Below are 56271 nucleotides of genomic sequence, written 5' to 3' on the forward strand. Positions count from 1 at the left end.
GGCCTAGGACACCGCCCTTTCACGGCGGTAACAGGGGTTCGAGTCCCCTAGGGGACGCCATTTGCGGGAATAGCTCAGTTGGTAGAGCACGACCTTGCCAAGGTCGGGGTCGCGAGTTCGAGTCTCGTTTCCCGCTCCAAACATAGAGCTACAGATTTTCAAAGGTCTGTAGTTCATCGAAAAAGGGTCCCATTCGGGACCCTTTTTTCGTTTCTGTCGGCAGTGGCCGAGCTTCGGTCCATTTGTCCCCTGTAGCGCGGGATGGCGCTGTTTTTCCCCTTGTCCTGTACGCTGGCGCAGTCCTGTTCGGCGCCTGCATGCTCCCGACCGTGCGCCCAGCCTTTGTGAGTGCGCGCTTGGCACGGGGTTTGCGACGGTCCGGGCCTGATTGACCATCGATAGCGTGGTGCAACCTTTAAATGAGTATCTGCGTGGCGACAACTAAGGGTAATTGGCGGGCAGTCATTGCACTGGCCTTGGCGGCCTTTGTGTTCAACACCACGGAGTTCGTTCCCGTCGGGCTGTTGAGCTCGATCGGCAGCAGCTTCGATCTGTCGACGGACCGGGTCGGCCTGATGCTCACCCTCTATGCCTGGATAGTGTCCCTGACTTCGCTGCCGGTCATGCTGCTGACGCGCAACGTCGAGCGGCGCAAGCTGTTGCTCGTGCTGTTCGGAATGTTCATTGCCAGTCACATCCTGTCGGGGCTGGCCACGAGTTTCGGCATGCTGTTGCTGAGCCGCATCGGTGTGGCCCTATCCCATGCGCTGTTCTGGTCCATCACCGCATCCCTGGCGGTGCGTCTGGCACCACCGGGAAAACAGGTCCAGGCCCTGGGCCTGCTGGCCACCGGTACCTCCCTGGCGATGGTGCTGGGTATTCCCCTCGGCCGGTTGCTGGGCGAGGCCATGGGCTGGCGCACCACCTTTATCGTGATCGCCGGCCTGGCCGTTGCGCTGGTGTTCTGGCTGGCCAGGAGCTTGCCGTTGTTGCCCAGCCAGAACTCGGGTTCTCTCCGGAGCCTGCCAATATTGTTCAAGCGGCCTGCGCTGGTGGCGCTCTATGTGCTGACGGCCCTGGTGGTCACCGCGCAGTTCACTGCCTACAGCTACATCGAGCCTTTCATCAAGGTGGTCGCCGGCTTGAGTGGCGATGTGGTGACCCTCATCCTGCTGCTGTTCGGCGGGGCGGGTATTATCGGCTCGCTACTGTTCGGCAGGTTTCACCGCTACAGCCCACAGCGCTTTCTGCTGGTGACGGTGGCCTTGCTCATTCTGTGCCTGGCATTGCTGCTGCCGTTGAGCGGGGAGGTTTCGTATCTGGGTGGGCTCAGCCTGATCTGGGGGATGGCGATCATGGGCTTCGGGCTGGCGCTGCAGTCCAGGGTCCTGGTGCTCGCGCCGGACGCGACCGATGTGGCAATGGCGCTGTTTTCGGGGATCTACAACATCGGCATCGGTGGTGGCGCGCTGCTTGGCAGTTGGGTAGGGGGCCAGCTCGGGTTCGCCTATGTCGGCTTGGCCGGCGGCTTGCTGGCGACCTTGGCGCTGCTGTTCTACTGCGCATCCATCTACCGCCTCACCCGGTCCAGCGTTTCGGGTGTCGACCCTGTTGAGGCCGCGGCCGAGAAGTAGAGCACGGGAGGAGGGCGCAGAGAGGGGCCAGATAAAAAGAGAGGGGCAATGATTCGGCTGAATCATTACCCCCCTCTTTTTCACTCAGACAACAAGCCCTGCTCCCCTATGACGAGGGGCAGGGTTTCTGCTCTTAGAACTGCAGGCCAACCGGCTGCACTTTGGCCGCTTCACCAAAGACGCTGTTGTTGGATTGCAATTCCGACCAGGAGTTGATGCCGACCAGGCCACCGTAGAATTGTCCGGCGGAGGCAGAGCCATCGACTTTGCCACCTGCTGACGACTGGTACATCTTGGCGAAGTTCATTCCCGCCAGCCCGCCCAGGCGCGCGCCATAACCGCCGCTGACGTCACTGGTGGTTGTGGAGTTGCGGATCTCCCCTTCATTCGACCCGGCCATACCTCCCACGCTGCTATAGCGACCGCCTTTGGCCGAGCCTTTGGCGAAGGAGTTGGTGACTTTGCCCTGTTGTCTGCCGACCAGGCCGCCGACCTGGCTATTGTCGCCACCGCTCACCGCGGCGGATGCGGTGGAGTTGGTGATATCGCCACGTTGGTTGTAACCAACCAGGCCGCCGACCATGCTGTCGTTGCCGCTGCTCACCGTGCCGGATGCCGAGGCGTTGGTGATACGGCTATCCTCGTAGTGGCCCACCAGACCGCCGGCCAGGTTATTGCCGATGCCAGTCACCGTGGCGGATGCCGAGGCGTTGGTGATGTCGGTATTTTTGCTGTAGCCGACCAGGCCGCCGATCTGGCTTCCGCTGCCGCTGGTCACTGTGGTGGATACCGATGAGTTGGCGATATCGCTATTCTGGCTATAGCCGACGAGGCCACCGATAAAGGTGTTATTGCTACCAGTAACGGACATCGAGGTGGAAGATGCGTTGGCGATGGAGGAGTCTTCACTAAAACCGATCAGTCCGCCGACCTTCGCCTTGCGGTCGCCATTCACCGCGCCAGAGACGGTCACGTTATCGATATGGCTGTTCTGGCTGTAGCCAATCAGACCACCCACATTGCTATCGTACAAACCTGACACATTGCCTTTGGCCGAGCTGTTGCTGACCGAACTGTCCTGGTTCAGGCCGATCAGGCCACCGATATTGGCAGTCCTGCCGCCTTTTACCGTGCCGGAGAACGAGGCGTTATCGATGCGGCCGCCCTGGTTGTGGCCAATCAGGCCGCCTACATTTTTACCGTACAGGTCGGACACGCTGCTGCTGGAAGAGCTGTTGGCGATCGCCCCCCCCTGATTCTTGCCCACCAGGCCGCCAATCGCTTCCGTGCCGTTGCCGGTTACCTCGCCACTGGCGTGAGAGTTGGTCAGAGAACCCAGGTTGGAGCCGACCAGGCCACCGATCCGACGCGCCTGGCTACCCGAGATATGAGTGCTGGAGCTTGAGTTGGTGATGCTGCCAGCCCCAGTATTCTCACCGACCAGGCCACCGATGTTCAGGTTGGCGGCGGCAAGGCTGATCGTGCCGGTGCTGGAGGCGTTGGCGATGACTCCGCGGTTCGAGCCCACCAATCCACCTGCGTTTCTGATATCACTGTTCATTTGCCCCCTGAGGTTGATATCGGCATGGCTATTGGTGATTCTCGCCACGCCGCCGGAGCTGGAGACGTTTTCGGCCACCAGGCCACCCATTGCATAGGTGTACTTGTTGCCGATCACCAGGCCGCTGGCCGAGGAGTTGGCGATGTCGCCGTTCAGGTTGAGAGCGACCAGGCCACCCAGGGTGTTGAAGTGAGACGCCCCGGTCACCCGTACATCCTTGGCCTTGACGTTGCGGATGCTACCCATGTTCATCGCGGCAAGGCTGCCGACCTGGGTGTTGTAGTCCTTGGAATCGGCGCCGCTGGCTGAAATGCGTTCGAGGTTCAGGTTGCTGATCTGCCCCAGGTTTGCGCTGAACAGCCCGACAAAGGCACCGGTGCCATAGATCGACAGGTCGCTGATGGTATTGCCCAGGCCATCGAGCTTGCCGGTGAAGGCGCTTTTTTCGCCAAGCGTCTTGAAGCGGCCTTGGCCGGTGATCTGGTTACCCAGTACATAACGGCCAGTCATGTCGTTTTCGATATCGCGCAGCTGCTTCAGGTTCTGCACCACCTGATAGGCCTCGCCGTTGGCGCTGAAGCGGGCATCCGCACCGGAGAGGGTGACGCTCTTGTCATCCTTGAGGCTGTGGCCGTTTTTGGAATTCAACTCAAGGCTGGCTCCCGATCCGCTCAACGCGACATTGTCATTCAGGCGGATGCCGCCCTGCGCGGCATTCAGGGCCAGGGTTGCGCCGGCGCCGGTGGCGTTCAAGGCCGCGTTCAGCTGGACGTCGCCGCGTTCGGCGGTCAGGCCGAGCTTGTTGCCGCTGTTCCAGGAAACCGCCTGGTTGACCGACAGGTTGCCCTTGCTGCTCAGTTCGACGTTGGTCCGGGCCAGGTTCTGGGCCAGGGTATCGGCATGCAGGGTCGGGGCAGCGCCGGTGGTGCCACCTGTTGCACTGTTGCCGTTGAGGCCGCCACCGATGACCAGGCCGCGGGTGCTGTTGTCTACCTTGGAAACGCTCACCTCGTCCGAGAGGATCTTCCAGGTACCGGTCGATCCCTTGTCGGCGCGGGTGTCCACTTGCGCGGCCAGTTGCACTTCGACCCGGGCACCGCGGTTTTCCACCACGCCACCGTTGCCCTGGCCTCCCAAGGCGCTGGCGTCCTGGCGTCCGGCTACCTGGACGATACCGTTGTCGCCACCGTCGAGGACTATCTTGCCGGCCTTGTTCTGCAAGGTCTTGGCCTCGATCACGCCCTGGTTGCTCACCACGTTTTTCAGCAGGCTGCTGGCGCTGCTGGCGGTCATCAGCACCTGGCCGCCGTCGGCCTTGAGCAGGCCACCGTTCTGCACCAGGGCATCCACCGCGGCACCGTTCACCTGCAGGTTGAGCAGGCCGTTGCCGTCGAAGTTGACGCTGAAGTCCTTGCCCGCGCCCAGCGCGACGCTACCCATTTGCGCCTGGATCACCCCGCTGTTGCTGACCTGTGCGCCGAGCAGGGCGACGCTGCCGCCTTCGCTGGCGGTGATCTGGCCGGCGTTGCTCACCGCAGCGCTGGAGTCGCCGGCGAAGTGATAGGTGCCGTCGAGGAAGTCCTTGTCGCTGATGTTCTGGGTGGAAGCCACCAGGCCGCCGACGTTGACCTGGGCGGATTTGCCAAAGACCACGCCATTGGGGTTGATCAGGAACACCTGGCCGTTGGCGTCGATGCGGCCCTGGATATCACTGCCGTTGGTGCCGACCACTCGGTTGAGGGCGACCGACTGGCTACCGGGCTGATGGAAGCTGACGCTTTCGTCGCCGGCGACGCTGAAGTCGTTCCAGTGGGTGATCAGCTTGTTGCTCTGCTGCTCGACGGTCATTTGCTTGCCGTCGCTGGTGGTGTGAATGCCGGCCTCGCCCGCGACTATCGCCGCTCCTCCCGGCAGGGCGAAGGCCGGGGCCTGAGCCAGCAGGCCCAGCAGCGAGAAGCCGGCGGCGATCACGACCTTGAGCCGGCTTGATTTGCCTCGGCGTCGGGTGCCTTCGCTGGCGACGTTCCAGCAACCAGTGGCCTGGTTCCAGATCAATGCATAACTTTTGTTCATGGTGCATCCTCTATATGAATACTCTGCTGGTCCCCCCAGCAGAACGGGTACTACGGGTGCGGAGCAGGAGTGACGGCCTGCTCCGAGCGATCGTGAAAGACGGTGTGTCAGTCCTCCCAAGCCATGGGGTGAGGGGGGAAGGAGGGAAGAACGCTTGGTCCGTCGGGTGCTGCGCCAATACGCAATCGCGGGCTGTTTCTCTCAACCAAATTGGATTTCGTGCACTTGGGACCGATTGTTTGGATGGGGTATGAAAAACCTTTATCGAGTCATGGGCTTTAAAGGGGGTTCCATACTTTCGATGTTCGATTGACTTGTTTGCTTCAAGCATTAATTGGCGCGGCTGTGGAGCCTTCTGGGAGTTGCTTGTATTTGCTGGTTGGGCCGGGGTGATTAATTAAGCAAAAGGCAGGGGGCAAAAAAAACCAGAACTTTCTTAACTGGTGGTTAGCCCTTTCCTGTTTGAATGGGGAGGCAGGAGGCTCTTGCTCGCTGCTGTTGAGGCTTGTCCTGCCTCACGCTGTAAAAGGGCCGCATTGACGGGCTTTGTGCCATACCCCGCGCTGCTTTTGTTTTGGCTGCATGCTCGGACCGCTTCTGGCTAGCCTCTTTTTTGGAGGCGAGGCGCGGCGGTATTGGGAAGTTTCAGTGTCGCTGAAAGTTTTGCGTGGTGATTGTTGGAATTGAGGTTCGGATATAAATGATGGGGCGGTTATTTGTCTTGAGGGAGTCGACTTATATTCGCTTGATCTCCAGATTTTTATATTGCGTTTGTTTTTGTCGGTAGTCAGGTCGATGGGGCATGAAGTTAGCAGTCATATTATTTAAATAACGGCCGCACATTCATATCGACCTGAAAATTCAGGGTTGCAAATACCCAAGGAGTCGTCCTGGGGGGCGCTGCCTGTGCTTACGATTTCCGCGCTGGATATTGGCGCGACGGCCCAGAATCAGGGGGATTTTGAGAATCGTCCTACTGATAATAAGAATTATCTCATGTAAATTTCCTCCCCCCGATCCATTCGAACGTTACTCATATCGGCACAGTGGCCTTATCGCGCCATCGATATTTTTCACTAAGGCGAAACACTGGGCCTCAGCCGTTCGATTCACACGGAGTAGAGCATTTACCGTGAAGATTCCAGTCATCGCCGGAGTGATTCTGGCCAGCTTGTCCCTGCTTTTTTCTACCTCTTCCCAGGCTGGCATCAATCTGGAAAACACCCGTGTGGTGCTTGCGGCACCGAGCAAGCAAGCCTCCCTGGTGATCAAGAACAGCGCGGCCGAGGACCTGATGTTCCAGGCCTGGATAGAAGGGGCTGACAAGAGCGAGGATGTGCCCTTCGCCCTCACCCCGGTGCTCAAGCGCCTGAGTGGCGAGCAGCAAGTGCTGCGCATCCTCTACAGCGGCAAGGGCTTGCCGACCGACAAGGAGTCGGTGTTCTGGCTGAACGTGCGCGAGGTCCCGCAAAAGTCCCGGGAGGACAATACCCTGCAAATCGCCGTGCAGCAGCGTCTCAAGCTGTTCTACCGGCCAGCCGGGCTACCGGGAAAGGTCGTGCAGGCCCCGCAACAGCTCAAGTGGCGGCTGCTGGCCAAAGACGGCAAACCCTATCTGGAAGTGACCAATCCATCGGCTTTCCATCAGTCTTTTGCCGCGATCACGTTGCGGATGGGAAGCAAGAGTTTCACTGCACCGATCGATATGGTCGCGCCGACCACCACTGCCCAGGTCGAGATTCCCGAACTGCCGAACGGCGTCCAGGCCAACGACCTCAAGGTTGAATTCGAAGTCATTGGTGATTACGGCGGAATCCTCAAATACGACAGTACTATCTCCGGCTGAGGTTTGGCGTCTTTTTGGTAGCGACGGAAACTTTCTTGCTACTTCTTTTGGCCATCATCGATTTGTACTCGGACACTTAACGGGGCGTGGGAAGGAATTCTATTTATATGCGAAAACTGGTACTTGTCTTGATGTTTTTATCCGGTCTGTTTGTTCGGGAGGCGTTTGCAATTTGTACGTATCCGGATATCCCGCGAGCGCTGGACATCGTTTTACCCTCTCAGGCCGCCATTAAGGAAGCTCCTATTGGAGGGGAACTTGCCAGGCATGAGGTGAGGCTCTGGAGTGGTTCTTTTACGTGCTCTGATGATTACCAGGAGCTCACTATCCGCATCAGTACTGCACTGAAACCATCGGCGATACCTAAGGTTTATGAAACAGGTGTCAAAGGCCTTGGCGTTCAATTCTGTTTGAACTGGTGGGGTTCTTTGGTGTGTCCTTTCTATAGCCAGGGGCTTCATAACTTGGGAGGTAAGGCGCTCCCTTCGTATCTAGTAACGAGGATCATCCGCACGGGCCGCGATGTAGAGTCAGGAAAAAGTGTACCCATGGCGTTCACCATAGATTGGGTAGCCGGAGGTGCTGCCCTTCAGGTCAAAGGGCAAGGCACTACCGAACTGGTCAACGATGTGTATTTTTCCGGATGCGAGTCGGTGGGCGCGGCGGTCAATGTGCAGATGGGTAAACAAACCATCCAGCACATCAAGAATGGTAGCGCCAGGGAGGTGCCGTTCAACTTCGATGTGCGCTGTAGCGGGTTGACGTCTGGTGCAAAAGTTCCGGTGAAAGTCTACTTCGAAGGCACCTCCCAGGCCGACGGCATGCTCAAGCTTTCCAATCTGGGCCAGTCCGGTGTCGCATCGGGGGTGGGAATTTCCCTGGTCAACGACAAGGGCGTCAAGTTGCCGTTCGACATCGCCCGATCCGTCGCTCTCGACTGGAACAGGGATGCTGCCGATGGCTCCATTTACCGATTCTCCGGCAAAGCCAAGTACGCTCCGACAGGGGACGAGATGAAACCGGGCAAAGGCGATGCGACCATGAGCTTCGTTATCAACTACAACTGATTGCTATTGGCGGCGGGCACAAATCCTTTTGCTCGCCGACCTGTTCCCAGCCCGGCCGGATCTCTGTCGCCAGCCCGCTGTTATCCAGCTTTTCCGAGCGCGCCAGAGAGCAAATGGAAGGCCGCTCAAGAGAGGTTCTCGCCGCTGATTTCACAACAGCCGGCGCCCGGCTAGAATACCGACGGATCACTCTTGATCCATCCCCTATTTGCCACAGATCAAAGCGTCACTTTCCATAAGAGGGTGATGCTGTTGTTCGTGGGGCAATGGCCCGCTTACGCCGGTTGCCGGGGTTCGAATTCCAGGAAGGTATTCCATGATTCCAGCGTGCTGTCGGATTGTCGTTCTCTGCCTGTTACTTGCTCCATCGCCGCTACTACTCGCGCAGGAATCAGACATCTCGCTTATCGCAAGGGTGGCAGTGACCAGCCGACCATGGCTGAGCGAAGCAGACCGCCAGTGGCTGGCAAGCAGAGGTCCGCTCACGATCGGGGTGGCACTGCCCGACTACCCGCCGCTGGGCATGCTCGACGTCAATCGCTTTCAGGGAATCACCGCGGACTATCTGGCCTTGCTGTTCGAAGTCCCCCCTCATGTCCGTCTGTTTGCTTCCCGGCAGGCGGCGTTGGCCGCCTTGCACAATGGCGAGATCGACCTGGTCGGCGGCGGCTCCGCGGTGGATGCCGAGGACCACGGCTTGCTACTGACTCAGGCCTATGAACCGAACCAACCCGTGCTGGTAACAGCCGAGAGCCGCCCCTTCGACCCAGAGAAAACCGGCACCCGGCTCGGCGTATTTGCCGGCTATCGTGCCGAGGAAAAAGTCTCCGCCGCTTATCCGAACAGCCAGGTCCTGCCCTTTGTCTCGCCGCTGCGCGCGCTCGAGGCATTGAGCCTGGGTGAGGTCGATGGGGTGATCGACGATGCGGTGTCGGCTCACTACCTGATCAACATCAACTACCTGCTGGACCTGCATATCGAAAACTTCGCTCCGGTGGAAAGCCGTGGTTTCGGTTTCCTGGTGCGCGCTTCCGATACGCGATTGCATGGCGTGATCGAACGCGCCTTGCCGTCCATACGCTCGCGGCATAGCGAAAAGATCCTGCGTAACTGGAGTGCGGGGAGCAGCCTGCGCCTGACCCAGCAGCGCGTGAAACTGGCGCCCGCCGAGAACCGTTGGCTGGCGGCACACCCGGAAATCCCGGTGAGCGTCAGTGACTCTCTCGGAGCATTGGGGCAACTGGACAGCGGTGGGCAGGTACGGGGTATCGGCCCCGATTACCTCAAGTTGATCAGCCAGCGAAGCGGCCTGACGTTTCGCCCTGTCCGGGCGCAGAACTATACCGAGATGAAGGCGCAGATAACCCAGGGCCATACCCTGATGACCTCGGTCACCTCGGCAGATCCTGATACCGAGGCGGATATGGATATCCTCCTTCCTTATCTGAGAAGCTCGGTCGTGCTGATGGCCGGACCACGATCCGCACGCACCCAGGGCAGCCCTTTTCATAGCCTTGAAGACCTGCAAGGCAAGCGCCTGGCCAGCGTCCCCGGCTACTTCATCAACCCGATCATCCAGCAGGACTATCCAGATATCCGGCTACAGATCTATCCCAACTTTTTGGAGGCCATGCGCAGTGTCGATGACGGACGTAGCGACGCGTTCATCGGCAGTGACTACACCGGCCGTTTCCTGTCCGCGCAGCGTTTCAACAATCGCTTGCGGGTGATCGGCATTCTCGACGAGTTCTCCCGGCCGGTCAGCCTTGGGGTGCTGAAGGGGCAGGAAGAGTTGCGCAGCATCCTGGAGAAGGCTCAGGTCGCCATTACCCCGGAGGAGGTGGCGGACATCGTGGCGCATTGGGAACCTCGTATTTCTACCACCGGCAGCCATTTCTGGCGTGATCACCGCAGTAATATCCTGCGGCTCGGCGGTGTATTCGGCTTGCTGGTCCTGCTGTCGCTGATCTGGGGTTTCTACCTGACCCGCCAGGTGCGCAAGACTCGCCAGGCCGAAGGCGAGCTGGCGCTGGCGCGGGAGAAGGCCGAAGCAGCCAACGAGGCCAAGAGCGTGTTCCTGTCCACCATGAGCCATGAGATCCGAACCCCGCTGAACGCCATCATCGGCCTGCAGGAAGTGGTGCAGCAGAAGGCCGAACGGGGCGAGCTGGACCAGGCTTCGCTGGCGATCGCGCAAGAGGCCGCGCAGGGGCTGCTGTTGCTGCTCGGCAATGTGCTCGACCTGACCCGGATCGAGTCCGGCATGATCGATTCCGCACCGGAGCCGGTGCAGCTCAAGGCGCAGATTGAAGCTATCGCGCCCCTGGTGGTCGGCATGGCGCGGCAGAAGCACCTGGCGTTCGAGATGCAGTTCACGGGCGACATGGAGCAATGGGTGCTGATCGATCCGCTGCATTTGAAACAGGTGCTGTTCAACCTGTTGAGCAACGCCATCAAGTTCACCGAGCGGGGCAGGGTGACGCTGCATGCCTCGGGCCGCCGGGAGGCAGAGCATCTGCACCTGGTGCTGGAGGTGATCGACAGCGGTATCGGTATCTCGGAGGAGGATCAGGCCAGGTTGTTCCAGCCATTCTCCCAGGTCGGCTCGGCCCAGGCCGGGCAAACCTTTGGCAGCGGCCTGGGGCTGAATATCACCCGGCAATTGGTCGAACTCATGGGCGGCAGCATCGTCCTGAGCAGCGAGCCGGATATCGGCTCCTGCTTCAGCGTGACCCTGCAACTGCCCCTGGTCGAGGCGCCTGCCGAAGCCGCGGCAGAAGTGCCACAAGCGATCACGGAGGCGCTTTCGCTGAACATCCTCGTCGCCGAAGACAATGCGTTCAGCCGGCTGACGCTGGAAGAGCAATTGCTGGTCCTGGGGCATCGCGTGACGCTGGTCGAGGATGGGCAGGCGGCCTGGGAAGCCTGGCTGGCTGCCGAGTACGACGTGTTGATCACCGACAGCCAGATGCCGCGCCTGGGCGGCTATGACTTGACCCTGCGCATCCGCCAGAAGGAGCGCGAGGAGGGGCGCAGGCGCTGCTGGATCCTTGGTGCGACCGCCAGCGCCGAGGATGCGGAAACCCAGCGCTGCCTGTCCGCCGGGATGGACGATGTGGTGTTCAAGCCCCTGACGCAGCAGGTGCTGCGCCAGGCGCTGGAGAATACTCAACGCGATCCTGCGCGGGCTTGAGCACGACGAACTGATTACTAGGAAAGCATTCCGACAATCCCATCACGAACGATGGCGGCGCTGGTTGAGCTCGCCCAGCGCCGCCCGTTCGCTCAAGGTGGTTGGTAAGAAAAATCCTATAAGTTTTAAGAATCGACTGATTTACGTCTGACATGGGCTCCACTCACTCTTTAACGCATTCGCGCCGCGTTCTGCCCACCTTCCTGCCTACAACCCCCACCACGCGTGGCACTCCTCGCACAGAGAGCAGCCGTGGACAGCGAAGCCGATCCCCTGAAGTCACCCTGGCCAATACGGATAAGTCCGAACGAACCGCAGATCGCTGGCCAAGCCCTTTCAAACATTCCTTCCACCGGAGATGACAATGACCCTTCTCTATCGCGACATGAATCAAGCCCAACTCGATGCGGCGTACAACAATACGCAAGCGGTGCCGGATTTCCCCGGTATCTACGCCGCCTTGCAGGCGCGTAGCGCCAGTTTCTATGCCTCTGCGGCCGGTCGCCTCAACCTGTCTTACGGCACGGCGCCTCGACAGCGTTATGACTGGCTGCCTTGTGGAAAAGCCGACGCCCCGACGCTCATCTTCATCCATGGCGGGTATTGGCAGAATTGCAGCAAGGAAGACTTTGCATTCATCGCCGCCGGGCCCCTGGCGGCGGGGTTCAACGTCGTCCTGGCCGAATACACGCTTGCGCCGCAAGCCTCGATGACCCAGATCGTCAGCGAGATTGGCAGCCTGCTCGAGCATCTCCAGGCCGACGCCGATCAGCTGGGGATCGCAGGGCACAAGGTGGTCTTGAGCGGGCACTCGGCAGGCGGACACCTGGCGCTGCAGTTCCGCTCGCACCCATGGGTGACCGATGTCCTGGCCATCAGCGCACTGGTCGACCTGGAACCCATCAGCCTGTCGTGGCTGAACGAGAAGCTGAGTCTCTCGGAGGCGGAAATCGATGCGTATAGCCCGCTGCACCATATCGACAAGGGCGCGAATACATGGGTCGCGGTAGGCGCCGACGAGCTGTCGGAACTGGTCCGCCAGTCCGATGAATACGCCAAGCAGGCCTTGGCTAGAGGAGAGTCTGTGCGGCTGATTCACGTGCCGGGCTGTACGCACTTTTCAGTACTGGATGAAATGGCAAAACCGCAGGGAGCCCTGCTTCAGGCCCTGTCATCCATCCGTTGACCGTGGATCTGCACTGAGCAAAGTCTGGATCGAGCCGCCAGTTGCCGGCGGCTCGATCGAGCAGGGCGTTGGGAGGCTTACATCGACAGGATCAGGCGCCCGGCGAACAGAATCAGGATCACCCCCATGGTCCGTTCGAACCAATGGCCCATGCGCATGAACAGCAAGCGCACCCGCGGGCTGGAAAAGAACAGCGCGACGATCACGAACCACAGCGCGTTCACGCAACACATCCACACGCCGTAGAGCGCCTGCACCTTGAGGGGCGTGGTGGCGCTGATCACCGTGGTGAAAATCGCCAGGAAGAACAGCGTGGCCTTGGGGTTGGTGGCGTTGGTCAGAAAGCCGGTCATGAAGGCCTTGGGCAAAGTCTGCCGCTGTGCTTGATCATTACCCGCATCGCTGCCTTCGATCGAAGTCTTGGGCTTGCTGCGCAGCAGGCTGACTCCGAGATAAAGAATGTAGGCACCGCCCACCACCTTGGCCACACTCAGCAGCCATGGCGTGGTGTGCATCAGCGCACCGACCCCCAGCAGGGTGTACAGCACATGCACGGAAATCCCCGCGCCGATGCCGATGGCCGTGCACAGCCCGACCACCCGGCCAAAGCGCACGCTCTGGCGGATGGTCACGGCAAAGTCGGGCCCGGGAGCCACCACGGCGAGAAAGTGGATGGTCGCCAGGGCCAGGAATTCGCCTAGATAGTTGGAAAGCATTTCAACTCCAGAAGGTCAGGGGGGACGAGCTGCCGCGATAGCCGACAAAAAAGGAAAGGCTCAGGCGCGGGTTGGCCACCCCCGGGGTGACGGCGTGCATGCGCCTTGAATTGAACATGATGAAATCCCCGGGCTCCGGGCGGACTTCCAGCGAGGGTGTGCCGAGCAGGGTGGGATCGATGCCGTAGCTGTCGCCGCGCATCTCGTCGAACTGGTCGGGTGAAATATCGTGATTCCACATCTGCAGGGCGCCGCCGGCCTCGGGCATGTTCAGATAGAGGTTGCAGGCGAACTGCGCTTCCAGGCTGTGGGCCTGGAAGCTGTCGGGGGCGTCCTTGGCGAAAATGTCGTGATGGGCGAGGAAGCACACGCCGGGCTTCACCACCCGGGACAGGCCGACGTACATCTTGCGCCCGTACAGGTTTTCCAGGTGGGCGCCAGCGGGCCAGGACTCGTCGAGCATGCAGCGCAGGGTGTCGACAGGAGAGGCGTAGGGCGCGCAGCGCGAACGCAGTTCGTCGATGTTGGCGGTGGCGCGCTCGAAATAGTCCTCGATCAGCAGCGGCTGGTTTTCCGCTTCGTAAAACGCCATGCCGATACGGCCGATGCTGGGAGCGTTGATGTAGCCCTCGAAGCCGGGAGCGAGAATCTTGTCGCCCAGCTGGATCGCCTGGGCGTGCGGCAGGAAGTTCTTGATGCGCAGGGCGAGCACTTGTTCCTGGGCCAGTTTTTTTATGCACGTCTCATCGAGACGCTCGACGTCAAGCATCATCTGCAGATCCCTCTATCCGATAGTCGTCGAACCCGCGCACGCGGGTTTCCCCTGTGTCAGGCGATGCGTCGCGTGATGTGCAAGGCGACACCGCCGATGAATCAGTCCACGTGGTAGTGAACCGAAAGCATTCCTTTCTTTTGCGAGAGGGAGGCGATAGTGACGTTGCCCAATTCCTTCAGGCGCTTCACGTGGGTACCACCGCAACCATAGGCGGGAAGCTCGCCAAAACCGATTTCCCGCGAACCTTCACGCAGCGAGACCAGGCGCGGCAGGTCGGCGGCAATCCAGTGATCGATGCCATTCTGCAGGCTGTCGACGTCGAGTTCCTGCGGACTGTCGCCGGGCTTGAAGGACACGCGGCCCTCGCCAGGCCAGTGATGGGCCTTGACCGGGACCCAGCCGCGGGTTTCGCCGAAATGGCCGATCAGGTGCCCGGCCGAGTGCATGCGGGTATTGAACTGGCGGCGCTGTTCATCGACCTGGACCTGGACCATGCCCGGTTGCACCGGCTGGCTGACGTAATGAACGATCCGTTCGGGTTCCTGGACCACGCGCAATACCTGGCTTTCGCCGATCCAGCCGGTATCGCAGGGTTGGCCGCCGCCTTGGGGATGAAAAATCGTGGCACGCAGGACCACCGCGAATTCGTTGTCCTGCGGGGTGCATTCGAGCACTTCAACGTTGGCCTTGAGTTCATCATTATGAAAAAAGAGGCGAAGCGTCATATTCCGTGCCCTTATTAAAATGTCTTTTTTAATTATATGGTGCGGCGGAATTGCGTGATAATCCGTTCAAACCTCAAAGGACTGTTGTGCTGTGAGCATAAATCTCCCCCTTCCGCTGCTGGGTGAAATGGCGATTTTCGTCAAGGTCGTCGAGGTCGGCAGCTTCTCCGAAGCCGCGCGCCAGCTGGGCTCTTCACCGTCGGCGGTGAGCCGCAGCATTTCCCGGCTGGAGAAGGCGCTGGCGATTCGCCTGCTGCAACGCACCACGCGCAAGTTGCGCTTGAGCGAAGGGGGCGAGGAGGTGTTCAAGCGTTGCAGCGAGATGGTCAGCGCTGCCAAGTCGGTGATGGAAATCAGCGGTCAATTCACCCATGAGGCCGAAGGGCTGGTGCGGGTCAGCGTGCCCAAGGCGGTGGGGCGTTTTGTCGTGCATCCCTATATGCCCGAGTTTCTGCGGCGCTATCCCAAGGTCGATGTCGAGTTGTTATTGGAAGATCGCAACATCGACCTGATCGACGATAACGTCGACCTGGCCATCCGCATCACCGATCGACCGCCGGCGGGGCTGGTCGGGCGCCAGTTGCTGACCATCGACCATATGCTGTGCGCCACGCCGCAGTACCTGGCCGAGCACGGGACGCCGAGCCATCCCCACGACCTGCTCAACCACAGCTGCATTTACCTGGGCGAAACCCCCAGTGATGCGCGCTGGAAGTTCAAGAAGGGCAGCAAGTCGGTGACCGTCGGCGTGCGCGGGCGTTATGCGGCCAATCACACCGGGGTAAGGCTGGGGGCAGTGCTGGAGCATATTGGCATCGGCAGCTTGCCATACTTCACCGCGCGGCATGCCCTGGAGCAGGGCTTGCTGGTGCAGGTACTGCCGGACTGGACGTTTCTCGCCTCCTACCATGGCGGTGCCTGGTTGCTGCATTCGCCGACCCGTTACCTGCCGCCGAAGCTGCGGGTATTCATCGATTACCTGGTGGAGTGCCTGGCCAAGGAGCCGACCTTGAGCCGGCAGGGCAAGCAGGAAGCCAAAGGCTACGAACAGCCCGAAGGCGATGGCGCCGGCTGAGCCAGCCGCTCATGGGCAGGAAAACAAAAGGCCCGCCGGTTCAACCGTGCGGGCCTTTGGAGTGTCCGGGCCGGACTCAGTGCTTGCTGTCCTGGGCGGAGAGCGCCAGCAGCTGCTTTTCCTGGTTCCAGTCGAACGGTTCATCGTTCTGCTCGGCCTCGTAGCGGCGTTCTTCAAGCGCCTGGTACAGGTCGATTTCTTCGTCGGGCATGTAGTGCAGGCAATCCCCGGCGAAGAACCACAGCAGGTCGCGCGGTACCAGATGGGCGACCTGTGGATAACGCTGCATCACCTGGCACAGCAGGTCCTGGCCCAGGTACTGGCTTTCGATCGGGTCGATCGGCAGCGAGGCGCGCAGTTCGTCGAAGCGTTCCAGGAACAAGGCATGGCTTTCTTCGGGAACCTGCTCGGCTTCACCCACGGCGACCAGGATACTGCGCAAATGGTCGAGCAGGACGAGGTGATCGGCGACGACGTTGGACATGACATGAGTCCTCAACAGCAAAACGGGCGCGGGAGTATATAGCTCCCGCGCCCGGTTTCATAATCCGCCTGACGGTCTTGCGCCTTAGCGGGTTTTCCCTTCGCTCAGGGTCAGCTCTTCCTTGGCGAAGTCATCGACGTCGATGACTTTGCGGCGGGCGGCTTCAGCCTCGCGCAGGGTCTGGGCTTCCACCGGTTGCAATACGCCGGCTTCCAGCGCGGCGTCGATGGCATGTTCGCCGGCGACCGGTTTGAGCTGGCCGCTTTTCAGCGCCTCGTGCAGTTTTTTCTGCAGAGGATGGCTGGCGCTCAACAAGTCGAAGGCCTGTTGCAGGGCGCCGACCGGGTCCTCTGCCGATTGTGGGCGGTAGCAGCCAGCCAGCAGTTCTTCCAGGGTCGGGTCGCCCTTGGCCCGGCCGATGATCGCGGCGACCTCGGCATCCAGTTCATCGGACGGGCCTTTGTGGCGGCGGCCGAAGGGGAAGACCACCACCCGTAGCAGGCAACCCAGCACCCGGTTCGGGAAGTTCTCGAGCAGTTCGTCCAGCGCCCGTTCCGACTGGCCGAGGCTTTCTTCCATGGCCCAGGTGAACAGTGGCTGCAGATGCTCCGGCGAATCCAGGTCGTGGTAGCGCTTGAGGGCGGCGGAGGCCAGGTACATATGGCTGAGCACGTCGCCGAGGCGTGCCGACAGGCGTTCGCGACGTTTCAGTTCGCCACCCAGCAGCATCATGCTCAGGTCGGCCAGCATGGCGAAGGCCGCGGCCTGGCGGTTGAGGGCACGGAAATAGCCCTGGCTGAGCTTGTCCCCCGGCGCTTGTTCCAAGTGCCCCAGGCCCAGGTTCAGCACCAGGGTGCTGGCCGCGTTGCTCACGGCAAAGCCGATGTGCTTGAGCAGCAGGCCGTCGAATTCGACCAGCGCCTGATCGTGGTCTTCGCGATCGGCCAGGGCCATTTCCTTGAGCACGAACGGATGGCAGCGAATGGCGCCCTGGCCGAAGATCATCAGGTTGCGCGAGAGGATGTTCGCGCCCTCCACGGTGATGAAGATCGGCGCTCCTTGCCAACTGCGGCCCAGGTAGTTGTTCGGGCCCATGATGATGGCCTTGCCGCCGTGCACGTCCATGGCGTGGCTGATGCACTCGCGGCCGCGTTCGGTCAGGTGGTACTTGAGAATCGCCGACAGTACCGAGGGCTTTTCCCCCAGGTCGACGGCATTGGCCGTGAGCATGCGTGCGCTGTCCATCAGCCAGGCGTTGCCGCCGATGCGGGCCAGGGCTTCCTGGATGCCTTCGAAGGCGTTGAGCGGGACGTTGAACTGCTCACGCACCTGGGCATATTGGCCGGTCACCAGGCTGGTGAACTTGGCCGCGCCGGTGCCGACGGCCGGCAGGGAAATGGAGCGGCCGACCGACAGGCAGTTCATCAGCATCATCCAGCCCTTGCCGAGCATTTCCTGGCCGCCGATAAGGAAGTCCAGGGGGATGAACACGTCCTTGCCGGAGTTCGGGCCGTTCATGAAGGCGGCGCCGAGCGGCAGGTGGCGGCGGCCGATTTCCACGCCGGGGGTGTCGGTCGGAATCAGCGCCAGGCTGATCCCCAGGTCTTCATCCTCGCCCAGCAGGTGGTCCGGGTCGTAGGCCTTGAAGGCCAGGCCGAGGAGGGTGGCGACCGGGCCCAGGGTGATGTAGCGCTTTTCCCAGTTCAGGCGCAGGCCGATGGTTTCCTCGCCTTGCCATTGGCCTTTGCAGATCACCCCGGTATCGGGCATGGCGCCAGCGTCGGAACCGGCCAGCGGGCCGGTGAGGGCGAAGCACGGGATATCGTCGCCACGGGCCAGCCGCGGCAGGTAGTGGTTACGCTGTTCGTCGGTGCCGTAATGCAGCAGCAATTCGGCCGGGCCGAGGGAGTTGGGGACCATCACGGTGGACGCCAGGTCGCCGCTGCGGGTTGCCAGTTTCATCGCCACTTGCGAGTGGGCATAGGCGGAGAAACCCTTGCCGCCGAACTCCTTGGGAATGATCAGGGCAAAGAAGCCGTGTTGCTTGATGTGCTCCCAGGCCGCGGGCGGCAGATCCATGGACTGGCCGATCTGCCAGTCGCTGACCATGGCGCACAGTTCTTCGGTGGGGCCGTCGATGAAGGCCTGTTCCTCTTCGCTCAGTTGCGCTTTCGGGTAGGCCAGCAGTTTGTTCCAGTCCGGACGGCCGCTGAACAGTTCACCGTCCCACCAGACCGTGCCGGCATCGATAGCGTCGCGTTCGGTTTGCGACATCGGCGGCAGGACTTTCTGGAACCAGCTGAACAGCGGGGCGCTGAAGTACTTGCGGCGCAGGTCGGGCAGTAGCAAGGGCGCCGCCACCGCGGCCAGCAATACCCAGAAGATCAGCAGCAACCAGCCCGGTGCATGGCTGAAGGCGCCCATGGCCAGCAGGTAGACGGCCACCACGCCCAGGGCGGGCAGGGGGGCGATGCGGCGGTGGGCCAGGTAGGCAATACCGACCAGCAGAACCAGTATCCACAACAACAGCATATTTAATCCTCCGTGAAGCCAGGGGCAAAATCACCCAAAGAGCTTAGTCGGCATCCGACAAAAGGGGTGACAGGGCAGTGCGCTTGAAGCGGTAAGAAGAAGCGGACGCAGCGCGTCAGGCATCGGGTCAGCAGCTTGTCGATCTTGTCAGGCTCGAAGCGGCAGCCTCTGATGTTTGGCCGAAACGTCGTTATCGCTGGGATGAGGCCGTCGTTAGACTCGAGACTTCACTCGGAGATATCCCCATGCACGAGTACTTGAGTCCCAGCCGCTTCATCGATAGTGACCATCCCGCGGTGGTGGAGTTCGCGGAAACTCATCGTGGCCCCAACAGCGATCCGCTGGAGCAGGCGGTGAACCTCTATTACGCGGTGCGCGAGGCCGTGCGCTACAACCCCTACACCTTCAGTCGCGACCCCGAGACCCTGCGTGGCAGCCATGCCCTGGCCGCGGGCGAAAGTTACTGCGTGCCCAAGGCCACCCTGCTCGCCGGTTGTGCGCGGCATTGCGGGATTGCCGCGCGGATCGGCCTGGCGGACGTGCGCAATCACCTGTCGACCCCGCGTTTGCTGGAATTGCTGCGCAGCGACGTGTTTGCCATGCACGGTTATACCGAGCTGTACCTGCAAGGGCGCTGGGTCAAGGCCACGCCAGCGTTCAACCGGAAACTCTGCGAGATGTACGATGTGGCGCCACTGGAGTTCGATGGCCGCCACGACAGCGTATTCCACCCCTTCAACCGCCAGGGCGAGCAGATGATGGAGTACGTGCTGGACCACGGACAATTCGCCGATGTCCCCGAGACCTTCTTCTTCAAACACCTGGAAACCTGTTATCCGCACCTGTTCGGCGAGCAGATGCCGATGCTGCTGGGCGACATGCAGAGTGATTTGAGTCAGGTCTGATCCGGCGTAGACTGCCTCGGCATTCATCACTGAGGAGCGGTCATGCTGAAGATCTGGGGTCGGAAAAACTCGTCGAATGTCAGGAAAGCATTGTGGTGCGCCGAAGAACTCGGCCTGACCTACGAGGCGGTGGATGCCGGTGGCGCCTTCGGTGTGGTGGATACCCCGGCGTATCGGGCGATGAACCCCAATGGGCGGATTCCGCTGATCGAGGACGACGGCTTCGTGCTGTGGGAATCCAACACCATCGTGCGTTATCTCGTCGCGCGCCATGCCGCCGGTACGGCCTGGTACCCGGACGATGTGCGGGCGCGGGCCTCGGCCGAGAAGTGGATGGACTGGACCACCTCGACCTTTGCCGAACCCTTCCGCCACCTGTTCTGGGGTGTGCTGCGCACGCCGGCGCAGCAGCAGGACTGGGACAAGATCAATGCCGCGCTGCACAACTGCGGCGAACTGCTGGCAGTGGTCGACCAGGCCCTGGCCGAACATCCCTACCTGTCCGGCGACGAAATCGGCATGGGCGATATCCCCCTGGGCAGTTTCATTTATGCCTGGTTCGAAATGCCCATCGAGCGCCCGCCATTGTCTAATCTGCAAGCCTGGTACGCACGCTTGCAGCAGCGTCCGGCCTATCGCAAGGCGGTGATGACCGCGTTGACTTAATACTGACTATCAACACAGGTGACTGTACTTGTGCGGCGTCGGCAAGCACCATTGGGTGTATCCGGCGCCGTTGCAATGCAGGCGATCCGCCCTTACCTATAATGTTCTCCCTTCTTGGTGCGTAAATCCGATATGAGTTCCGCTCTGTCCATCCGGCAGCTAACCAAAACCTACGGCAACGGTTTCCAGGCCCTGAGTGGTATCGATCTGGATGTCGCCGAAGGTGACTTCTTCGCCTTGCTCGGCCCCAACGGTGCCGGCAAATCCACCACCATCGGCATCCTCTCGACCCTGGTGAACAAGACCAGCGGCACGGTGAGTGTCTTCGGCCATGACCTGGACCGCGAGCCCGCCGCGCTCAAGCGTTGCATCGGCGTGGTGCCGCAGGAGTTCAACTTCAACCAGTTCGAGAAGACCTTCGACATCGTCGTGACCCAGGCCGGTTACTACGGCATCCCGACCAAGGTCGCCAAGGAGCGGGCCGAGCAGTACCTGACCCAGCTCGGGCTGTGGGACAAGCGTGATGTGCCGTCGCGCTCGCTGTCCGGCGGCATGAAGCGCCGGCTGATGATCGCCCGCGCCCTGGTGCACGAGCCGCGCCTGTTGATCCTCGACGAACCAACCGCTGGCGTGGACATCGAGCTGCGTCGTTCGATGTGGACCTTCCTCACCGAACTGAACCAGAAAGGCATCACCATCATCCTCACCACCCATTACCTGGAGGAGGCTGAGCAGCTGTGCCGCAACATCGGCATCATCGACCACGGCACCATCGTCGAGAACACCAGCATGCGCCAGCTGCTCAGCCAGCTGCATGTGGAAACCTTCCTGCTCGACCTGAAGACCGACATGAAGGTGGCGCCGCAACTGATCGGCTATCCGAGCAAGCTGGTCGACAGTCACACCCTGGAAGTCCAGGTCGACAAGGCCGTGGGCATCACCGCGCTGTTCAGCCAGTTGGCCCAGCAGAACATCGAAGTGCTGAGCCTGCGTAACAAAACCAATCGCCTTGAGGAGTTGTTCGTGTCCCTGGTGGAGAAAAACCTGTCGAAGGTGGCGGTATGAGTTCCGAGCTACGGCCCAACCTTGTCGCGCTGAACACCATCGTCTATCGCGAAGTCCGGCGTTTTACCCGGATCTGGCCGCAAACCCTGCTGCCGCCGGCGATCACCATGGTTCTGTACTTTGTGATCTTCGGCAACCTGATCGGCCGGCAGATCGGCGACATGGGCGGTTTCACCTACATGGAGTACATCGTGCCGGGCCTGATCATGATGTCGGTGATCACCAACTCCTACGGCAACGTGGTCTCGAGTTTCTTCGGCAGCAAGTTCCAGCGCTCCATCGAGGAATTGATGGTGTCGCCGGTGTCGCCGCACACCATCCTCATCGGCTACACCCTGGGCGGTGTGCTGCGGGGGCTGGCGGTGGGCGTGATCGTGACGCTGCTGTCGCTGTTCTTCACCCATCTGCAAGTGCATCACCTGGGCATTACCTTGCTGGTGGTGGTCCTGACCGCGACCATCTTTTCGCTGCTGGGCTTTATCAACGCGGTATTTGCACGCAACTTCGACGATATCTCGATCATCCCGACCTTCGTGCTGACCCCGCTGACTTATCTGGGCGGAGTGTTCTACTCCATCACCCTGCTGCCACCGTTCTGGCAGACGGTGTCGCTGGCCAACCCCGTGCTGCATATGGTCAACGCCTTCCGTTTCGGCATCCTGGGGGTTTCCGACATCCAGATCAGCGTGGCCATTACCTTCATGCTGGTCGCCACCGTGGTCCTGTACTTCGGTTGTGCCCGCCTGCTGGTCAGTGGTCGCGGCATGCGCCAGTAAGCCTGCGCAGATACAACAACGGCCTCCCTCGGGAGGCCGTTTGCGTTTCTACAGCCGGCTCTGCCTGCGGCGGCGCCATTGCCGGCCGACCCACCAGCGCCAATACAGCATGGTCAGGCAATAGGCGAGGGCGCCCAGCACCAGGCCGGCCACCACCGAGCCCAGCAGGAAGGGTTGCCAGAGAGTCGAGAGTTCGCCGCTGATCCATTCCCAGGTCAGCTCGTCGGGCAGGGTCCGGGCGGGCACGTTCATCAACCAGGCACCGACCTGATAGGTGCAGAAAAACACCGGCGGCATGGTGATCGGATTGGTCAGCCAGACCAGGCTCACGGCAATCGGCATGTTGCCGCGCACGGAAATGGCCAGCACCGCGGCGAGCAACATTTGCGCCGGGATCGGCATGAAGGCCGCGAACAGGCCGACCGCCATGGCGCGTGCCACGGAGTGCCGGTTGAGGTGCCAGAGGTTGGGGTCATGCAGCAACGTGCCAAGAAAGCGTAAGGACTTGTGTTCCCTGATGCTGGTTGGATCTGGCATGTAACGTTTGAATAGGCGCCGGGGCATAAGGCTTCTCGGTCAGTTCAAGCGGCAAGTATGCCCGGATTCTAGAAGGCGCCCATTCAGACTTTGTGACAAATGATAAAGCTGGCGCCCTGTCCGCTGAGCTAAGCCAGAGAGTGGGAACACTCAAAAACTGCTCAAGGACGGGCTTATGCGCACAGGGATGCTGGCGTTGGCGGCGGGGCTTTTGAGCCTGCGCTTTTTGCCGGCGCTGCCAGCGATCGGATGGCTGGCAGTGCTGCCGGTGGTGGCCTTGATGCTGCTGCCGTTTCGCACCTATCCATTGGCTTTTTTCCTGTTGGGCCTGGCGTGGGCTTGCGTGAGTGCGCAATGGGCGCTGGACGATCGTTTGCCGGAACCGCTCGACGGACAGACCCGCTGGCTTGAGGGCCGGGTAGTGGGACTGCCGCAGCAGGCCGAGGGCGTGCTGCGTTTCGAACTGGAAGGCGGGCGGGCACGGCGCGGACGGATTCCCCAGCGCCTGCGCCTGGCCTGGTATGGCGGGCCGCCGGTGCACAGCGGCGAACGCTGGCGCCTGGCGGTAAAACTCAAGCGGCCCGCTGGGCTGGTCAATCTGCAGGCCTTCGATCACGAGGCCTGGCTGCTGGCCCAGCGCATTGGCGCCACGGGCACGGTCAAGGATGGGCAACTGCTGGCCGCCACGCAGGAGAGCTGGCGTGCGCGCATTCGCCAACGCTTGCTGCAAGTCGATGCCCAGGGGCGCGCCGGTGGCCTGGCGGCCCTGGTGCTGGGTGACGGCTCGGGGCTGAGCCGGGAGGATTGGCGTGTCCTGCAAGACACCGGGACCGTGCACCTGATGGTGATTTCCGGGCAGCACATCAGTTTGCTGGCCGCGGTGATGTACGCCCTGGTGGCGGGGCTGGCCCGCTACGGCCTGTGGCCCGGACGTTGGCCCTGGCTGCCCTGGGCCTGTGGGCTGGCATTCGCTTCGGCCCTGGGTTACGGGTTGCTGGCGGGCTTCGATGTGCCGGTGCGTCGCGCCTGTGTGATGGTTGCCCTGGTGCTGATCTGGCGCCTGCGCTTTCGTCACCTGGGCGCCTGGTGGCCGTTCCTGCTGGCGTTGAATGCGGTGCTGTTGTTCGAGCCCCTGGCCAGCCTGCAGCCAGGGTTCTGGCTGTCCTTTACCGCGGTGGCGGTGCTGATCCTGATCTTTGGCGGGCGTCTGGGGGGCTGGCGCTGGTGGCAGTCCTGGACCCGTATTCAATGGTTGATCGCCATCGGCCTGTGCCCGGTGCTGCTGGCGCTGGGGTTGCCCATCAGCCTCAGCGGGCCGCTGGCCAATCTGCTGGCGGAACCCTGGATCAGTCTGTTGGTGCTGCCGCCGGCGTTGCTCGGGACCTTGTTGCTGGCGGTGCCTTACCTGGGCGAAGGCCTGCTCTGGCTGGCCGGTGGTTTGCTGGATTTATTGTTCCGCGGTCTGGCGCTATTGGCTGCCCAATGGCCGGCGTGGATAGCACCGGCCATACCGCTCTGGGCCTGGAGCATCAGTGCGCTGGGGGCCTTTCTGCTGTTGTTGCCCGCGGGTGTGCCGCTGCGTCCCTTGGGATGGCCGATGCTGCTGTTGATGGTGTTTCCGCCGAAAAACACGCTGCCATACGGCGAGGCGGAAGTCTGGCAGCTGGATGTCGGGCAGGGCCTGGCGGTGCTGGTGCGGACTCGCGAGCACGCGATGCTGTATGACGCCGGCCCGCGTTTTGGTGATTCCGACCTGGGCGCCCGGGTAGTGCTGCCATCGTTGCGTAAGCTGGGCATCGCGCGCCTCGACCTGATGCTGCTCAGCCACGCCGATGCCGATCATGCCGGTGGCGCCGACGCCATCCAGCGCGGCTTGCCGGTGGCCAGGCTGGTCAGCGGCGATCCCGAGGGTTTGCCGGCCTATTTGTCGGCAGAGCCTTGCGCCAGCGGCGAGCAATGGCACTGGGACGGAGTACGGTTTTCTTTGTGGCAATGGACGGATGCGCAGAATGGCAACCAGAAGTCCTGCGTGATGCAGGTCGAGGCCAAGGGCGAGCGTTTGCTGCTGACGGGGGATATCGACGTCCTGGCGGAACGAGCGTTGCTGGATACCCCGCTGGCCGTCGAGACCCATTGGTTGCAGGCGCCGCACCACGGCAGCCGCAGCTCGTCGTCCCCGGCTTTGCTCAAGGCCCTTGCGCCTTCGGCGGTGCTGATTTCCCGAGGGCACGGCAATGGCTTCGGGCATCCGCACCCGCAGGTCGTCGAGCGTTATCGCCAGCAAGGGACTGCCATTTACGACAGCGCGGAGCAAGGAGCGCTACGGTTGATGCTGGGCACCTACACCGAACCGACGAGCCTGCGGGCGCAGCGACGCTTTTGGCGCAAATGGCCACTATCTCCTTAAATAACCGAGAGTTATTAAAGCCTGAAGGCATGCGACATCAGGTTCTTCGGTGCATTCGGCCCCTATGTTAGAGTGGCGCACTTTTTCGAGGGGACTGTCACTGTGTGGGAATTGGTCATATCCGGCGGCTGGATGATGTTGCCGATCATTCTGAGTTCCATTGTCGCGGTCGGCATCATTGCCGAGCGCCTGTGGACCCTGCGGGCCAGCCGCGTTACCCCGCCACATCTGTTGGGCCAGGTGTGGCGCTGGATCAAGGACAAACAGCTGAACAAGGACAAGCTCAAGGAACTGCGCGCCCATTCACCCCTGGGCGAGATCCTGGCCGCCGGCCTGGCCAACTCCAAGCATGGTCGCGAGGTCATGAAAGAGTGCATCGAGGAAGCCGCCGCCCGGGTCATTCACGAACTGGAGCGCTACCTCAATGCCCTCGGCACCATCGCCGCCATGGCGCCGCTGCTGGGCTTGCTGGGTACGGTGCTGGGCATGATCGATATTTTCAGCTCGTTCATGGGCTCGGGCATGACCAGCAACGCCGCGGTGCTGGCCGGTGGTATCTCCAAGGCGCTGATTACCACCGCGTCCGGCCTGATGGTCGGTATCCCGGCGGTGTTCTTCCACCGTTTCCTGCAACGCCGGGTCGATGAGCTGGTGGTTGGCATGGAGCAGGAAGCCATCAAGCTGGTCGAAGTGGTGCAGGGCGACCGCGACGTCGATCTGGCCGAGGGCAAAGCGTGAAATTCCGCCGCAAGCCACGGGAAACCATTGATATCAACCTTGCGTCGTTGATCGACGTGGTGTTTATCCTGCTGCTGTTTTTCGTCGTGACCACCACCTTTACCCGGGAAACCCAGTTGCGCGTCGAGTTGCCGGAGGCCGTCAGCGGCTCGCCGGCCGAAGACCAGCAGACCAAGCAGTTGGATATCGCCATCAGCGCCGACGGGGTGTTTTCGGTGAACAACCAGGTGCTGCCCAAGAGCGACCTGGCCAGCCTGATCGAAGCCTTGCAGAAGGAGTCGGCGGGTGACACCAACCTGCCGCTGTCCATCAGCGCCGATGGCAAGACCCAGCACCAGGCCGTCATTACCGCGATGGACGCCGCCGGCAAGCTCGGTTTCAGCCATCTGCGCATGACCACCGTCGAGGCGGCGCCAGCACCCTGATGGCCATGTCCGATCGTTTGCTCGCTGCCTGGTACAACGGCCATCCCGCGCTGAGCCTGTTGCGGCCCCTGGAATGGCTCTATCGCCGGGTGGTGGTGCGCAAGCGTGAACGCTTCCTGGCCGGCGAGGGCAATGTCTACCAGCCGCCGGTGCCGCTGGTGGTGGTGGGTAATATCACCGTGGGCGGTACCGGCAAGACGCCGCTGATCCTGTGGATGATCGAGCATTGCCAGCGCAGCGGGCTGCGGGTTGGCGTGGTCAGCCGTGGTTACGGCGCCAAGCCGCCGCAGTTGCCATGGCGGGTCGCCGCCGAGCAGAGCGCCGATATCGCTGGCGACGAACCCTTGCTGATCGTCCAGCGCACCGGCGTGCCACTGATGATCGACCCCGACCGCAGCCGCGCCGTGCGGGCCTTGCTGGCCGCCGAGCCGCTGGACCTGATTCTCTCCGACGACGGCATGCAGCATTACCGCATGGCCCGCGACCTCGAACTGGTGCTGATCGATGCCGCGCGCGGCCTGGGCAACCGGCGCTGCCTGCCGGCCGGGCCGCTGCGCGAGCCGGTCGAGCGCCTGCAAAGCGTCGACGCAGTGCTCTACAACGGCGCCAGCGACGATCGTGAGGATGGGTTTGCCTTTCGCCTGGCGCCCACCGCCCTGGTCAATCTGCAAAGCGGCGAACGCCGCGGGCTTGAGCACTTCGCGCCAGGGCAGGCGGTACATGCGGTGGCCGGTATCGGCAATCCGCAACGTTTCTTCACTACCCTTGAAACGCTACACTGGCAGCCTGTCCCGCATGCTTTTGCCGACCACGCCGAATACAGCGCGCAGGCGCTGAGTTTCACCCCGTCGCTGCCGCTGGTCATGACCGAAAAGGATGCGGTGAAGTGCCGCGCCTTCGCGGCTTCCGACTGGTGGTATCTGGCGGTGGATGCTGTGCCATCCCCGGCCTTCGTGGCCTGGTTCGATACACAGCTGATGCGCCTGTTGCCCGCTCGTCTTTTGCCTTAAACGCTTCTATCCAGGGAATTCTCATGGACACCAAATTGCTCGATATCCTCGCTTGCCCGATCTGCAAGGGACCGCTGAAGCTCAGCGCCGACAAGACCGAGCTGATCAGCAAGGGCGCCGGCCTGGCCTATCCGATTCGCGATGGCATCCCGGTCATGCTGGAAAGCGAAGCCCGCACCCTCAGCACCGACGAGCGCCTGGATAAATGACCACAGCCTTTACCGTTGTCATTCCAGCCCGATTCGCCTCCACCCGCCTGCCGGGTAAACCGCTGCAGTTGATCGCCGGCAAGCCGATGATCCAGCACGTCTGGGAACAGGCCTGCAAGAGCGCCGCCCAGCGCGTGGTGGTGGCGACCGACGATGCACGGATCGTCGAGGCCTGCCAGGGTTTCGGTGCCGAAGCGGTGCTGACCCGCGAAGACCACAATTCCGGGACCGATCGCCTGGCGGAAGTCGCCAGCCAGCTGGGCCTGGCGGCAGACGCCATCGTGGTCAATGTCCAGGGCGACGAGCCGTTGATCCCGCCGGCGGTGATCGATCAGGTGGCCGCCAACCTGGCCGCCCACACCGAAGCGAGCATGGCCACCCTGGCCGAGCCGATCGAAGACGTCGAGACTCTGTTCAACCCGAACGTGGTCAAGGTGGTCAGTGACATCAACGGCCTGGCCCTGACCTTCAGCCGCGCCACGTTGCCCTGGGCGCGCGACGCCTTTGCGAAAAACCGCGACCTGCTGCCGGAAGGCGTGCCTTATCGCCGCCATATCGGCATCTATGCCTACCGCGCCGGCTTCCTGCATGACTTCGTCAGCTGGGGCCCGTGCTGGCTGGAAAACACCGAGTCGCTGGAGCAGTTGCGGGCCTTGTGGCACGGCGTGCGCATCCATGTCGCCGATGCCCTGCAAGCGCCGCCCGGTGGCGTCGATACCGCCGAAGACCTTGAGCGCGTTCGTCGCCTGCTGGAGGCCTGATGCGGGTTCTGTTTGTCTGCCTGGGCAATATCTGCCGTTCGCCGACGGCGGAAGGCGTATTGCGCCACAAGTTGCGCGAAGCGGGGCTGGCCGATCGGGTCGAAGTCGCGTCCGCCGGGACCGGCGAATGGCACATCGGCAAGGCGCCGGACAAGCGCAGCCAGCGCGCAGCGCTGTTGCGCGGTTACGACCTGTCGGCCCAGCGCGCCCAGCAGGTCAGCAGTGCGGACTTTGCCCGCTACGACCTGATCCTGGCCATGGACGAGAGCAACCTGCGCAACCTCAAGGCGCTGCAGCCGGCCCAGGGCAAGGCCGAGCTGGACCTGTTCCTGCGCCGCTACGAAGCGGCGGTGGACGAGGTGCCGGATCCTTACTACGACGGTGAGCAAGGTTTCGAGCAGGTGCTGGACTTGATCGAGTACGCCAGCGACCGGCTGGTCATCGAGCTGAAGGGGCGCCTATGAGCTTGCATCTGCAGTCCCAGGTTTCCCTCAAGCCCTTCAATACTTTCGGTGTCGATGTGCGCGCGCAGCTGTTCGCCGAGGCCTACAGCGACGCCGACGTGCGTGAGGCGCTGGCCTATTCGGCGCAGCACCGACTGCCGCTGCTGGTGATCGGCGGCGGCAGCAACCTGCTGTTGACCGCTGATATTCCGGCGCTGGTCTTGCGCATGAGTACCCGGGGCATTCGCCTGCTGAGCGACGATGGCCAGCAAGTGGTGGTCGAGGCCGAGGCCGGCGAGACCTGGCATCCGTTCGTGCAATGGACCCTAGAGCAGGGCTTGTCCGGCCTGGAAAACCTCAGCCTGATCCCGGGGACCGTGGGCGCGGCACCGATGCAGAACATCGGCGCCTATGGGGTCGAGATCAAGGATGTGTTCGCCGGCCTGACCGCGCTGGATCGGCAGAGCGGCGAGCTGCGCGATTTCAGCCTGGAACAATGCCAGTTCGCCTACCGCGACAGCCTGTTCAAGCAAGAGGCCGGCCGCTGGCTGATTCTGCGGGTGCGGTTTGCCCTGGCCCGCAGCGAGCATCTGCATCTGGAGTACGGCCCGGTGCGCCAGCGTTTGAGCGAGCAGGGCATCGAGCAGCCGACGGCCAGCGATGTCAGTCGCGCCATTTGCAGCATCCGCAGCGAAAAGCTGCCGGACCCGACCGTGCTGGGCAATGCCGGCAGCTTCTTCAAGAACCCGGTGGTGCCCGCGGCGCTGGCGGCCGAGATCAGGCAGCGGCATGCGGGGCTGGTGGGTTATCCACAGGCGGATGGACAGGTGAAACTGGCAGCTGGCTGGTTGATCGAGCAGGCGGGCTGGAAAGGGTTTCGCGATGGCGATGCCGGGGTGCATCGCTTGCAGTCGCTGGTGCTGGTCAACTATGGCGGTGCCACGGGCTTGCAGTTGTTGAGCCTGGCGCGAAGGATCCAGCAGGATATCGCGGAGCGCTTCCATGTTCAGCTGGAGATGGAGCCCAATCTCTATTGAGCCCGTTGAGCTAAGCTCAGAGCGCACTAGCAAAGCCTTGCACGGGTTCACACCCTGCAAGGCTTTTTTGTTAATCGCGGCTTAACTTAGCCTGCTAACAATGCAACTATTTGTACCTCCAAAGGCCCGGTGAAGACGTCCCGTCTTCATAAGAGAGCCCATTAGCCTGAGTCGATCTGCTCCTGCAAGTCGTTGTACTCAACGGCAGATTGCTCGACCCCATAAACGGAAAATATGCGGGCGTGCCCATGATTACTCTGAAACTCAACGGTCAAGATCACCAACTGGATGTCACCGAGGACATGCCGCTACTCTGGGCCATCCGCGACGTGGCGGGCTACAACGGCACCAAGTTCGGTTGCGGCATGGGCCTGTGCGGTGCGTGCACCATCCATATCGACGGCTCCCCGGCGCGCAGTTGCATCACGCCGATCGGCTCGGTGGTCGGGCAGAACGTCAGCACCATCGACAACCTGCACAGCGACCCGGTCGGCAAAGTCGTGCAGCAGGCCTGGCTGGACAGCGCGGTGGCCCAGTGCGGCTACTGCCAGGGCGGGCAGATCATGTCGGCCACCGCCTTGCTCAAGGTCAACCCCAACCCCAGCGACGAACAGATCGAAGCCGCCATGGTCGGCAACATCTGCCGTTGCGGCACTTACAACCGGATCAAGACCGCGATCCGCCAGGCGTCCACCCACCTGAAGGAGGCCAAGGCATGAGCCAGCTGCCGAATGATTTTGCTTTGAGCAACCTCAGCCGCCGCGGTTTTCTCAAGGGCGCCGGCGCCACCGGTGCGCTGGTGCTGGCGGCCAGTTGGGGTTGGCAGGATGCCTTTGCCGAAGAGAAGAAATTCGGTGCCGATGGTATGCCCCATGGCTGGGTCGATGACCCCAAGGTGTACGTGAGCATCGCCGCCGATGGCAGCGTGACCGTGCTCTGCAACCGTTCGGAAATGGGCCAGGGCGTGCGTACCAGCCTGAGCATGGTGGTCGCCGACGAACTGGAGGCCGACTGGGCGCTGGTGAAGGTCAAGCAGGCACCGGGCGACGAGGCGCTGTTCGGTAACCAGGACACCGACGGTTCGCGCAGCATGCGCCATTGGTACGAGCCGATGCGGCGCTGCGGCGCGGCCGCCCGGACCATGCTTGAACAAGCGGCGGCCGAGCAGTGGAAAGTCCCGCTGGCCGAGTGCCGGGCGCAGTTGCATAAAGTGATCCACCAGCCGAGCGGCCGTGAACTGGGCTACGGCGCCCTGGCCGCCGCGGCGAGCGCCCTGGCGGTGCCGGCCCGTGACAGTCTGCGCTTGAAGCAGCCGGGCGAATTCCGTTACATCGGCAAGGAGGGCACCCGCGCCATCGACGGTGCGGACATCGTCAACGGCCAGGCGGTCTACGGCGCCGATGTGCATTTCGACGGCATGCTCTTCGCCACGGTTGCGCGCCCACGGGTCTATGGCGGCAAGGTCAAATCCTTCGATGGCAGCGCGGCGCTGAAGGTCCCGGGGGTGATCAAGGTGCTGCAGATCGACAGCCGTCCGCTGCCGTCCGAGTTCCAGCCGCTGGGAGGCGTGGCGGTGATCGCCAGCAACACCTGGGCGGCGATCAAGGGCCGCGAGGCGCTGAAGATCGAATGGGACGATGGCGTCAACGCCGGCTACGACTCGATTGCCTACCGCAAGGAGCTGGAAGCCGCGGCGCTCAAGCCGGGCAAGGTAGTACGCAGCACCGGCAATATCGACGAAGCCATGAGCAGCGCCGACAGCAGCCTGGAAGCCTCCTACTACCTGCCACACCTGGCGCAGGCGCCGATGGAGCCAATGGTCGCCGTGGCGCGCTTCAAGGACGGCCAGTGCGAAGCCTGGGCGCCGAGCCAGGCGCCACAGGTGACCCGCGAACGTATCGCCGAGCGCCTGGGTATTCCCTTCGACAAGGTGACGGTCAACATCACCCTGCTCGGCGGTGGCTTCGGGCGGAAATCCAAGCCCGATTTCATCCTCGAGGCGGCGATCCTCGCCAAGGAAGTGCCGGGCAAGGCGGTGCGGGTGCAATGGACCCGCGAAGACGACATTCACAGCTCTTACTTCCACACCGTGTCGGCGGAATACCTCAAGGCCAGCCTGAACAAGGACGGCATGCCGTCCGGCTGGCTGCACCGCACCGTGGCGCCGAGCATCACTGCGCTGTTCGCCCCGGGCATGAACCATGAGGCCGCCTTCGAGCTGGGCATGGGCTTTACCAACCTGGCCTATGCGATTCCCAACGTGCGCCTGGAAAACCCCGAGGCCGCCGCGCATACCCGGGTTGGCTGGTATCGCTCGGTGTCGAACATCCCCCACGGTTTCGCCATCCAGAGCTTTGTCGACGAACTGGCCCACAAGGCCGGTCAGGACCCGTTGAAGTACCAGCTCAAGCTGCTGGGGCCGGATCGCCGGATCGATCCACGGACCTTGAGCGAAGAATGGAACTATGGCGAGTCGCCGGAGCGTTACCCGATCGATACTGCGCGCATGCGCGGCGTGCTGGAGACCGCGGCCAAGGCGGCGGGTTGGGGACGCAGCCTGCCCAAGGGCCGTGGCCTGGGGCTGGCGGTGCACTACAGCTTCGTCACCTATGTGGCGGCGGTGATCGAGGTCGAGGTCAAGGATGATGGCACCCTGATCGTGCACAAGGCCGATATCGCCGTGGACTGCGGTCCGCAGATCAACCCCGAGCGTATCCGCTCGCAGTTCGAGGGCGCCTGTGTGATGGGCCTGGGCAATGCGGTGGTGGGCGAGATCAGCTTCAAGGACGGCAAGGTCCAGCAGGACAACTTCCATATGTATGAAGTGGCGCGCATGTCCCTGGCGCCGAAGGAGGTTGCCGTGCACCTGGTGACGCCGTCGGGCGATGTGCCGTTGGGTGGTGTCGGTGAGCCGGGCGTGCCGCCGATCGCGCCGGCCCTGTGCAATGCGATCTTTGCCGCCACCGGCAAGCGTATCCGCAACCTGCCAGTGCGTTATCAGCTGCAAGGCTGGCAACAAGCGAGCAAGGCCTGATGGACAGCGTTGATCTGAATGTCCTGCGCAGCGTGCTGGAATGGCGCCGCGCGGGGCAGCGCGTGACCTTGTACAGCGTGGTCCAGACCTGGGGCAGCGCGCCGCGGCCACCGGGCGCCATGCTGGCCTTGCGCGAAGACGGCATGGTGATCGGCTCGGTCTCGGGTGGTTGTATCGAGGACGACCTGATCGCCCGTTTGCACGATGGCCGCCTGCCTCAGGACGGGCCGCCGGTCCAGCTGGTGACCTATGGCGTGACCCGCGAGGAGGCTGCGCGTTTTGGCCTGCCTTGCGGCGGCACCCTGCGCCTGACCGAGGAGCGGGTTGGCGATCCGGCCTGGGTCGCCGAACTGCTGGCGCGTTGCGAGGCGCATGAGATTGTTGCCCGGGAGTTGAACCTGAGCAGCGGCGAAGTGCTGCTGAAGCCGGCCAGCAAGACCGACGTGCTGAGCTTCGATGACACGACCCTGCGGGCGATCTATGGCCCGCGCTGGCGGCTGTTGCTGATCGGCGCCGGGCAGTTGTCGCGGTATGTGGCGGAAATGGCGCGGCTGCTGGACTTCGAAGTGCTGATCTGCGATCCGCGCAAGGAGTTCGTCTACGGCTGGGAAGAGCAGCATGGGCGTTTTGTGGCGGGGATGCCGGACGATGCGGTGCTGAGCATCGAGACCGACGAGCGTACCGCCATTGTCGCGTTGACCCATGACCCGAGGCTGGATGACATGGCGCTGCTGACCGCGCTCAATTCCCGGGCGTTTTACGTCGGGGCGCTGGGTTCTCGGGTCAACAGTCAGAAGCGTCGGGAGAACCTAGCCCAGCTGGGGCTGGAGCCGCAGGCCATCGAACGCTTGCACGGGCCTATCGGCCTGCATATCGGCAGCCATACGCCGGCGGAGATTGCCTTGTCGGTGATGTCGGAGATCGTCGCCATCAAGAACGGCATCGACCTGTTGCAGAAAAAGCCGTCTCAAGTCACTGCGCAGGTGAGCGCTTGAGTCAGTCGCTGTGCGCGGTGGTCCTGGCCGCAGGGCAGGGCAGCCGTTATCGGCAGGCGGCAGGGGCCGGGCAGGACAAGTTGCTGGCTCCATGCCAGGGGCGGGACAGGGTGGTCAGGCCGGTAATCGAACAGGTCTTGAAGAACTTGCCCGCGTTGTTGGCTCGTAGGGTGTTGGTGACAACACCGGATCGCCGCGAAGTCATTACCCTGGCTGAAGCCTATGGCTGCCAGGTGGTGCTTCTGGATTCGCCGGGCATGGGCGACAGCCTCGCGGCCGCCGTTGGGGCCTGCGCCGGTGCCGGTGGCTGGCTGGTGGTGCTGGGGGACATGCCCTTTATCCTGCCGTCGAGTATCGAAAGTGTGGCGCGGGGGCTGGGCGAGCGAATGATCAGGGTACCTGTGCATGACGGTGCCTATGGTCATCCGGTGGCTTTTGGCGCGGCCTTTGGGCAGGCGTTGCAGGGCTTGTCCGGGGATCGAGGCGCCAGGCCATTGTTTGCCGCGGGGCAGGTTGTCGAGGTAGAGCTGGCGGATGCAGGCGTGTTGTGGGACGTGGATGTGCCGCAGGCGTTGGTTTTTACCGGTTGAGATCGTTGTGTTCGCTCTCGCAGCGGGCGTGATGATCAAAGAATCGCAGTCATAAAAAAGCCCCGCCTGGGTGACCAGGCGGGGCTTTTTATCGGGCTAGGAATCAGACGAGAGGTTTAGGCTCGTGCTCTTCTTCCAGGGCCTTTGGCTTGTGCTCTACCACTTCTTCGACGGAGCGCGGGGCTTCGTCGGCAGCAGGGGCAGGTTGCTCGATGGCCGGTTCGGCAGCAGGAGCAGCCTCGACCACCTCGGCAACCACCGGCGCAGGCTCGGCAGCCACTACGGCTTCTACCGGAGCTTCAGCGGCGGCAGCGGCAGCCAGTTCGGCTTCCTTCTGCAGGCGCTCGGCTTCGCGCTTGCGACGACGCACTTCACGTGGGTCGTTTGGTGCGCGACCAGTGCTGGTCAGGGCGCTGACCGGAGCGGCCTCGACAACCGGCGCAGCCACTTCGGCGGCAGGTGCTTCAACCGGTGCTGCTGGTGCGGCAACCACAGGCTCGGCAGCCACGATTTCTGCGACTGGCGCAGGCGCTTCGGCAACGATCGCCTCGGCGGCACGCTCGAAGGTACGAGGCGCTTCCTGGGCTGGCTCTGCCGCTGGTGCTTCTGCGACTGGCGCTTCGATCACTGGCTCGGCAACGACTGCGGGTTGTTCTGCAACAACTGCAGGTTGCGCGGTCTGTTCTTCACGCTGTTCTTCACGGGCCTGGGCGACTTCAACAGCCGGTGCTGCTGGAGTCTCTACCGCAGTGGTGGCCTCGACGACCGGTGCTTCGACGGTCGGTGCGGCTTCCTGGACGGCAGCGGTGGCACGTTCGGACTGCTCGTGAGCCTGGGCTTCGGCCGGGGCGCTGATCACGGTGCTGGCAACGGCGGCGGTTACCGCCAGGCCTGCGGCCAGATCGGCGCTGCTTGGCTCTTCGCTGTTCTCTTCCGAACCTTCGATCACATTGCCGTTGGCGTCACGCTGGCGCTCACGACGGTTGCTGCGACGACGCTGGCCACGGGAGCGGCGGCGTGGACGATCGCCTTCGGCGTTCTCCTGGCCGTCTTCCTGCAGTTGCTCTTCGTTCGGCAGCAGCTCTTCTTCAGCGACGGCAGCGGCCTGTTCGGCGCGTGGTTGACGCTCTTCACGCGGTTGACGCGGTTGACGCTCTTCGCGTGGCTGGCGAGCCGGACGCTCTTCAGCGGTAGCGGCAGGAGCAGCGTCCAGCGGTTCGCGCAGTTCGCGCACACGCTCTTCACGCTCGCCACGTGGCTTGCGGTCTTCGCGTGGTGGGCGTGGTTGACGCTCTTCCCGTGGCGGACGTGGCGCGCGCTCTTCGCGAGCGGTGGCCTGGACTTCCTCGCGAGCCTCGCGGACTTCACGTGGCTGACGCTCTTCGCGGGCTTCGCGCGGTGCGCGCTCTTCACGAGGGGCGCGTTCTTCGCGTGGCTTGCGTTCTTCGTCGCGGCGACCGTTACGGTTGCGGCTCTGCTGGCGACCGTTGCGGCGTTCTTCGTTGCGCGCAGGACGTTCGGTGGCCGGTTTTTCAACCACGACCGGAGCGGCTGGCTCTTCCTTGGTGGCGAACAGGCTGACCAGGGACTTCACCAGGCCCTTGAACAGGCTTGGCTCGGCAACGGCGGCCGGGGCGGCAACAGGAGCTGCGGCAACTTCGGTTGGAACCGGTGCGTTGGCGCGGGCTGGAGCAGTCTTGACGGCGGCTTCCTGGCGAACCAGGGTGCGGGTCGCGGCGGCTGGCTGGACTTCTTCGGCTTCGGCAGCGGCAGCGGCGATTTCGTAGCTGGACTGGTTGATGCTGGCTTCCGGGCTGTCATCGCGCAGACGCTGGACTTCGAAGTGCGGCGTTTCGAGATGGTCGTTCGGCAGAATGACGATACGAGCACGGGTGCGCAGTTCGATCTTGGTGATCGAATTGCGTTTTTCGTTGAGCAGGAAGGCCGCGACCGGAATCGGCACTTGGGCGCGAACTTCGGCGGTGCGGTCTTTCAGGGCTTCTTCTTCGATCAGGCGCAGGATCGCCAACGACAGCGATTCGACGTCGCGGATGATGCCGGTGCCGTTGCAGCGTGGGCAGACGATGCCGCTGCTTTCGCCGAGGGATGGGCGCAGGCGCTGACGGGACATCTCCAGCAGGCCGAAGCGCGAGATGCGACCGACCTGGACGCGGGCGCGGTCGGCTTCCAGGCATTCGCGGACTTTCTCTTCCACGGCGCGCTGGTTCTTGGCCGGGGTCATGTCGATGAAGTCGATGACGATCAGGCCGCCGATGTCACGCAGGCGCAGCTGGCGAGCGATTTCTTCCGCTGCTTCCAGGTTGGTCTGCAGGGCGGTTTCCTCGATGTCGCTGCCTTTGGTGGCGCGGGCCGAGTTGATGTCGATGGACACCAGGGCTTCGGTCGGATCGATGACGATGGAGCCACCGGAAGGCAGTTCGACGACGCGCTGGAAGGCGGTTTCGATCTGGCTTTCGATCTGGAAACGGTTGAACAGCGGGACGCTGTCTTCGTACAGCTTGATCTTGCTGGCGTACTGCGGCATCACCTGGCGGATGAAGGTCAGGGCTTCGTCCTGGGCTTCAACGCTGTCGATCAGCACTTCGCCGATGTCCTGGCGCAGGTAGTCGCGGATGGCGCGGATGATCACGTTGCTTTCCTGGTAGATCAGGAAAGGCGCTGCGCGGTCCAGCGAGGCTTCTTTGATGGCGGTCCAGAGTTGCAGCAGGTAGTCGAGGTCCCACTGCATTTCTTCGCTGCTGCGGCCCAGGCCGGCAGTGCGCACGATCAGACCCATGTCGGCAGGGGCTACCAGGCCGTTCAGGGCTTCGCGCAGTTCATTGCGCTCTTCGCCTTCGATGCGACGGGAGATGCCGCCGGCACGCGGGTTGTTCGGCATCAGCACCAGGTAACGACCGGCCAGGCTGATGAAGGTGGTCAGGGCTGCGCCCTTGTTGCCACGTTCTTCTTTTTCGACCTGGACGATGACTTCCTGGCCTTCGCTCAGGACGTCCTTGATATTGACGCGGCCTTCGGGGGCTTTCTTGAAGTATTCGCGGGAGATTTCTTTGAGGGGCAGGAAGCCATGGCGCTCAGAGCCGAAATCGACAAAGGCAGCCTCGAGGCTTGGTTCGATGCGAGTGATACGGCCTTTATAGATGTTGGCCTTCTTCTGCTCGCGTGCACCGGATTCGATGTCCAGGTCGTAGAGGCGTTGGCCATCTACCAGTGCAACACGCAACTCTTCGGGTTGAGTTGCGTTAATCAGCATTCTTTTCATGTAGTACCGTCGGTTTCCGGGCTGCCGGAAACGGCGTTCGGCACACACGACTTCTCACGGTCGGTGTCAGGTGCGTCAGGAGCGGTTGGCCGCTCCAGTGTCTAGCGAAATCCGGCCAGTTGGGGCGAACTCGCGACTCACGCGTCCTGCTTGCTGGGGTGACAAAAGGCACCTCTTAAGCAAAAGCTCAATCAGGAGGAGGAATCAACCGGCGACTGTGGACGAGATGAAGCGTCTTGATAAAGCCTAATGCTACACAGTCCGACGGTTGTGCATCTCCACCCTACACGTATCCCTGATAATTCGGGTGCTGCCGCGCGCAGAATCCGCAGCGGGTTGGCATTTACCGTGAGCTCCGAAAGGGGAGCTCACGCATCATGGCTAATTTAGGCGGTGTTTCCGAAGCGCTCGCTCGGGTTCGTTCGTAGCTGACTGCACTTTGTGAACTGGCCGTGAATATTTGCTCGAAAGGCGAGTGGGAACTCTGCTTTTCGGCGTGCTTCAGGCCTCATGTCACCTGCGCTTGTTACAACTGCAAAACTCCACCGTTCGTAGCGAAAGCCCCGTAGGACGGCCTCGCATCCTGGTGAATTGCGTTGGTCAGGGCCGGCTGTTGGCCGTTGGTCCGCTGTCCAGGCCGCTTTTGGCGGCGTTCGCGACTATAGCAGTAATCATTAAGTGCTTCAATTCCATAAAAAATTGTTATCATTTGCGCCATGACGACTACTGCCCCCTCGACCCCAGGCGTTCAACTGCTTGAGGTCTCGCCGGAATATGCCGGCCAACGAATCGACAATTTCCTCCTCGCTCGGCTCAAAGGCGTGCCCAAGACCTTGATTTACCGCATTTTGCGCAAAGGCGAAGTGCGAGTGAACAAGGGCCGGATCAAGCCCGAATACAAGCTGCAGGCCGGCGATATCGTGCGCGTGCCGCCGGTGCGCGTGCCTGAGCGCGACGAACCTGTGCCGGTGGCGCAGGGGCTGTTGCAGCGCCTGGAGGCTTCGATTGTCTATGAAGACAAGGCCCTGATCGTGATCAACAAGCCCGCTGGCATCGCCGTGCATGGCGGCAGCGGTCTGAATTTCGGGGTGATCGAAGCCTTTCGTCAGTTGCGCCCGGACGCCAAGGAACTGGAGCTGGTTCACCGCCTCGACCGCGATACTTCCGGTCTGCTGATGATCGCCAAGAAGCGCAGCATGCTGCGCCATCTGCATGAAGCCTTGCGCGGCGATGGTGTCGACAAGCGCTACATGGCGCTGGTGCGTGGGAACTGGGCGACCTCGATCAAGCAGGTCCGTGCGCCATTGCTCAAGAGCAACCTGCGTTCCGGCGAGCGTATGGTCGAAGTGAACGAGGAGGGCAAGGAGGCCTTGACCGTGTTCAAGGTGCTGCGCCGCTTCGGTGACTTCGCCACCATGGTCGAAGCCAAACCGGTAACCGGCCGTACTCACCAGATCCGTGTGCATACCCTGCATGCCGGGCATTGCATTGCTGGCGACAGCAAGTACGGCGACGACGATTTCACCAAGGAAATTCGTGACCTGGGCGGTAAGCGCCTGTTTCTGCATGCCTACATGCTGACCGTGCCGCTGCCCGATGGCGGCGAGCTGAAATTGCAGGCGCCGGTGGATGAAATGTGGGCCAAGACCGTGGAGCGCCTGAGTGCACCCTGATTACAAGCTGCTGATCTTTGACTGGGACGGCACCCTCGCCGACTCCATTGGTCGGATAGTCGAGGCGATGCATGTGGCCTCCGATCGCTCGGGGTTTGCCCGGTGCGACGATTTTGCGGTCAAGGGCATCATCGGCCTGGGGTTGCCGGAGGCGATCCGCACGCTGTATCCACACATCAGCGATGCCGAGCTGGTGGATTTCCGCCAGCACTATGCCGATCACTACATTGCTCTGGAGGTCGAGCCTTCTCCGTTGTTTGCCGGGGTAGTGCAGTCTCTCGAAGCTTTCCGGCGCGAGGGATATCATCTGGCGGTAGCGACCGGTAAAGCGCGTCGCGGCCTGGATCGGGTGTTGAAGGCCCATGGCTGGGAAGATTATTTCGACATCACTCGCGCTGCCGACGAAACCGCGAGCAAGCCTCATCCGCTGATGCTCGAGCAGATCCTGGCGCATTGCGAGGTGCGCCCCGAGCAAGCGTTGATGGTTGGGGATTCCTCCTTCGACCTGCTGATGGCGCGTAACGCGGGCATGGCATCGGTTGCGGTCAGTTATGGCGCGCAATCGCTGGCAGCCTTGCAGGCTTATGAGCCGCGCCTGTCTATCGATAGTTTTCCTCAATTGCATGCCTGGCTCAGCCAGCGGGGCAATTGAGCCTTTTGGGGTAAAGAAGCATGAGCGACGAATGGAAAGCGCCGAGCAAATCGGCTGCCGACAGTGCTGACGACAAGAGCTGGAAGCTGCTGGAAAAGACCCTGCTGGCCGGTGTGCAGGAGCAGCGGCGCTCACGGCGCTGGGGGATTTTCTTCAAGCTCCTGACCTTTGTTTATCTGCTTGTGGCCCTGGCGCTGTTTACGCCGTTGATGGATATGGAAAAAACCGCCACCCGCGGGGCCGGTTACACGGCATTGATCGAGGTGACGGGTGTGATCGCGGACAAGGAATCGGCGAGCGCCGACAACATCGTGACCGGCTTGCGTGCCGCTTTCGAGGATTCGAAGGTCAAGGGCATTGTGCTGCGTATCAACAGCCCTGGCGGCAGTCCGGTGCAGTCGGGTTATGTCTATGACGAAATCCGTCGCCTGCGTGGCCTGCATCCGGATATCAAGGTCTATGCGGTGATTTCCGATCTGGGGGCTTCCGGCGCCTACTACATTGCCAGTGCTGCCGATCAGATCTATGCCGACAAGGCGAGCCTGGTCGGTTCCATCGGTGTCACGGCAGCCGGTTATGGTTTCGTCGGCACCATGGAGAAGCTGGGGGTGGAGCGTCGTACCTACACCTCGGGTGAGCACAAGTCGTTCCTGGACCCGTTCCAGCCGCAGAAGCCCGAGGAAACCCAGTTCTGGCAGGGCGTGCTGGATACCACTCATCGCCAGTTCATCGCCAGCGTCAAGCAGGGGCGTGGCGAGCGTCTCAAGGACAAGGAGCATCCGGAGCTGTTCTCCGGTCTGGTCTGGTCCGGCGAGCAGGCGCTGCAGTTGGGCTTGATCGATGGTCTGGGCAGTGCCAGCTCGGTTGCCCGGGATGTGGTCGGCGAGAAGGAGTTGGTGGACTTCACCGTTCAGGAGTCGCCTTTCGATCGCTTCTCGAGAAAGCTGGGTGCCAGTGTTGCCGAGCATCTGGCCATGTGGATGGGGTTTCAGGGGCCAACGCTGCGCTGAATGCGCTGCTTTCAAAAAAAGCCGGCCTTGTGGCCGGCTTTTTTATGGGTGGTCGGTCAGGGGATTTCCACGCCTTCGGCGAGCAGCATGTCTACCAGGCGGATCAGTGGCAGGCCGATCAGGCTGCTGGCGTCGCTGCCCTCGGTGCTGCGGAACAGGCTGATGCCCAGGCCCTCGGCCTTGAAACTGCCGGCGCAGTCATAAGGCTGTTCCGCGTGCAGGTAGCGCTCGATGCGGGCGGGGTTCAAGTCGCGCATGTGCACGGTGAAGGGTACGCAGTCGACCTGGCAATGGCCGCTCTTGCTGTTGAGCAGGGCCAGGCCGGTGAGAAAGGTCACGCTGGCGCCGCTGGCAGCGAGCAACTGTTCGCGCGCCTTTTCGAAAGTGTGGGGCTTGCCGATAATGCGCTCGCCGAGCACCGCGACCTGGTCCGAGCCAATGATCAGGTGTCCTGGGTGAGTGGCGGCCAGCGCTCGGGCTTTCTCTTCGGCGAGACGCTTGACCAGCTCGGTGGCGGATTCCGCGGGACGGTGGCTTTCATCGATATCCGGTGAGCAGCAGGTGAATGGCAGGCGCAGGCGGGTGAGCAATTCGCGGCGGTAGGCCGAGCTTGAGGCAAGTAATAAAGGCAGCATGCGCATCTCCTGAGGCTGGCCGCGAATTCTAGCGGGGCTTGCAAGTGACGGACAGGGCTGAATTTCCTTTGACATGGCCGGGGGCATCCCTATAATGCTGCGCCTATGTTGAATGACCCGATTCCACCTCACGTTGACCCGCGCAAATTGGCTGACCGTGGCACCACCCTCCAAGGTGAACTGCTGCTGGCTGATTTGGAGAGACTCTGCGACCCGCTTTCCGACAATGTCGGTACGGTGCAGGCTAAATTCGTTTTCGAGCGTGACGAACGTAAAGCTGTAGTTATCCACAGCTCCATCGACGTCGAAGTCAAAATGGTTTGCCAGCGTTGTCTTGAGCTGGTCACCCTGCCGATCCATAGCGAGTGCAGTTATGCTGTGGTGAAGGAGGGTGCGAATACCCAGTCGTTGCCGAAAGGTTATGACGTGCTGGAACTGGGCGAAGATCCTTTGGATCTGCAGGCTTTGATCGAGGAGGAGCTTTTGCTCGCCTTGCCCATCGTGCCTGCTCATCATCCGGAAGAATGCCAGCAGCCGGCGGGTCTCGATGAGCCCGAACCGAGCGAGGACGAGGTAACGCGGTCCAACCCGTTCAGTGTATTGGCGCAGTTAAAGCGTGACCCAAACGTTTAGGAGTTAATCAATTATGGCTGTTCAGCAGAACAAAAAATCCCGCTCTGCCCGTGACATGCGTCGTTCGCACGACGCTCTCGAGGCTAGCACCCTGTCCGTAGAAAAGACCACTGGTGAAGTTCACCTGCGTCACCACGTATCGCCAGAAGGTGTATACCGTGGTCGTAAAGTGATCGACAAGGGCGCTGACGAGTAATCCTTGTCCGCTCAAGTCATCGCGATTGACGCAATGGGCGGGGACTTCGGTCCCCGCAGCATTGTTCAGGCCAGCCTTGCTTGCCTGTCTGCCACCCCCTCGTTGCACCTGGCCCTCGTCGGTCAACCTTTCCTTCTAGAAGAACTGATTTCCGGTCATTCGGCTGTGGATCGCGCGCGCCTGACGGTTGTGCCCGCCGCAGAAGTCATTGGCATGGATGAAAAGCCTTCCCAGGCTCTGCGTGGCAAGCCGGATTCCTCCATGCGGGTGGCGCTCGAGCTGCTGCGCGATGGCAAGGTCCAGGCCTGTGTCAGTGCCGGCAATACCGGAGCGCTGATGGCGTTGTCGCGTTATGTGCTGAAAACCCTTCCGGGCATCGATCGTCCGGCGATGGTGGCGGCCATTCCGACCCAGCGCGGTTATTGTCAGCTGCTGGATCTGGGTGCCAATGTCGATTGCAGTGCCGAGCACCTGTTCCAGTTCGCTGTCATGGGGTCGGTGGCGGCCGAGACGCTGGGGGTCGTTCGTCCGCGAGTGGCATTGCTCAACATCGGTACCGAAGACATCAAGGGCAATCAGCAGGTCAAGCTGGCGGCGAGCCTGTTGCAGAATGCCAGGGGGCTGAATTACATCGGTTTTGTCGAGGGTGACGGCTTGTATCGCGGCGAGGCGGATGTGGTGGTATGCGACGGTTTTGTCGGCAATATCCTGCTCAAGTCCAGCGAGGGGTTGGCGACCATGATTGCTGCGCGTATCGAATCGCTGTTCAAGCAAAACGCGGTTTCCCGTGTGGTCGGCGCCCTGGCGTTGCCGCTGATGCGGCGCCTGCAGGCCGATCTGGCGCCGGCGCGGCATAATGGTGCGAGCTTTCTCGGCTTGCAGGGAATAGTCGTGAAAAGCCACGGTTCGGCAGGGGTTCAAGGCTTCCAGAGTGCGATTCAACGGGCATTGATCGAGATCCAGGAAAACCTCCCGGAGCGCCTGCACGGCCGGCTCGAAGATCTGTTGCTTTAGGCGTTTGCACTCGGAAATGCTTAAATGTGACCGCTCAGTTCAATTGGCCATCCAACTCTCAGTTTCTTGCGTCCACCACGGTGCGGCGTCAATTCTCCGACGACAAGATCATTAGGGGCTTGTTACATGTCTGCATCCCTCGCATTCGTCTTTCCAGGACAGGGCTCGCAGTCCCTCGGCATGTTGGCCGAGTTGGGCGCGCAGTACCCATTGATCCTCGAAACCTTCAAAGAAGCTTCCGATGCTCTGGGCTACGATCTCTGGGCCTTGACCCAAGAGGGTCCCGAAGAGCTGCTCAATCAAACCGATAAAACCCAACCGGCCATCCTGACAGCCTCCATCGCCCTGTGGCGTCTGTGGCTGGCGGAAGGCGGTGCGCGCCCGGCATTCGTCGCCGGCCACAGCCTGGGTGAATACAGCGCACTGGTTGCCGCTGGCAGTCTGACTCTGGGCGAGGCCGTGAAGCTGGTAGAGCGTCGCGGTCAATTGATGCAGGAAGCCGTTCCTGCGGGGCAGGGTGGCATGGCGGCGATTCTCGGCCTGGAAGATGCCGATGTGCTGGCCGCTTGTGCCGAAGCCGCGCAAGGTGAAGTGGTCAGCGCGGTCAACTTCAACTCCCCGGGCCAGGTGGTGATCGCCGGTGCCAAGGCCGCTGTCGAGCGCGCCATCGAGGGTTGCAAGGCGCGTGGCGCCAAGCGCGCCATGCCATTGCCGGTCAGCGTGCCATCGCACTGCGAGCTGATGCGTCCGGCCGCCGAGCGCTTCGCCGAGTCGATTGCCGCCATCAACTGGCAGGCGCCACAGATTCCATTGGTACAGAACGTCAGCGCCGATGTGGCGCCGGATCTCGAAACCCTCAAGCGTGACCTGCTGGAACAGCTGTACAAGCCGGTGCGTTGGGTGGAGTCGGTGCAGACTCTGGCGGCCAAGGGCGCTACCCAATTGGTCGAGTGCGGTCCGGGCAAGGTCCTGGCGGGTCTCAACAAGCGCTGCGCCGAAGGCGTATCGACCTCTAACCTGAACACCCCAGATGCCTTCGCTGCCGCTCGCGCAGCGTTGGTCTGAATTAGGAGAAGCCTGCATGAGTCTGCAAGGTAAAGTTGCATTGGTTACCGGCGCCAGCCGCGGTATTGGCCAGGCCATCGCCCTTGAACTGGGTCGCCTGGGCGCGATCGTTGTGGGTACCGCAACTTCCGCTTCGGGTGCCGAGGGCATTGCTGCCACCTTGAAGGAAAACGGCATTCAAGGCACCGGCCTTGAGCTCAACGTCACCAGCGACGAGTCCGTTGCTGCCGTACTGGCCAGCATTCAGGAGCAGTTCGGCGCGCCGGCGATCCTGGTGAACAACGCCGGTATTACCCGTGACAACCTGATGATGCGCATGAAAGACGACGAGTGGTACGACGTGATCGATACCAACCTGAACAGTCTGTATCGCCTGTCCAAGGGCGTTCTGCGCGGCATGACCAAGGCTCGCTGGGGTCGAATCATCAGTATTGGTTCGGTGGTGGGTGCCATGGGCAACGCTGGCCAAGTAAACTACGCCACCGCCAAGGCCGGTCTGGAAGGTTTCAGCCGTGCTCTGGCGCGTGAGGTTGGCTCGCGGTCGATTACCGTGAACTCGGTGACCCCGGGTTTCATCGATACCGACATGACCCGCGATTTGCCTGAAGCGCAGCGTGAAGCGCTGCAAACCCAAATTCCGCTGGGTCGTCTGGGGCAGGCTCAAGAGATCGCGCAAGTGGTCGCTTTTCTTGCATCCGACGGTGCGGCATACGTGACCGGGGCTACAATCCCGGTGAACGGCGGGATGTACATGTGAGTTAAATGTGACGGATTGCTTCAAAAAAATGTCATACGAGCTGTCTAAAATCCGTTATAAAGCTGCAATCAATTTATAGGGCAGGTGGCCAAAGGGTTTGAGGAGTGAAGCTTTCAGTTGAAAAGCTGAAAAGCCTTTCTATACACTTACCCACTGGCCAGCTGCCTGAATTTGTCCATTAGGAGTGAAAACAAGGTATGAGCACCATCGAAGAGCGCGTCAAGAAAATCGTTGCTGAGCAACTGGGCGTTAAGGAAGAAGAAGTTGTTAACACCGCTTCCTTCGTTGAAGACCTGGGTGCCGACTCCCTTGACACCGTTGAGCTGGTGATGGCTCTGGAAGAGGAATTCGAGACCGAAATCCCTGACGAAGAAGCTGAAAAGATCACTACCGTTCAAGCAGCTATCGACTACGTTACCAGCCACCAGGCTTAATCGTATTTAGTCGTCTTTTGCTGTCATGGAAAAACCGCACTGCCGTCACGGCGTGCGGTTTTTTCTTTAGGCCTGATGCAAAGTGTCGTCATTAGAAAAAAGGAGAGTGCTGTGTCGCGTAGACGCGTCGTAGTCACCGGTATGGGTATGTTGTCGCCACTGGGTACGGATGTTCCGAGCAGCTGGCAGGGCATTCTGGCTGGCCGCAGTGGCATTGGTCTGATCGAACACACCGACCTTTCTGCCTATTCCACCCGTTTTGGCGGCTCGGTAAAGGGCTTCAATGTCGAGGAGTACCTGTCGGTCAAAGAGGCCCGCAAGCTCGACCTGTTCATTCAATACGGCTTGGCGGCCGGTTTTCAGGCAGTGCGTAATGCCGGCCTGGAAGTGACCGATGCCAACCGTGAGCGAATCGGCGTTGCCATGGGTTCGGGTATTGGCGGTTTGACCAATATCGAAGAAACCAGCCGCACGCTGCATGAATCCGGCCCGCGTCGAATTTCTCCGTTCTTCGTGCCTGGCTCGATCATCAATATGATTTCCGGATTCCTGTCCATCCATCTGGGTGCCCAGGGGCCGAACTACGCCATTTCCACGGCCTGTACCACGGGAACCCACTGCATTGGCATGGCGGCCCGCAACATTGCCTTTGGCGAAGCCGACGTGATGATCGCCGGTGGCGCTGAAATGGCCGCCTGCGGCCTGGGCATGGGCGGCTTTGGCGCATCCCGCGCGCTGTCGACCCGTAACGACGAGCCGACCCGTGCCAGCCGTCCTTGGGACAAAGGCCGTGATGGCTTCGTGCTGTCCGACGGTGCCGGCGCGCTGGTGCTCGAAGAACTGGAGCACGCCAAGGCCCGTGGCGCGACCATCTATGCCGAACTGATCGGTTTTGGCATGAGCGGCGACGCCTACCACATGACTTCGCCACCCGCCGATGGCGCCGGTGCGGCGCGCTGTATCGCCAATGCGCTGCGTGACGCCAAGCTGAACGTCGAGCAGGTGCAGTACATCAACGCCCACGGTACCTCGACCCCTGCCGGTGACCTGGCGGAAGCCGAGGCGATCAAGAGCGTGTTCGGCGATCACGCCTACAAACTGGCCATCAGCTCCACCAAGTCCATGACCGGCCACCTGCTGGGTGCGGCGGGCGCGATCGAGGCTATCTTCAGCGTGCTGGCGATCAACAGCCAGGCAGCGCCGCCGACCATCAACCTCGATGAGCCGGACGAAGGTTGCGACCTGGATTTCGTGCCGCACACCGCACGCAACATGGACATCGACGTGGTGTTGTCCAACTCCTTCGGGTTTGGTGGTACCAACGGCTCCCTGGTGTTCCGCCGGTTCGCCGGCTGATGGACAGCTGGGTCGACGGTCAGCCGGCTGACGTTCTGTCGCTCAAGGACCGCGGCCTGGCTTATGGCGATGGTCTGTTCGAGACCATCGCGGTGAAGGCGGGCCAGCCCTTGTTGCTGGAGCGACACCTGCTGCGCCTGGCCGAGGGCTGTTCGCGCCTGGCCATCGCTGCCGATCAAGCCTTGATCCGCAGCGAACTCACGGCCTACGCCTCGCTGCTGGGGGAGGGCGTGCTCAAGCTGATCCTCACCCGTGGCGATAGCCTGCGCGGTTATGCCGCCGACCCGCGAGCGCAGCCGCGGCGAATCCTCCAAGGCAATGCGCCAGCGGCTTACCCGGCAGAGCATGCCGAGCTGGGGATTCGACTGTTCCCTTGCACCACCCGTTTGTCCGAGCAGCCCCTGCTCGCCGGCCTCAAGCACCTCAACCGACTGGAGCAGGTTCTCGCCCGTTCTGAGTGGCAGGACAGCGAGCATGCCGAAGGCTTGATGCTCGATGTTTCCGGACGGGTGATCGAGGGGGTGTTCAGCAATCTGTTCCTGGTGCGCGACGGTGCCTTGTTCACGGCCGATTTGAGCCGTTGCGGGGTCGCCGGAGTGATGCGCGCTGAAATATTGTTTCAGGCCGCGTCGTTGGGGATCCCCACGGAAATCGCCGACATCAGTCTCGAACAGTTGCAACAGGCCGACGAAGTCTTTGTCTGCAACAGCGTTTATGGCATTTGGCCGGTGCTTGCCTGTGGCGCGCTGCGCTGGTCGGCCGGACCGCTCACCCGTAAACTGCAACGCATTGCCCGCACGCTACTGGATGCCTGATTTGTGAGACGTAAACTATTGCTTCTGCTGGAGACCGGACTGGTTCTGGCAGGTCTGGCGCTGGGCGCCTCGGCCTGGAAGTTGAATTCGGCGCTGGAGCAGCCTCTCAACCTGACCCAAGAGCAATTGCTCGACGTACCAGCCGGCTCGACGCCAGGCGGTACCTTCAACCGTATGGAAGCCAATGGCGTTCTCAAGGACGCGTTCTGGCTGCGCCTGTACTGGCGCTTCAACATGGAAGGGCAGCCGCTGCACAGCGGCGAATACCGCATGACTCCTGGGATGACCGCGCAAGGCCTGATAGGGGTCTGGCAGCGCGGTGAAGTGGTGCAGTACAGCCTGACCCTGGTGGAGGGCTGGACCTTCCGCCAGGTGCGTGCCGCGCTGGCCAGGCATGACAAGCTCGAGCAGACCCTGAATGGGTTGAGTGACAGCGAAGTCATGGAAAAGCTCGGCCACGGCGGAGTTTTCCCCGAGGGCCGGTTCTTTCCCGATACCTACCGTTTCGTGCGCGGGATGACCGATGCCGAGCTATTGGAAAAGGCCTACAACCGCCTGGACGAGGTGCTGGCCAAGGAATGGAACAAGCGCTCGGCCGATGTGCCTTACACCGAGCCTTATCAGGCGCTGATCATGGCCTCGCTGGTGGAGAAGGAAACCGGCGTGCCCCAGGAGCGTGGACAGATTGCCGGGGTATTCGTGCGCCGCATGCAGGTTGGCATGTTGCTGCAAACCGATCCGACGGTGATCTATGGTCTGGGCGAGCGTTACAACGGTAAGTTGACCCGCGCTCTGCTGAAGGAAGCGACCCCTTACAATACCTACGTGATCAGTGGCTTGCCGCCGACCCCGATCGCCATGGTTGGCCGCGAGGCGATCCATGCCGCGCTCAACCCGGTGCCGGGCAGCAGTCTGTATTTCGTGGCGCGTGGCGATGGCAGTCACGTGTTCTCCGACGATCTGGATGCGCACAACAATGCCGTGCGCGAGTTCCAGCTCAAGCGTCGCGCCGATTATCGTTCCAGCCCGGCGCCGACGGGCAGCCCGGCAGCTTCCGAGACTCCGGAGTCGACTCCGGCGCCGTCGCCCGATACGGCGCCCGAGGCGGTTCCGCAGGTGGCGCCTCAAGAGCCTCCTCAAGAGCCCTCTCAGGAGGCTCCCCAGGTGAGCCCGGAAGCATCGCCGCAAGCACCGGTCGAAACTCCCGTCGAGCCCGAGCCGAAAAGCCCGCAATGACTTTGATTAAGGACTGCCTGTGACTGGCTTGTTTATTACTCTGGAAGGCCCGGAAGGCGCGGGTAAAAGCACCAACCGCGAATACCTGGCCGAGCGCCTGCGCGCGGCCGGCATCGAGGTCTTGCTGACCCGCGAGCCGGGCGGCACGCCTTTGGCCGAGCGGATCCGCGAGGTGCTGCTGACCCCCGGCGACGAGGTCATGAATCCTGATACCGAGTTGTTGCTGGTGTTCGCCGCGCGCGCCCAGCATCTGGCCGAGGTGATTCGTCCGGCACTGGCGCGTGGCGCAGTGGTGTTGTGCGACCGTTTTACCGATTCCACCTACGCCTACCAGGGCGGTGGTCGTGGTTTGTCCGTCGAGCGCATCGCGACCCTGGAGCAGTTCGTTCAGGGTGAGCTGCGGCCTGATTTGACCCTGGTGTTCGACCTGCCGGTCGAAGTGGGTCTGGCCCGCGCCAGCGCCCGTGGTCGCCTGGATCGTTTCGAGCTGGAAGGCCGGGTGTTCTTCGACGCGGTACGCCAGGCCTACCTGAAGCGTGCGGCGGCCGACCCGGCGCGTTACCTGTTGGTGGATGCGGCGCAACCACTGTCCCGGGTCCAGCAGGCGCTGGACGCCCTGTTGCCGAAATTGCTGGAGTTGCACCGTGGCTGAGGCCTTTCCCTGGCAGGACGAGCTCTGGCAGCAACTGGCGGGCCGTGCCCAGCATGCCCATGCCTATCTGCTCCATGGTCCGGCGGGCATCGGCAAGCGTGCGCTGGCCGAGCGCCTGATGGCGCGCCTGCTGTGCCAGCATCCGGCGGGGCTGGATGCCTGCGGGCAGTGCAAATCGTGCCTGCTGCTGCAGGCCGGCAGCCACCCGGACAACTACGTGCTGGAGCCGGAAGAAGCGGACAAGGCGATCAAGGTCGATCAGGTGCGCGAATTGGTCAGCTTCGTGGTGCAGACCGCGCAGCTGGGCGGGCGCAAGGTGGTGCTGATCGAGCCGGTGGAGTCGATGAACATCAACGCTTCCAACGCGCTGCTGAAAAGCCTCGAAGAGCCGTCCGGCGATACGGTGTTGCTGCTGGTCAGCCACCAGCCGAGCCGCTTGTTGCCGACCATCAAGAGTCGCTGCGTGCAGCAGGCCTGTCCTCTGCCCAGTGAGGCCATGAGCCTGCAATGGCTGAGCAAGGCCCTGCCGGACTGCTCGGAAGAGGAGCGGGTCGAGCTGTTGACCCTGGCGGCCGGTTCGCCCCTGGCAGCTGTCAGCCTGCAAGCCCAGGGCGCGCGCGAGCAGCGGGCGCAGGTGGTCGACGGGGTGAAGAAGTTGCTCAAGCAGCAGCAATCGCCGACCCAGCTGGCCGAAGGCTGGAATGCGATACCCTTGCTGTTGCTGTTCGACTGGTTTTGCGACTGGTCGAGCCTGATCCTGCGTTATCAGCTGACGCAGGACGAGGAGGGGCTGGGGTTGGCCGATATGCGCAAAGTGGTGCAGTACCTCGCGCAGAAATCCTCCCAGGCCAAGGTTCTGGAGATCCAGGACTGGATCCTTGCGCAACGCCAGAAGGTGTTGAACAAGGCCAACCTCAATCGGGTGCTGTTGCTCGAAGCCTTGCTGGTGCAGTGGGCCGCACTGCCTGGCCGCAACTGACGGCGGCACCTGGAAACAAACCGAATCGCCGGCTGCCGCTCGGGCCGGCCTGTTCATTGACCGAATGTGGTTGTCGCTTCTTATGCTTGTAGATTCCCATTGTCACCTCGATCGCCTCGACCTTGCCGCGCACGACGGCTCCCTTGACGCCGCCCTGGACGCGGCTCGTCAGCGCGGTGTCGGGCATTTCCTGTGTATTGGCGTCAGTGCCGACAATGCGGCCGACGTCAAAGCCCTGGCCGAGCGTTATGACGATGTCGACTGCTCGGTGGGTGTCCATCCCCTGGATGTCCAGCCCGGCGCCGCACCAGCCCTCGACTGGCTGCTGCAGGAACTGAACCACCCGCGGGTGGTGGCCATCGGCGAGACCGGCCTGGATTACCACTACGAACCGGAAGCCGCGCAGTTGCAGCAGGAGTCTTTCCGCCTGCATCTGCAAGCCGCCCAGCAGACCGGCAAGCCGGTGATCGTCCATACCCGTGGCGCGCGCGCCGATACCCTGACCCTGCTGCGCGAAGCGGCGTTGCCGCAAGCCGGGGTCCTGCACTGCTTCACCGAAGACTGGGACATGGCCAAGGCCGCTCTGGACCTGGGTTTCTACATTTCCCTGTCTGGAATCGTCACCTTCCGCAATGCCGATGCGCTGCGGGACGTGGCACGCCAGGTGCCGGCCGACCGTTTGCTGGTGGAAACCGATTCGCCGTACCTGGCGCCGATTCCTTATCGCGGCAAGCCCAACCTGCCGCAGTATGTGCGTGAAGTCGCCGAGTTCCTGGCCATGTTGCGTGGGGAGCCCTACGAGCGTTTTGCCGAGCAGACCACCGAGAACTTCAAGCGTCTGTTCCCGCTGGCGCACGTCAAGGGCTGAATCGCAGGCAAAAAAAACCCGGGTTCTGGGGGGTGAATCCGGGTTAAGACCATTAGGAGTAAAACAAAGGCACGCCATCCCTTGGTACCTTCATCGGCGCTTCACTTGGGGGAGATGTCACGCCGACAGTTCAAGTATTGATCACTATTGAATTCAGTCCAGTTGGCCTTGCTCGTTTTTTAAACAAATTTGGAATACGAGCGCTTCGCTTGAGTTCTCATTGCCGGGCGATGTCAGCCACAATGGCGAGAGTTTCGTCGATCACGCGTTTTTCGGTATAGAAATGCGGTGAAAATCTAACTCCGGGGCCGCGGGGGATGCACACCACCTGTTGCTGTTGCAGCGCCTCATAAACCGCCTGATTATCGATGCCATCGATACTGAACGAGAAAATTCCGCCGCGACGGGCAGGGTTGAGCGGGGTGTGCAGGCGTACGCCGGGGATAGCATTCAAGCCGTCCTGAAGCCACTGGACCCGTTCGGCGATCAAGGTCGCCACGTGCTCCATGCCTACTTCTTCCAATAACGACAGGCTGGCTTCCAGGGCCATGGCGCCGAGCATGTTCGGGCTGCCGCATTCGAAGCGCCGGGCACTCTTGGCCGGTTCCCATTCGCTGCGGCTGTAATCGCCCATGTGTTCCAGCATGTGCCAGCCGAACTCATGGAGCTTGAGCTGCGCACGCAGCTCGCTGCGGCAATAGAACACGCCGAGGCCTTCAGCCCCGAGCATCCATTTGTGGCCGTCGGCCATGGCGAAGTCGCATTGATAGGCCTGGACATCGAAGGGTTGCGCGCCCAGTTGCTGGATGGCGTCGATGCAGAACAGCACGTTCTGTTGTTTGCAACCGGCGCCCAGGCGCTGCAGGTCCAGGCGCAGGCCGCTGGCGAATTGCACCGCGCTGATCGCCATCAGCCGGGTGCGCGGCCCGCAGGCGGCCAGCAGCGCGCCTTCCGGGTCGTCGCCCTTGAGGCTGACCTGAAGCACTTCCACGCCCTGGCTGGCCAGGGCTTCCCAGACAATACGGTTGGAGGGGAATTCTTCGTCGCTGATGACGATCTGGTCGCCTTTTTCCCAGGACAGGCCAAAGGCGACGAATGACAGCGCTTCCGAAGTATTTTTGACCAGTGCGATGTCATCCGTTGACGGTGCATTTAGCAGGCGCATCAGGCGTTCGCGCAGGCGTTGTTCAAGGGCCATCCAGTCCGGATAGTCCCGCGCACCCAGCAAAACGTTCTCTTTGGCGAAGCGCGCCACGGCTTCGGCGGCCCGATTCGGCCAGGGGGCGACAGCTGCGTGATTCAAATAACGCAGGCCCGGGGCCTGTACAAATTCATCAAGAAACATAGTCATGGTCGGATGATCCGTGCATTTTGGCGCAATTTAGGCATAATACGCGGCTTCGATTTTGACCCCGACAGACCTTTTCTTATGCAGAAAGAACCTCGTAAGGTCCGTGAGTTTCGTCGCCGCGAGCAAGAAATTCTCGATACCGCGCTCAAGCTGTTCCTCGATCAAGGTGAAGACAGCGTCACCGTCGAGATGATCGCTGATGCCGTTGGTATCGGCAAAGGGACCATCTACAAGCACTTCAAGTCCAAGGCGGAGATCTATCTGCGCCTGATGCTCGATTATGAGCGCGACCTGAACGAGCTGCTGCACTCTGCCGATGTCGACAAGGATAAGGAAGCCCTGTCCCGGGCCTACTTCGAATTCCGCATGCGCGACCCACAGCGTTACCGGCTGTTCGATCGCCTGGAAGAGAAGGTGGTCAAGGGCAACCAGGTGCCGGAAATGGTCGAGGAGTTGCACAAGATCCGTGCTTCCAACTTCGAACGCCTGACCTTGTTGATCAAGGGCCGCATCAGCGAAGGCAAGCTCGAAGACGTGCCGCCTTACTTCCACTACTGCGCGGCCTGGGCGCTGGTGCACGGCGCGGTAGCGCTGTACCACTCGCCGTTCTGGAGCAACGTGCTGGAAGACCAGGAAGGCTTCTTCCAGTTCCTGATGGACATCGGCGTGCGCATGGGCAACAAGCGCAAGCGCGACCCCGATAGCTCCGGCAGCTGATTCATTCAGTCGCCTTATGGCGCCATGATTTTTCTATATGGCGCAGTGTCCCAGGAATATACTCAGGCATGGGACTTGCCAAAATCTGATTTTTGAGTCAGGTTTTGGTCGGTTCACTCTTCCTTCGCCGGAGTCATCCATGATCGTTGACCGTCAAGGCAGGCGTTTTCGCAATCTGCGTATCAGCCTGACTTCTGCCTGCAACTACGCCTGTACCTACTGCGTGCCCAACGGCAAGCGGCTGGTGGCTGCCCAGGACGAGTTGTCGGCCGAGGCCATGGCGCGCGGCGTGGCCTACCTGATCGAGGCGGCAGGCATCGAACGCCTGCGCATCACCGGCGGCGAGCCCCTGGTCAGCCCGAAACTCGAAGCCTTCATGGGCGCGGTGGGGCAAATGGGCCTGGAAGACATCAGCCTGACCACCAACGGCCAGTTGCTCGCACGCAAGCTGCCGCTACTGGTGGATGCCGGTATCCGGCGCATCAACGTTTCCCTCGACACCCTGGACGCCTCGGCTTTCCGCAGCATCGCCCGTGGCGGCGATCTGGCGACGGTACTCGACGGCATGGACCAGGCTCGCGCGGCGGGCATGAAAATCAAGGTCAACATGGTGCCGCTGCGCGGGCAGAACCTGGATCAGGTAATGCCGTTGCTCGACTACTGCCTGGAGCGTGGTTATGAGCTGCGCTTTATCGAGCTGATGCGCATGGGCCATCTGGCCAGCGACTCCAACGCCTTCCTGCAGCAGTTCGTCAGTCTGCAACAATTGCTGAGCCTGATCGGTGAACGCTACGAATACCTGCAGGCCGATGCCCCGGTGGATGCCACAGCCGTGCGTTATGAAATTCCGGGGTTGGGCCATTTCGGCGTGATCGCCAACGAAAGTGTGCCGTTCTGCCGGACCTGCTCGCGTCTGCGGCTGTCATCCACCGGCTGGTTGCACGGTTGCCTGTCGTCGAGCAACCGGCATTACGTCGGCGACCTGCTGGACAAGCCGCGCCATCAAGCTTTGCCGGCCTTGCAGCGCCTGCTGGTCAAGGCCCTGGGCGACAAGCAGGATGTGGCATTCTCCGGTGGTGCGACGGTGATGAAAATCATCGGCGGCTAAACCCCATCTCTCTGATCCCCGTCCTCTGTAGCTGCTGCCGCAGGCTGCGATCGAGGGCGTAGCCCTCGCCAATCCAGACGACCCATTTCTCTCCAGCCAATAGCCTTCAACGGGTTTGTGGCTGCTGCGCAGCCATTCGCAGCTACGGCCGCGGCTACAGGCGCCCGAGCTGGCGCGGAAGCTGCATCTCGTGGCCATTCGCCGGTTTTCCGTCACCGGCTTCTGGAGGGAAGGATGCGTAGCCTGGTTTTGCTGCTGGCTTTTTTGGGGCTCGGTGGCTGCATGAATGTCAGCGATATGGGCGAGGGTGTTCGCTATCACATGAGTGATGCGGGTTTCCTCGATCACAGTAATACCCAGCGCTCTAACTCGTTCCGTGTTCAGCCGGACTCGTTCATTTTCATCGCCCAGGGCGCCTTTGCGCCGCCGGGCAGCGCTTACCCGCGCCCCAACGTGGTGGCCGAGGAAGCCTTCAAGGGTTTTATCGAATACTTCCCCATGGTCCGCCGCGCCCGGGCGCCGGAAGGCCTGGACCAGGCCATGGCCGAAGCCCGTGAAGTGGGCGCGCATTACCTGCTGTACACCCGTTTCGCCAAGGCCGACGACCGTATCGGCAACTCCGATGAGTGGTTCGACCAGGAAGCCGTGGATCGCCTGGGGATCGACAACGGCGTGATTCAGATCATGCTGATCGAGACCAGTACCCAGTATCTGATCGACACCGCGCGGATTCGCAGTCGTGGCGGTTTACTGACGTTCCACGACAACAAGCCGGAAGACCTGCTTGGCCCGCCGCTCGAACAATACGCCCGCAGCCTGTTAGGCTTGAGCGATTAAGCCAAGCACGAGGAGAGCAGCATGAGTGGTCCGGGCAAAGCCAACGATCTGTTGGCGCAGATTCCCAAGGCGGAGAAGGGCTTGCCGCCGGTCCACCTGTGGAATCCCGACTTCTGTGGCGATATCGATATGCGTATCGCCCGCGATGGCACCTGGTACTACCTGGGTACCCCCATTGGCCGCAAACCCATGGTCAAGCTGTTCTCCACCATCATTCGCCGCGACGGCGACGACTATTTCCTGATCACCCCGGTGGAAAAGGTCGGCATCAAGGTCGATGACACGCCTTTTGTCGCTGTCACCCTGGAGGTCGAAGGCGAGGGTGAGGAGCAACTCCTGCGCTTTACCACCAATGTCGACGAGCAGGTCAGCGCCGGCAGCGAGCATCCGCTGCGGGTGGTGATCGACCCGCAGACCCAGGAGCCGGCGCCTTACGTTCACGTGCGCAGCAACCTGGAAGCACTGGTGCACCGCAACGTGTTCTACCAACTGGTGGAACTGGCGGTGAGCCGTCCGATCGACGGTCAGAACTGGCTGG

Annotated in this window: 51 protein-coding genes and 1 tRNA gene (1 of these 52 only partly in view); 42 read left to right on the forward strand and 10 right to left on the reverse strand. The window is 61.9% G+C overall.

Annotated elements, in window-relative coordinates; all coding sequences use genetic code 11:
* Positions 1-63 precede the first annotated feature (63 nt).
* Together PVZ80_RS06960 and PVZ80_RS06965 are read left to right on the forward strand one after the other, a co-directional pair.
* A tRNA-Gly gene (locus PVZ80_RS06960) sits at positions 64-139 on the forward strand.
* A 280-nt stretch (positions 140-419) separates the two neighbouring features.
* Positions 420-1634, forward strand: coding sequence for a sugar transporter (locus PVZ80_RS06965; RefSeq protein WP_028683129.1), 1215 nt, complete (start codon positions 420-422; stop codon positions 1632-1634).
* A gap of 133 nt (positions 1635-1767) precedes the next feature.
* On the opposite strand, the gene PVZ80_RS06970 is transcribed toward PVZ80_RS06965, so the two are convergent.
* Complete coding sequence (locus tag PVZ80_RS06970; RefSeq protein WP_273863584.1) at positions 1768-5268, reverse strand: GLUG motif-containing protein; 3501 nt, start codon at positions 5266-5268, stop codon at positions 1768-1770.
* Positions 5269-6400: 1132 nt separating this feature from the next.
* On the opposite strand from PVZ80_RS06970, the gene PVZ80_RS06975 reads away from it, so the two are divergent.
* The 4 genes from PVZ80_RS06975 to PVZ80_RS06990 all read left to right on the forward strand — a co-directional run bounded on the left by PVZ80_RS06975 (position 6401) and on the right by PVZ80_RS06990 (position 12560).
* Positions 6401-7114: a fimbrial biogenesis chaperone gene (locus PVZ80_RS06975; protein ID WP_110176029.1), complete on the forward strand. Its 714-nt coding sequence runs from the start codon at positions 6401-6403 to the stop codon at positions 7112-7114.
* 107 nt (positions 7115-7221) lie between these two features.
* A complete protein-coding gene (locus PVZ80_RS06980; protein WP_110176030.1) occupies positions 7222-8181 on the forward strand; it encodes a fimbrial protein in 960 nt (319 codons plus the stop codon).
* A 316-nt stretch (positions 8182-8497) separates the two neighbouring features.
* Positions 8498-11374 carry an ATP-binding protein gene (locus PVZ80_RS06985; RefSeq protein WP_273863585.1) on the forward strand — a complete coding sequence of 959 codons (2877 nt, stop codon included), beginning with the start codon at positions 8498-8500 and terminating at the stop codon, positions 11372-11374.
* A 364-nt stretch (positions 11375-11738) separates the two neighbouring features.
* Complete coding sequence (locus tag PVZ80_RS06990; protein WP_273863586.1) at positions 11739-12560, forward strand: alpha/beta hydrolase; 822 nt, start codon at positions 11739-11741, stop codon at positions 12558-12560.
* Between the two features lie 77 nt (positions 12561-12637).
* Here the strand turns inward: PVZ80_RS06990 and PVZ80_RS06995 are convergent, their stop codons facing one another.
* The 3 genes from PVZ80_RS06995 to PVZ80_RS07005 form a co-directional block, all read right to left on the reverse strand.
* The gene (locus PVZ80_RS06995) at positions 12638-13276 is read right to left on the reverse strand and encodes a LysE family translocator (protein ID WP_016702183.1); all 639 of its coding nucleotides are present in this window, start codon (positions 13274-13276) and stop codon (positions 12638-12640) included.
* Between the two features lies 1 nt (position 13277).
* Positions 13278-14048, reverse strand: coding sequence for a 2OG-Fe(II) oxygenase (locus PVZ80_RS07000; protein WP_009047808.1), 771 nt, complete (start codon positions 14046-14048; stop codon positions 13278-13280).
* Between the two features lie 101 nt (positions 14049-14149).
* Positions 14150-14776, reverse strand: a complete 627-nt coding sequence (locus PVZ80_RS07005) for a hypothetical protein (RefSeq protein ID WP_009047809.1) — start codon at positions 14774-14776, stop codon at positions 14150-14152.
* Positions 14777-14867: 91 nt separating this feature from the next.
* Between PVZ80_RS07005 and PVZ80_RS07010 the strand changes: the two genes are divergently transcribed.
* The gene (locus PVZ80_RS07010; RefSeq protein ID WP_009047810.1) at positions 14868-15851 is read left to right on the forward strand and encodes a LysR family transcriptional regulator; all 984 of its coding nucleotides are present in this window, start codon (positions 14868-14870) and stop codon (positions 15849-15851) included.
* Between the two features lie 76 nt (positions 15852-15927).
* Here the strand turns inward: PVZ80_RS07010 and PVZ80_RS07015 are convergent, their stop codons facing one another.
* Together PVZ80_RS07015 and PVZ80_RS07020 are read right to left on the reverse strand one after the other, a co-directional pair.
* Positions 15928-16335 (reverse strand): PA2817 family protein, encoded by a 408-nt coding sequence (locus PVZ80_RS07015; protein WP_007931642.1) that lies wholly within the window; start codon positions 16333-16335, stop codon positions 15928-15930.
* Positions 16336-16419: 84 nt separating this feature from the next.
* On the reverse strand, positions 16420-18867 hold the full coding sequence (locus PVZ80_RS07020; RefSeq protein ID WP_273863587.1) for an acyl-CoA dehydrogenase: 2448 nt from the start codon (positions 18865-18867) through the stop codon (positions 16420-16422).
* A gap of 245 nt (positions 18868-19112) precedes the next feature.
* Here PVZ80_RS07020 and PVZ80_RS07025 point away from each other — a divergent pair, with 245 nt between their 5' ends.
* The 4 genes from PVZ80_RS07025 to PVZ80_RS07040 all read left to right on the forward strand — a co-directional run bounded on the left by PVZ80_RS07025 (position 19113) and on the right by PVZ80_RS07040 (position 22279).
* Positions 19113-19772: a transglutaminase-like domain-containing protein gene (locus PVZ80_RS07025; RefSeq protein WP_273863588.1), complete on the forward strand. Its 660-nt coding sequence runs from the start codon at positions 19113-19115 to the stop codon at positions 19770-19772.
* A 42-nt stretch (positions 19773-19814) separates the two neighbouring features.
* Positions 19815-20438 (forward strand): glutathione S-transferase family protein, encoded by a 624-nt coding sequence (locus PVZ80_RS07030; RefSeq protein WP_053268525.1) that lies wholly within the window; start codon positions 19815-19817, stop codon positions 20436-20438.
* 132 nt (positions 20439-20570) lie between these two features.
* The gene (locus tag PVZ80_RS07035; RefSeq protein WP_009047814.1) at positions 20571-21503 is read left to right on the forward strand and encodes an ABC transporter ATP-binding protein; all 933 of its coding nucleotides are present in this window, start codon (positions 20571-20573) and stop codon (positions 21501-21503) included.
* A complete protein-coding gene (locus tag PVZ80_RS07040; RefSeq protein ID WP_007931651.1) occupies positions 21500-22279 on the forward strand; it encodes an ABC transporter permease in 780 nt (259 codons plus the stop codon). The genes PVZ80_RS07035 and PVZ80_RS07040 overlap by 4 nt, the downstream gene beginning before the upstream one ends.
* A gap of 48 nt (positions 22280-22327) precedes the next feature.
* Here the strand turns inward: PVZ80_RS07040 and PVZ80_RS07045 are convergent, their stop codons facing one another.
* Positions 22328-22843, reverse strand: coding sequence for a DUF2062 domain-containing protein (locus PVZ80_RS07045; protein ID WP_009047815.1), 516 nt, complete (start codon positions 22841-22843; stop codon positions 22328-22330).
* Positions 22844-22991: 148 nt separating this feature from the next.
* Between PVZ80_RS07045 and PVZ80_RS07050 the strand changes: the two genes are divergently transcribed.
* The 12 genes from PVZ80_RS07050 (at position 22992) to PVZ80_RS07105 (ending at position 34465) form a co-directional block, all read left to right on the forward strand.
* Positions 22992-25223 (forward strand): DNA internalization-related competence protein ComEC/Rec2, encoded by a 2232-nt coding sequence (locus PVZ80_RS07050; protein WP_273863589.1) that lies wholly within the window; start codon positions 22992-22994, stop codon positions 25221-25223.
* Positions 25224-25325: 102 nt separating this feature from the next.
* Complete coding sequence (locus PVZ80_RS07055; RefSeq protein WP_009047817.1) at positions 25326-25961, forward strand: MotA/TolQ/ExbB proton channel family protein; 636 nt, start codon at positions 25326-25328, stop codon at positions 25959-25961.
* Complete coding sequence (locus tag PVZ80_RS07060; protein WP_009047818.1) at positions 25958-26386, forward strand: ExbD/TolR family protein; 429 nt, start codon at positions 25958-25960, stop codon at positions 26384-26386. Before PVZ80_RS07055 ends, PVZ80_RS07060 begins: the two co-directional genes overlap by 4 nt.
* Positions 26386-27396, forward strand: a complete 1011-nt coding sequence (gene lpxK, locus PVZ80_RS07065; protein ID WP_273863591.1) for a tetraacyldisaccharide 4'-kinase — start codon at positions 26386-26388, stop codon at positions 27394-27396. The genes PVZ80_RS07060 and lpxK overlap by 1 nt, the downstream gene beginning before the upstream one ends.
* A gap of 23 nt (positions 27397-27419) precedes the next feature.
* Positions 27420-27605 carry a Trm112 family protein gene (locus PVZ80_RS07070; protein WP_007931663.1) on the forward strand — a complete coding sequence of 62 codons (186 nt, stop codon included), beginning with the start codon at positions 27420-27422 and terminating at the stop codon, positions 27603-27605.
* Positions 27602-28366 (forward strand): 3-deoxy-manno-octulosonate cytidylyltransferase, encoded by a 765-nt coding sequence (gene kdsB, locus PVZ80_RS07075; protein WP_016702178.1) that lies wholly within the window; start codon positions 27602-27604, stop codon positions 28364-28366. The genes PVZ80_RS07070 and kdsB overlap by 4 nt, the downstream gene beginning before the upstream one ends.
* Positions 28366-28830 (forward strand): low molecular weight protein-tyrosine-phosphatase, encoded by a 465-nt coding sequence (locus tag PVZ80_RS07080; protein ID WP_007931667.1) that lies wholly within the window; start codon positions 28366-28368, stop codon positions 28828-28830. Before kdsB ends, PVZ80_RS07080 begins: the two co-directional genes overlap by 1 nt.
* Positions 28827-29846 carry a UDP-N-acetylmuramate dehydrogenase gene (murB, locus tag PVZ80_RS07085; RefSeq protein ID WP_009047822.1) on the forward strand — a complete coding sequence of 340 codons (1020 nt, stop codon included), beginning with the start codon at positions 28827-28829 and terminating at the stop codon, positions 29844-29846. Before PVZ80_RS07080 ends, murB begins: the two co-directional genes overlap by 4 nt.
* A 248-nt stretch (positions 29847-30094) precedes the next feature.
* Positions 30095-30565 carry a (2Fe-2S)-binding protein gene (locus PVZ80_RS07090; RefSeq protein ID WP_016702177.1) on the forward strand — a complete coding sequence of 157 codons (471 nt, stop codon included), beginning with the start codon at positions 30095-30097 and terminating at the stop codon, positions 30563-30565.
* Positions 30562-32880, forward strand: coding sequence for a xanthine dehydrogenase family protein molybdopterin-binding subunit (locus PVZ80_RS07095; RefSeq protein ID WP_273863592.1), 2319 nt, complete (start codon positions 30562-30564; stop codon positions 32878-32880). The genes PVZ80_RS07090 and PVZ80_RS07095 overlap by 4 nt, the downstream gene beginning before the upstream one ends.
* Positions 32880-33875, forward strand: a complete 996-nt coding sequence (locus PVZ80_RS07100) for an XdhC family protein (protein ID WP_016702175.1) — start codon at positions 32880-32882, stop codon at positions 33873-33875. The genes PVZ80_RS07095 and PVZ80_RS07100 overlap by 1 nt, the downstream gene beginning before the upstream one ends.
* Positions 33872-34465: a nucleotidyltransferase family protein gene (locus PVZ80_RS07105; RefSeq protein WP_273863594.1), complete on the forward strand. Its 594-nt coding sequence runs from the start codon at positions 33872-33874 to the stop codon at positions 34463-34465. Before PVZ80_RS07100 ends, PVZ80_RS07105 begins: the two co-directional genes overlap by 4 nt.
* A 103-nt stretch (positions 34466-34568) precedes the next feature.
* Here PVZ80_RS07105 and rne read toward each other — a convergent pair whose 3' ends face one another.
* Complete coding sequence (gene rne / locus PVZ80_RS07110; RefSeq protein ID WP_273863595.1) at positions 34569-37745, reverse strand: ribonuclease E; 3177 nt, start codon at positions 37743-37745, stop codon at positions 34569-34571.
* 716 nt (positions 37746-38461) lie between these two features.
* Between rne and rluC the strand changes: the two genes are divergently transcribed.
* The 3 genes from rluC to sppA are packed head-to-tail and all read left to right on the forward strand — an operon-like array spanning position 38462 to position 41080.
* Entirely contained in the window at positions 38462-39418 is a 957-nt protein-coding gene (rluC, locus tag PVZ80_RS07115) for a 23S rRNA pseudouridine(955/2504/2580) synthase RluC (protein WP_007928042.1), read from the forward strand.
* Positions 39408-40070 carry an HAD-IA family hydrolase gene (locus PVZ80_RS07120; RefSeq protein ID WP_124301264.1) on the forward strand — a complete coding sequence of 221 codons (663 nt, stop codon included), beginning with the start codon at positions 39408-39410 and terminating at the stop codon, positions 40068-40070. Before rluC ends, PVZ80_RS07120 begins: the two co-directional genes overlap by 11 nt.
* A 20-nt stretch (positions 40071-40090) precedes the next feature.
* Positions 40091-41080, forward strand: coding sequence for a signal peptide peptidase SppA (sppA, locus tag PVZ80_RS07125; RefSeq protein ID WP_009047830.1), 990 nt, complete (start codon positions 40091-40093; stop codon positions 41078-41080).
* Between the two features lie 56 nt (positions 41081-41136).
* On the opposite strand, the gene PVZ80_RS07130 is transcribed toward sppA, so the two are convergent.
* Positions 41137-41715, reverse strand: coding sequence for a Maf family protein (locus tag PVZ80_RS07130; protein ID WP_041990047.1), 579 nt, complete (start codon positions 41713-41715; stop codon positions 41137-41139).
* 105 nt (positions 41716-41820) lie between these two features.
* Between PVZ80_RS07130 and PVZ80_RS07135 the strand changes: the two genes are divergently transcribed.
* The 12 genes from PVZ80_RS07135 (at position 41821) to PVZ80_RS07190 (ending at position 51720) form a co-directional block, all read left to right on the forward strand.
* A complete protein-coding gene (locus PVZ80_RS07135; protein WP_009047832.1) occupies positions 41821-42348 on the forward strand; it encodes a YceD family protein in 528 nt (175 codons plus the stop codon).
* Between the two features lie 13 nt (positions 42349-42361).
* The gene (gene rpmF, locus PVZ80_RS07140) at positions 42362-42544 is read left to right on the forward strand and encodes a 50S ribosomal protein L32 (RefSeq protein WP_003179396.1); all 183 of its coding nucleotides are present in this window, start codon (positions 42362-42364) and stop codon (positions 42542-42544) included.
* A 3-nt stretch (positions 42545-42547) separates the two neighbouring features.
* Positions 42548-43558, forward strand: coding sequence for a phosphate acyltransferase PlsX (gene plsX, locus PVZ80_RS07145; protein WP_080577934.1), 1011 nt, complete (start codon positions 42548-42550; stop codon positions 43556-43558).
* A 126-nt stretch (positions 43559-43684) separates the two neighbouring features.
* Positions 43685-44623, forward strand: a complete 939-nt coding sequence (gene fabD / locus PVZ80_RS07150; RefSeq protein WP_009047834.1) for an ACP S-malonyltransferase — start codon at positions 43685-43687, stop codon at positions 44621-44623.
* A gap of 16 nt (positions 44624-44639) precedes the next feature.
* On the forward strand, positions 44640-45380 hold the full coding sequence (fabG, locus tag PVZ80_RS07155; protein WP_009047835.1) for a 3-oxoacyl-ACP reductase FabG: 741 nt from the start codon (positions 44640-44642) through the stop codon (positions 45378-45380).
* A gap of 197 nt (positions 45381-45577) precedes the next feature.
* Positions 45578-45814 carry an acyl carrier protein gene (gene acpP, locus PVZ80_RS07160; RefSeq protein ID WP_003175607.1) on the forward strand — a complete coding sequence of 79 codons (237 nt, stop codon included), beginning with the start codon at positions 45578-45580 and terminating at the stop codon, positions 45812-45814.
* A 111-nt stretch (positions 45815-45925) separates the two neighbouring features.
* Positions 45926-47170 (forward strand): beta-ketoacyl-ACP synthase II, encoded by a 1245-nt coding sequence (gene fabF, locus PVZ80_RS07165; RefSeq protein WP_009047836.1) that lies wholly within the window; start codon positions 45926-45928, stop codon positions 47168-47170.
* A complete protein-coding gene (pabC, locus tag PVZ80_RS07170; RefSeq protein WP_038631123.1) occupies positions 47170-47985 on the forward strand; it encodes an aminodeoxychorismate lyase in 816 nt (271 codons plus the stop codon). Before fabF ends, pabC begins: the two co-directional genes overlap by 1 nt.
* 3 nt (positions 47986-47988) lie before the next feature.
* Positions 47989-49221: an endolytic transglycosylase MltG gene (gene mltG / locus PVZ80_RS07175; RefSeq protein ID WP_009047838.1), complete on the forward strand. Its 1233-nt coding sequence runs from the start codon at positions 47989-47991 to the stop codon at positions 49219-49221.
* A gap of 19 nt (positions 49222-49240) precedes the next feature.
* Positions 49241-49873, forward strand: a complete 633-nt coding sequence (gene tmk, locus PVZ80_RS07180; RefSeq protein WP_257374588.1) for a dTMP kinase — start codon at positions 49241-49243, stop codon at positions 49871-49873.
* A complete protein-coding gene (locus tag PVZ80_RS07185) occupies positions 49866-50852 on the forward strand; it encodes a DNA polymerase III subunit delta' (protein WP_016702167.1) in 987 nt (328 codons plus the stop codon). Before tmk ends, PVZ80_RS07185 begins: the two co-directional genes overlap by 8 nt.
* 82 nt (positions 50853-50934) lie before the next feature.
* The gene (locus PVZ80_RS07190; protein ID WP_007928065.1) at positions 50935-51720 is read left to right on the forward strand and encodes a TatD family hydrolase; all 786 of its coding nucleotides are present in this window, start codon (positions 50935-50937) and stop codon (positions 51718-51720) included.
* Between the two features lie 217 nt (positions 51721-51937).
* Here the strand turns inward: PVZ80_RS07190 and PVZ80_RS07195 are convergent, their stop codons facing one another.
* Positions 51938-53071 carry an aminotransferase class V-fold PLP-dependent enzyme gene (locus tag PVZ80_RS07195; RefSeq protein WP_038631131.1) on the reverse strand — a complete coding sequence of 378 codons (1134 nt, stop codon included), beginning with the start codon at positions 53069-53071 and terminating at the stop codon, positions 51938-51940.
* A 78-nt stretch (positions 53072-53149) separates the two neighbouring features.
* On the opposite strand from PVZ80_RS07195, the gene PVZ80_RS07200 reads away from it, so the two are divergent.
* From PVZ80_RS07200 to PVZ80_RS07215, 4 genes are all read left to right on the forward strand, one after another.
* The gene (locus PVZ80_RS07200) at positions 53150-53788 is read left to right on the forward strand and encodes a TetR/AcrR family transcriptional regulator (protein ID WP_007928069.1); all 639 of its coding nucleotides are present in this window, start codon (positions 53150-53152) and stop codon (positions 53786-53788) included.
* Between the two features lie 139 nt (positions 53789-53927).
* Positions 53928-54896, forward strand: a complete 969-nt coding sequence (locus PVZ80_RS07205; protein ID WP_009047842.1) for a GTP 3',8-cyclase MoaA — start codon at positions 53928-53930, stop codon at positions 54894-54896.
* Between the two features lie 234 nt (positions 54897-55130).
* Positions 55131-55733 (forward strand): DUF4823 domain-containing protein, encoded by a 603-nt coding sequence (locus tag PVZ80_RS07210; protein ID WP_009042857.1) that lies wholly within the window; start codon positions 55131-55133, stop codon positions 55731-55733.
* 21 nt (positions 55734-55754) lie between these two features.
* A protein-coding gene (locus PVZ80_RS07215) for a DUF1285 domain-containing protein (RefSeq protein ID WP_273863598.1) crosses the window boundary here: on the forward strand, positions 55755-56271 show its 5' portion. 47 nt of this gene lie beyond the right edge of the window; the window shows 517 of its 564 coding nt (coding positions 1-517); its start codon is at positions 55755-55757; the stop codon falls past the right edge of the window.

This window comes from Pseudomonas sp. B3G-3 (genome assembly GCF_028640915.1).
Taxonomy (GTDB): Bacteria; Pseudomonadota; Gammaproteobacteria; order Pseudomonadales; family Pseudomonadaceae; genus Aquipseudomonas; species Aquipseudomonas chlororaphis_I.

What these genes read in the sequence shown, in the direction of transcription:
- PVZ80_RS06980 (WP_110176030.1), top strand. Translation starts at nt 7,222, where the DNA reads ATGCGAAAACTGGTACTTGTCTTGATGTTTTTATCCGGTCTGTTTGTT.
- PVZ80_RS07025 (WP_273863588.1), top strand. Translation starts at nt 19,113, where the DNA reads ATGCACGAGTACTTGAGTCCCAGCCGCTTCATCGATAGTGACCATCCC.
- fabD (WP_009047834.1), top strand. Translation starts at nt 43,685, where the DNA reads ATGTCTGCATCCCTCGCATTCGTCTTTCCAGGACAGGGCTCGCAGTCC.
- PVZ80_RS07020 (WP_273863587.1), bottom strand. Translation starts at nt 18,867, where the DNA reads ATGCTGTTGTTGTGGATACTGGTTCTGCTGGTCGGTATTGCCTACCTG.
- PVZ80_RS07000 (WP_009047808.1), bottom strand. Translation starts at nt 14,048, where the DNA reads ATGATGCTTGACGTCGAGCGTCTCGATGAGACGTGCATAAAAAAACTG.
- PVZ80_RS07070 (WP_007931663.1), top strand. Translation starts at nt 27,420, where the DNA reads ATGGACACCAAATTGCTCGATATCCTCGCTTGCCCGATCTGCAAGGGA.
- PVZ80_RS06965 (WP_028683129.1), top strand. Translation starts at nt 420, where the DNA reads ATGAGTATCTGCGTGGCGACAACTAAGGGTAATTGGCGGGCAGTCATT.
- lpxK (WP_273863591.1), top strand. Translation starts at nt 26,386, where the DNA reads ATGGCCATGTCCGATCGTTTGCTCGCTGCCTGGTACAACGGCCATCCC.
- PVZ80_RS07080 (WP_007931667.1), top strand. Translation starts at nt 28,366, where the DNA reads ATGCGGGTTCTGTTTGTCTGCCTGGGCAATATCTGCCGTTCGCCGACG.
- rne (WP_273863595.1), bottom strand. Translation starts at nt 37,745, where the DNA reads ATGAAAAGAATGCTGATTAACGCAACTCAACCCGAAGAGTTGCGTGTT.
- PVZ80_RS06985 (WP_273863585.1), top strand. Translation starts at nt 8,498, where the DNA reads ATGATTCCAGCGTGCTGTCGGATTGTCGTTCTCTGCCTGTTACTTGCT.
- PVZ80_RS06990 (WP_273863586.1), top strand. Translation starts at nt 11,739, where the DNA reads ATGACCCTTCTCTATCGCGACATGAATCAAGCCCAACTCGATGCGGCG.
- PVZ80_RS07035 (WP_009047814.1), top strand. Translation starts at nt 20,571, where the DNA reads ATGAGTTCCGCTCTGTCCATCCGGCAGCTAACCAAAACCTACGGCAAC.
- PVZ80_RS07130 (WP_041990047.1), bottom strand. Translation starts at nt 41,715, where the DNA reads ATGCTGCCTTTATTACTTGCCTCAAGCTCGGCCTACCGCCGCGAATTG.
- PVZ80_RS07135 (WP_009047832.1), top strand. Translation starts at nt 41,821, where the DNA reads ATGTTGAATGACCCGATTCCACCTCACGTTGACCCGCGCAAATTGGCT.
- pabC (WP_038631123.1), top strand. Translation starts at nt 47,170, where the DNA reads ATGGACAGCTGGGTCGACGGTCAGCCGGCTGACGTTCTGTCGCTCAAG.
- murB (WP_009047822.1), top strand. Translation starts at nt 28,827, where the DNA reads ATGAGCTTGCATCTGCAGTCCCAGGTTTCCCTCAAGCCCTTCAATACT.
- PVZ80_RS07195 (WP_038631131.1), bottom strand. Translation starts at nt 53,071, where the DNA reads ATGACTATGTTTCTTGATGAATTTGTACAGGCCCCGGGCCTGCGTTAT.
- PVZ80_RS07050 (WP_273863589.1), top strand. Translation starts at nt 22,992, where the DNA reads ATGCGCACAGGGATGCTGGCGTTGGCGGCGGGGCTTTTGAGCCTGCGC.
- sppA (WP_009047830.1), top strand. Translation starts at nt 40,091, where the DNA reads ATGAGCGACGAATGGAAAGCGCCGAGCAAATCGGCTGCCGACAGTGCT.
- PVZ80_RS07090 (WP_016702177.1), top strand. Translation starts at nt 30,095, where the DNA reads ATGATTACTCTGAAACTCAACGGTCAAGATCACCAACTGGATGTCACC.
- PVZ80_RS07045 (WP_009047815.1), bottom strand. Translation starts at nt 22,843, where the DNA reads ATGCCCCGGCGCCTATTCAAACGTTACATGCCAGATCCAACCAGCATC.
- fabG (WP_009047835.1), top strand. Translation starts at nt 44,640, where the DNA reads ATGAGTCTGCAAGGTAAAGTTGCATTGGTTACCGGCGCCAGCCGCGGT.
- PVZ80_RS07200 (WP_007928069.1), top strand. Translation starts at nt 53,150, where the DNA reads ATGCAGAAAGAACCTCGTAAGGTCCGTGAGTTTCGTCGCCGCGAGCAA.
- rpmF (WP_003179396.1), top strand. Translation starts at nt 42,362, where the DNA reads ATGGCTGTTCAGCAGAACAAAAAATCCCGCTCTGCCCGTGACATGCGT.
- PVZ80_RS07095 (WP_273863592.1), top strand. Translation starts at nt 30,562, where the DNA reads ATGAGCCAGCTGCCGAATGATTTTGCTTTGAGCAACCTCAGCCGCCGC.
- PVZ80_RS07005 (WP_009047809.1), bottom strand. Translation starts at nt 14,776, where the DNA reads ATGACGCTTCGCCTCTTTTTTCATAATGATGAACTCAAGGCCAACGTT.
- kdsB (WP_016702178.1), top strand. Translation starts at nt 27,602, where the DNA reads ATGACCACAGCCTTTACCGTTGTCATTCCAGCCCGATTCGCCTCCACC.
- rluC (WP_007928042.1), top strand. Translation starts at nt 38,462, where the DNA reads ATGACGACTACTGCCCCCTCGACCCCAGGCGTTCAACTGCTTGAGGTC.
- PVZ80_RS07015 (WP_007931642.1), bottom strand. Translation starts at nt 16,335, where the DNA reads ATGTCCAACGTCGTCGCCGATCACCTCGTCCTGCTCGACCATTTGCGC.
- PVZ80_RS07190 (WP_007928065.1), top strand. Translation starts at nt 50,935, where the DNA reads ATGCTTGTAGATTCCCATTGTCACCTCGATCGCCTCGACCTTGCCGCG.
- PVZ80_RS06970 (WP_273863584.1), bottom strand. Translation starts at nt 5,268, where the DNA reads ATGAACAAAAGTTATGCATTGATCTGGAACCAGGCCACTGGTTGCTGG.
- PVZ80_RS07210 (WP_009042857.1), top strand. Translation starts at nt 55,131, where the DNA reads ATGCGTAGCCTGGTTTTGCTGCTGGCTTTTTTGGGGCTCGGTGGCTGC.
- PVZ80_RS07040 (WP_007931651.1), top strand. Translation starts at nt 21,500, where the DNA reads ATGAGTTCCGAGCTACGGCCCAACCTTGTCGCGCTGAACACCATCGTC.
- PVZ80_RS07030 (WP_053268525.1), top strand. Translation starts at nt 19,815, where the DNA reads ATGCTGAAGATCTGGGGTCGGAAAAACTCGTCGAATGTCAGGAAAGCA.
- PVZ80_RS07205 (WP_009047842.1), top strand. Translation starts at nt 53,928, where the DNA reads ATGATCGTTGACCGTCAAGGCAGGCGTTTTCGCAATCTGCGTATCAGC.
- PVZ80_RS06995 (WP_016702183.1), bottom strand. Translation starts at nt 13,276, where the DNA reads ATGCTTTCCAACTATCTAGGCGAATTCCTGGCCCTGGCGACCATCCAC.
- PVZ80_RS07100 (WP_016702175.1), top strand. Translation starts at nt 32,880, where the DNA reads ATGGACAGCGTTGATCTGAATGTCCTGCGCAGCGTGCTGGAATGGCGC.
- acpP (WP_003175607.1), top strand. Translation starts at nt 45,578, where the DNA reads ATGAGCACCATCGAAGAGCGCGTCAAGAAAATCGTTGCTGAGCAACTG.